Origin of the sequence: Microbacterium paludicola (assembly GCF_015235415.1) — a bacterium.
GTDB classification, from domain to species: domain Bacteria; phylum Actinomycetota; class Actinomycetes; order Actinomycetales; family Microbacteriaceae; genus Microbacterium; species Microbacterium paludicola.
Map to the genome: position 1 here is coordinate 1 of NZ_JADGLL010000020.1, position 56,951 is coordinate 56,951.

Genomic DNA, 56,951 nt, shown 5'->3' on the forward strand with positions numbered 1-56,951 from the left:
CGGCTGCCGCGTCCGCCCCGACCGCGCCCTCCCCAGCCGCTCCCGACGCCGACCCGATCGACCTGTTCGCGCCGCTGCACGTCTCGCCCCAGACTCCCGGCACGCGTGCACCCCAGGGCGAGGCAGACACGCGCCGCCCGCGCGCGGAGAGGACCCGGGCCACGAAGTCCGCGAATGACCGCCAGCGGGGCGGGAAGCCCGCCGGCGACAAGCCCGCGACCCGGAAGGAGCCCGCGGCCCCCGAGCGGCGCCGCTCGTTCCTCACCCCCGAGCGCGCGGAGGAGCCGGCCGAGAAGGGATGGCGCGGCTTCCTCGCGAAGACCGGGATGCGCGTCCCCCCGAGTGCCGACGAGCGCGCCGAGCGCGCCGACATGTTCACGGTGTCGCAGCACTGGCCGGGCCCCCGCACGATCGCGATCGTCAACGCGAAGGGCGGCAGCGGGAAGACGCCGACGACCATCCTGACCGCGGCGGTCTTCGCCCGCTACGGCGGGGCCGGCGTGCTCGCGTGGGACCAGATCGTGCTGGCGACCACCACCCGCGCCGAGCACGCCGAGGCAGGGGCGCTGCTGCTCGAGGCGCTCGCCGACCGCGACGCCCGCTCGGCCTCGCTCGTCGAGAACTCCGTGGCGATCGTCAGCCAGGCCGATCCCCACGCGAGCGCGGCCGAGGTGCGCAGCGTCGTCGACGGCTATCGCGACCTGTCGCGCGACGTGGCCGCGATCCCTTACGACCCGGCGATGGCGGGCGGGTACCTCCACTTCACGGCGCTCCGCCCTGCCACCCGCCGCGCGTGGCTGGGAGCGACGGCCGCGATCGCGCGAGGGCTCGGGCCGCAGCGGCCCTGAGGCGGCGCACGCTCGCCGGGCCTTCCCCGCGCGATCCGGATCGTATATCATTTCGGATACGACGCCCGGGATCCGCTCCCGGGGCACGAGAGCGAAGGAGCTCGGAGTGACGGATCCGGCGACCGATCCCCGATTCGCGGCGCTTCCCGCGGTGCCCGGCAAGGTCATCGCGGTGCACCTCGCGTACGAGTCCCGCGCCGCTCAGCGCGGCCGCCGCCCGGCGGCCCCGTCGTACTTCCTGAAGCCGACGAGCTCGATCGCCCCCAGCGGTGCCGAGGTCGAGCGCCCGACCGGCACCGAGCTGCTGGCGTTCGAGGGCGAGGTCGCGCTGATCATCGGCGCTCCCGCTCGCCATGTCTCGGCGGCCGATGCATGGCGCCACGTCGGCTGGGTCACGGCATCGAACGACTGGGGCCTGTACGACCTCCGCGCCAACGACAAGGGCTCGAACCTCCGCAACAAGGGCCGGGACGGCTACACCCCGCTCGGCCCCGGGCTGATCGACGCCCGCGCCGTCGACCCCGCCGGCCTGCGCGTGCGCACCTGGCGCAACGGCGAGCCTGTGCAGGACGACTCCACCGCCCCCGACCGGATGATCTTCCCCCTCGCGCAGCTGATCGCCGATCTGTCGCAGCACCTGACGCTCGAGGTGGGCGACGTCATCCTGACCGGCACTCCCGCCGGGTCGTCCGTCGCCGTGCCCGGTGACGTGATCGAGGTCGAGGTCGACGCCCCGGATGCGCCGGGCGCTCTCACGAGCGGACGCCTCGTCTCGCGCGTCGTCGAGGGGACGGGCGACTTCGATCCGTCGCTCGGTTCGCTTCCCTCGGTCGACGACCTGCAGCGCGAGGAGGCCTGGGGATCGCGCGAGGCGGCGGGCCTTCCCGAGCCCACGCCGATCCTGACCGACGCGCTGCGCGCGAAGCTTCTCGAGGCTCCGGTCGCGGGCCTGTCGCAGCAGCTGCGGCAGCGCGGCATCCGCTCGGTCTTCCTCGACGGGCCCCGCTCGAACACACCGGGGGCCAAGCTCGTCGGCACCGCGAAGACGCTGCGCTTCGTGCCGCTGCGCGAGGACCTGTTCACGGCCCACGGCGGCGGCTACAACGCCCAGAAGCGCGCGTTCGACAGCGTCGAACCGGGCGAGGTGATCGTGATCGAGGCGCGCGGCGACGCCGCCTCCGGCACGCTCGGCGACATCCTCGCCCTGCGCGCGCAGGCCCGCGGAGCCGCCGGCATCGTCACCGACGGCGGCGTGCGCGACTACGCGCAGGTGGCCGGCTTCGACATCCCCGTCTTCTCGCGGGGCCCGCACCCCGCCGTCCTCGGGCGGCGGCACGTGCCGTGGGAGCAGGACGTGACGATCGCCTGCGGCGGCGCGACCGTGCAGCCGGGCGACATCATCGTGGGCGACGACGACGGCGTGATCGTGATCCCGCCGTCCCTCGCCGAAGAGGTCGCCGACGCGTGCCTCGCACAGGAGGCCGAGGACGCGTGGATCGCGTCGCAGGTCGCTGCCGGGCATCCGGTCGACGGGCTGTTCCCGATGAACGCCGAGTGGCGCGCCCGCTACGAGGCCGAGACCGGATCGGGCGGGGCAGGATGAGCACCGTCACCACCGAGAGCAAGTCGCAGCGCGCCTACGAGTGGCTGCGCGAGCGGATCCAGCGGCGCGAGTTCGGCCCCGGCTACCGGCTCGTGCTCGGCTCCGTCGCCCAGGCGCTGGACATGAGCGTGGTGCCGGTGCGCGAGGCGATCCGCCGCCTCGAGGCCGAGGGTCTCGTCGAGTTCGAGCGCAACGTCGGGGCGAGGGTCTCGCTCGTCGACCGCGACGAGTACGCGCACTCGATGCAGACGCTCGGCGTCGTCGAGGGGATCGCCACCGCCCTCGCTGCCCCGCTGCTCACCCCCGCCGACCTCGACCGCGCCGAGGCCGTCAACGCGCGCCTCATCGCGCTGCTCGACGACTTCGACCCGATCGCGTTCACCCGCCTCAACCGCGAGTTCCACTCGATCCTGTTCGAGCCCTGCCCCAACCCGCACATCGTCGACCTCGTGCACCGCGGCTGGACCCGTCTTCACAACCTGCTCGATTCGTCCTTCGCGTTCGTCCCCGGTCGCGCACCCGAGTCGGTGCGCGAGCACGCCCGCATCCTCGAGCTGCTGCGCGCCGGGGCGGCGCCGATCGAGATCGAGCTCGCCGCCCGGCAGCACCGCTGGGGAACCATGAACGCCTACCTCGCCGAGACCGACCCGACAACGCAGGAGAGAGCATGAGCACCACCGCGTGCGACCGCCGCCACGTGCCCGCCGACCTTCCCACGAAGATCCAGCACTACATCGGGGGGACGCACGTCGACTCGATCGACGGCGACACGTTCGACGTGCTCGATCCGGTGTCGAACGAGGTCTATATCCAGGCCGCCGCGGGGAAGAAGGCCGACGTCGACGCCGCCGTCGCGGCCGCCCGCACCGCGTTCCGCGAGGGGCCGTGGCCGAAGATGCTGCCGCGGGAGCGATCGCGCATCCTTCACCGGATCGCCGATCTCGTCGAGTCGCGCGACGCCCGCCTCGCCGAGCTCGAGTCGTTCGACTCGGGCCTGCCGATCACCCAGGCGCTGGGCCAGGCCCGCCGCGCGGCGGAGAACTTCCGGTTCTTCGCCGACCTGATCGTGGCGCAGGCCGACGACACGTTCAAGGTGCCGGGGCGCCAGATCAACTACGTCAACCGCAAGCCGATCGGCGTCGCGGGGCTCATCACGCCGTGGAACACGCCGTTCATGCTCGAGTCGTGGAAGCTCGGCCCCGCGCTCGCGACCGGCAACACGGTCGTGCTGAAACCCGCCGAGTTCACTCCCCTGTCGGCCTCGCTGTGGGCCGGCATCTTCGAGGAGGCGGGCCTTCCCGAGGGAGTGTTCAACCTCGTTCACGGCTTCGGTGAGGACGCCGGCGACGCGCTCGTGAAGCACCCGGATGTGCCGCTCATCTCGTTCACGGGCGAGAGCTCGACGGGGCAGCTGATCTTCGCCAACGCCGCCCCACACCTGAAGGGCCTGTCGATGGAGCTCGGCGGCAAGTCGCCCGCCGTCGTCTTCGCCGACGCCGACCTCGAGGCGGCGGTCGACGCGACCATCTTCGGCGTGTTCTCGCTGAACGGTGAGCGCTGCACGGCCGGATCCCGGATCCTCGTCCAGCGCGACATCTACGACGAGTTCGTCGAGCGCTACGCGGCGCAGGCGAAGCGCGTCAAGGTCGGCTACCCGCACGATCCCGCGACCGAGGTCGGCGCGCTCGTTCACCCCGAGCACTACGACAAGGTCATGTCGTACGTCGAGATCGGCAAGAGCGAGGGCCGCCTCGTCGCCGGCGGCGGCCGGCCGGAGGGCTTCGACGACGGCAACTTCGTCGCCCCTACGGTGTTCGCCGACGTGAAGCCGGATGCCCGCATCTTCCAGGAGGAGATCTTCGGCCCGGTCGTCGCGATCACGCCGTTCGACACCGACGAGGAGGCGCTCGAGCTCGCCAACAACACCAAGTACGGCCTCGCGGCCTACATCTGGACCAACGACCTGAAGCGCGCGCACAACTTCTCGCAGGCGGTCGAGGCCGGCATGGTGTGGCTCAACTCGAACAACGTGCGCGACCTCCGCACCCCGTTCGGCGGAGTGAAGGCCTCGGGCCTCGGCCACGAGGGCGGCTACCGCTCGATCGACTTCTACACCGACCAGCAGGCCGTGCACATCACGCTCGGCAAGGTGCACAACCCCACCTTCGGCATCGGTCGTTGAGCGAGGGAGCGAAGCGACCGAGTCGAAACGGCGGAACATCGCCACGGCAAGGTCACCCCGTTTCGACTCGCTTCGCTCGCTCAACGACCGAGGACCGAGGACCGGGGACCGAGAAAGACAGAAGGCAAGGACGCTGACATGACCGAATCCACCGACCGCCGCGGGACGCTGACCTCGTCGGGGTTCTACGTCTCGCAGGAGGCGCCGATCCAGGCCGACAACGCCGTCGCCACCCCGTCCTCCCCCGCGCCCGACATCCTGCGCTGCGCGTACATGGACCTCGTCGTGACCGATCTCGCGCGGTCGCGCGAGTTCTACGTCGACATCCTGGGGCTCCACGTGACCGAGGAGGACGACGAGGCGATCTACCTCCGCTCGACCGAGGAGTTCATCCACCACAACCTCGTGCTGCGCAAAGGCCCGGTCGCGGCCGTCGCGGCGTTCTCGTACCGCGTGCGCACCCCCGAGGACCTCGACAAGGCCGTGGCCTTCTATGAAGAGCTCGGCTGCCGAGTCATTCGCCGGCCCGAGGGCTTCACCAAGGGCATCGGCGATTCGGTGCGGGTCGAGGATCCGCTGGGCTTCCCGTACGAGTTCTTCCACGCCACCGAGCACACCGAGCGCCTGTCGTGGCGCTACGACCTGCAGTCGCCGGGCGAGCTCGTCCGCCTCGACCACTTCAACCAGGTGACCCCGGATGTGCCCCGCGCCGTGCGGCACTACCAGGACCTGGGCTTCCGCGTGACGGAGGACATCCAGGATGCCGACGGCACCGTCTACGCCGCCTGGATGCGCCGCAAGCCGACCGTTCACGACACCGCCGCGACCGGCGGCGACGGGCCGCGCATGCACCACGTCGCCTTCGCGACGCACGAGAAGCACAACATCCTCGCGATCTGCGACAAGCTCGGCGCCCTGCGCCGCTCCGACGCGATCGAGCGCGGGCCGGGCCGGCACGGCGTCTCGAACGCGTTCTATCTGTACCTGCGCGACCCCGACGGGCATCGCGTCGAGATCTACACGCAGGACTACTACACGGGCGACCCCGACAACCCCGTCATCACGTGGGACGTGCACGACAACCAGCGCCGCGACTTCTGGGGCAACCCGGTCGTGCCGAGCTGGTACACCGAGGCGTCGCTCGTGCTCGACCTCGACGGCAACCCGCAGCCCGTCGTATCGCGCGAGGACAAGAGCGAGATGGCGGTGACGATCGGCGCCGACGGCTTCTCGTACACGCGCCCGCAGGACGAGGATGAGATGCCCTCGTGGAAGCAGGGCGAGTACAAGCTCGGCCACCAGCTGTGACGAGGGGATGACGATGCTGACGCAGGATCAGATCGCGGGCATCGCCGCGGAGCTCGCCGAGGCGGAGCGCACGCACGGGATGATCCCCCGGATCACCGCACGGTTCCCCGAGGCGACGATCGACGACGCCTACGCGATCCAGGGAATCTGGCGCGATCAGCAGGTCGCGGCGGGACGTCGCCTCGTCGGCCGCAAGATCGGTCTGACGTCGAAGGCGATGCAGCAGGCGACGGGCATCACCGAGCCCGACTACGGCGTGATGTTCGACGACACCGTGTGGCAGTCGGGGGCGGTCATCCCCGCCGGCGACTTCTCGAACATCCGGATCGAGGTCGAGCTCGCGTTCGTGCTGAAGGACGCCCTGGAGGGCCCCGCGTGCACGCTGTTCGACGTGCTGCGGGCGACCGAGTACGTCACCCCGGCGCTCGAGGTGCTGAACTCGCACATCGAGATGGAGGGCCGCACAATCGTCGACACGATCAGCGACAACGCGGCGTACGGCGGGATGGTGCTCGGCGGGCGCCCGATGCGACCGGACGACATCGACCTCCGCTGGGTCGGTGCGATGCTGTACCGCAACGAGACCATCGAGGAGACGGGCGTCTCCGGAGGCGTCCTCGGCCATCCCGGGATGGGCGTCGCCTGGCTCGCGAACAAGGTGCATCAGCACGGCGACCGGCTCGAGGCGGGGCAGATCATCCTGGCGGGCTCGTTCACGCGCCCCGTGTGGGTGACGGCCGGCGACAGCATCCTGGCGGACTACGAACGGATGGGGACAATCGCATGCAGCTTCCAGTGAGCCTTCGGGACCGGATCGCCGGATCGGATCGCCCGCTGTTCGGCGGGTGGGTCTGCTCCGGATCCCCCGTGATGGCCGAGATCATGGCGGGCTCCGGCCTCGACTGGCTGCTGATCGACATGGAGCACGGGCCGGTCGGCCTCGGCGAGGTGCAGGGGATGCTGCAGGCAGCCGCGGCATATCCGGTCACGACGGTCGTGCGCGTGCCGGCGAACGACGCCGTGTGGATCAAGCAGGTGCTCGACCTGGGAGCGCAGACGATCATGGTGCCGATGGTCTCGACCGCGGCCGAGGCCGAGGCGGCGGTCGCGCACGCGTCCTATCCGCCCCGCGGCCACCGCGGCGTGGGCAACGCGCTCGCGCGGTCGGGCCGCTGGAACCGCATCGACGGCTACCTCGCGAAGGCAGCGGAGCACACCTCGGTCATCGTGCAGATCGAGACGGCCGAGGGCATCGAGAACGCCCAGGCGATCGCCGCGGTCGACGGCGTCGACGGCGTCTTCGTCGGCCCCAGCGACCTCGCGGCGTCGATGGGGCTCATCGGGCAGCAGACGCATCCGGACGTCGTCGCGGCCGTCCGCCGCGCGTTTGCGGGGGCGCAGGCCGCCGGCACGCCCGTCGGCGTCAACGCCTTCGACCCGGCCGCGGCACGCGACTATGCGGACGCCGGAGCCGAGTTCGTGCTCGTCGGCGCCGACGTCTCGCTCGTCGCCCGCGGGTCTGAGCGCCTCGCGGAGACCTTCATCCGCGAGGCGGGCGACACCGGCCGCGCGTCGTACTGAGGGGTCGCTCCGTCGGACTTGCCCCGAGCTGCCGGTACGAAACGGCAATGCGGGGCAACCGTCGACGGGGCTGCCCCGAAGGCGGGGCCACCGGTGCGCGGGCGCAAGCAGAGCGTGAGCCTTCGCGGCGTGGCCGCATGGGAAGCGTGAGGACGGCACCTGCGGTGGCGGCCGAGGACTTCAATCGGGTTCTGCGCCGGTTGCGGCCGGCGTACGCCCTGCTGCAGGTGCCGCGGATCGCCGCCGAGCGCGGCCTCGACGACGCGGAGGTGCGCGGGCTCGTGGAGTCTAGGATCCAGTCGAGGGATGTCGGCTTCCTCGGGGAGCCCCGCGTGAACGTGCTCGAGCTCAACCTGGCGCTCGACGCGCTCACCGACTGAGGCGGCGCCGGATGCGCGCGCGGACGGAGAAGGGACGGGCATGAGGAGGGGACGGCTGCGGGTGCTGCTCGGCGCCGCCCCCGGCGTCGGCAAGACGTACGAGATGCTCGAGGAGGGGCGGCGCCTGCGCGGCGACGGCCGCGACGTCGTGATCGGCCTCGTCGAGACCCACGGCCGCGCGGCCACCGCGGCGCAGGCCGGGGGCCTGCCTGTCGTTCCCCGGCGCACCGTGCGGCACCGCGACGTCGAGCTGACCGAGCTGGACGTCGACGCGGTGCTCGCCCGCGACCCCGACGTCGCGCTGATCGACGAGCTCGCCCACACCAACGCGCCCGGGTCGCGCAACGAGAAGCGCTGGCAGGACGTCAAGGAGCTTCTCGCCGCCGGGATCGACGTGATCACCACGGTGAACGTGCAGCACATCGAGTCGCTCGGCGACGTGGTGGAGCGGATCACCGGTGTCGCGCAGCGCGAGACGGTTCCCGACGTCGTGGTGCGGGACGCCGACCAGGTCGAGGTCGTCGACCTGGCGCCGCAGTCACTGCGCGACCGCCTCTCCGCCGGTCAGGTGTACCCCGCCGAGCGCATCGACGCGGCCCTGTCGAACTACTTCCGCCTCGGCAACCTCACCGCCCTGCGCGAACTCGCGCTGCTGTGGCTGGCGGACGAGGTCGACAGCGCGCTGCGGCTGTACCGCGAGCAGCAGGGAATCGAGGGAACGTGGCAGACGCGCGAGCGCGTGGTCGTCGCGCTCACGGGCGGACCGGAGGGCGAGACGCTCATCCGTCGCGGCACCCGCATCGCCGCCCGCTCGGCGGGCGGTGAGCTGCTGGCGGTGCACGTCTCGTCGAACGACGGGCTGCGCCCCGGCGTGCCCGGCGCCCTGGGACGACAGCGGGCGCTCGTCGAATCGCTCGGCGGCACCTACCACCAGGTGGTGGCCGACGACGTGCCCCGGGCGCTCGTGGAGTTCGCGCGCTCGGTCGATGCGACGCAGCTCGTCATCGGGGCGAGCCGCCGCAGCCGCCTCGCGGCGGCGCTGACCGGACCGGGGATCGGGGCGACGGTCGTGCGCGAGTCGGGCGACATCGACGTGCACATCGTGACGCACGCCGCCGCGGGCCGCGGCCTGCGTCTGCCGCGGCTGACCGCCGGCGCGCTGAGCTGGAAGCGGCGCATCCTCGGCTTCGTCGCCGCCCTGGCGATCGGCCCGCTGCTGACGTGGCTGCTGAGCGCGCTGCCGCGCGACGACACGCTCGTGGTGCACGTGCTCTCGTACCAGCTGCTCGTCGTCGTCGTGGCGCTGATCGGCGGCATCTGGCCGGCCCTTTTCGCGGCGGTGCTGTCGGGGCTGACGCTGAACGTGCTGTTCGTCGAGCCGGTGCTCACCATCCACATCGCCGAGCCCGAGCACGCCGTCGCCGTGCTGCTGTACGTGATCAGCGCCGCGCTTGTGAGCTGGATCGTCGACCAGTCGGCCCGCCGCACGCGCAGCGCTCAGCGCGCGGCCGCGGAGTCCGAGCTGATGGCCACCGTCGCCGGCAGCGTGCTGCGCGGCGAGAACGCGGCGCAGGCCCTCGTCTCCCGGGCGCGCGAGGCGTTCCGCGCCACGGGCGCACGCCTTCTCTCGCCCGAGGGCGAGGCGCTCGTGACCGACGGCGAGCCCGCGCGCGACGACCGGCATCTCGCCGTGCCCGTCGGCTCGGCAGCGGCGCCCCGCGCGACCCTCGAGCTTCACGGCACCGAGCTCGACGCGGCGGAGCGGCGGCTGCTCGACGTGATCGTCGTGCAGCTGACGGCGATGCTCGAGCACGAGGACCTCAGCCGCACCGCCCGCCAGGCGGACGCCCTCGTCGAGGCGGACAGCGTGCGCACTGCCCTGATGTCGGCCGTCAGCCACGACCTGCGGCGCCCACTCGCCGCGGCGGTCGCGGCGGTCGGCGGCCTTCGCGCCGCGGGCGCGAAGCTGACGGATGAGGACCGCGCTGAACTGCTCGCGACGGCCGACGAGAGCCTCGCGACGCTGTCGACGCTCGTGACCGACCTGCTCGACGTGAGCCGCGTCCAGGCGGGGGTGCTGGCGGTGTCGCTCGGCCCGGTGGACGCGGCGGGCGTTGTGCTCGCGGCCGTCGACGAGCTCGGCCTCGGCCCCGACCGCGTCGACCTCGCCCTCGACCCCGACCTGCCGCCGCTCGAGGCCGACGCGGTGCTGCTGCAGCGGGTGATCGTGAACGTGCTGGCGAACGCCGACCGCCTGTCGCCTGGCGACCGGCGCGTGCGCATCGCGACGAGCAGGATCGGCCGCACGGCGCAGATCCGGATCGTCGACCACGGTCCGGGCGTGCCTGCCGACCGGCAGCAGGACATGTTCGCCCCGTTCCAGCGGATGGGCGACACCGACAACACGACCGGCCTGGGACTGGGCCTCGCCCTCTCCCGCGGCTTCACCGAGGGGATGGGCGGACGGCTGCTCCCCGAGGACACCCCCGGCGGCGGGCTCACGATGGTGATCGAGCTGCCCGTGACCGCGCCGCCCGTGACCGACGAGACCCCGAGGACGGGCCAATGAAGATCCTGATTGCGGACGACGATCCGCAGCTCGTGCGCGCGATGCGCATCACGCTCGGCGCGCACGGATACGACGTGGTCGCGGCGTCCGACGGCGCCGAGGCGATCTCGGTGGCCGCGCAGGCGAAGCCCGACGTGGTGCTGCTCGATCTCGGCATGCCGCGGCTCGACGGCGTCGAGGTCATCCAGGCGATCCGGGGCTGGAGCGACGCGCCGATCGTTGTGGTGTCGGGGCGCACGGGATCGGCCGACAAGGTCGACGCGCTCGACGCGGGCGCCGACGACTACGTCACCAAGCCCTTCCAGATCGACGAGCTGCTCGCCCGGCTGCGCGCGCTCGCGCGGCGCCGGGGAGCGACGCCGTCCGACCCGACGGTAGCGTTCGGGGACGTCCGCGTCGACCTCGCGGCGAAGACCGTCACGCGCGCCGGCGCACCGGTCCATCTCACGCCCACCGAGTGGCGCATGCTCGAGTTCCTCGCCCGCAACCCCGGGGCGCTCGTGACGCGTCAGACCCTGCTCAAGGACATCTGGGGATCCGAGCAGGTCGCCGACACCGGCTACCTGCGCCTGTACATCTCCCAGCTGCGCAAGAAGCTCGAGGCCGATCCGGCGAACCCCCGCCACCTGCTCACCGAACAGGGAATGGGCTACCGGCTCGTGCTCGACTGACCCCGGGGGCCGGTCGACGCCGCGGGGCGCGGTTCACGCGTCCGGGAACGACACCCCCGTGAGGCGCTCCGACAGCTCCCACACGCGCCCGGCGTCGTCGGCGCTGCGCAGCGGGCGGTACAGCGCGTGCTCGGTCGGCGCCCCGCCGAGGTTGCCGAGCCCGCGGGGCCCGTACAGCGCGCCGCCCCGGGAGGCGGGGTCGGTCGCCGCCATGAGCGCCGGCAGCGCCCCGGACTCGACGGTGCCGAGCAGGATGCCCCGCACCGACAGCGCCCGGATCACCCGCACGCTCGTTGTGTCGGCGGAGCGGCCGAGCTCGGGGCGCGCGGCGAGCAGGCTCGTCGGGGCGACACCCGGGTGGGCGAGGTTGCTGGTGATGCCCCAGCCGTGGGCGGCGCTGCGCCGCTCGAGCTCGAGCCCGAACAGTCCGTAGGCGATCTTCGACTGGCTGTAGGCGCGCTGGCCGTCGTAGCGACCTTCCCAGTTGTGGTCGTCCCAGTTGATGCGGCCGCTGCGCGCGGCGACGCTGATCTGCGACGTGACGCGGGCCCTCCCCTCGCGCAGCAGCGGAAGCAGGCGCCCGACGAGGGCGAAGTGGCCGAGGTGATTTGTGCCGAACTGCAGCTCGAACCCGTCGGCCGTCGTCTGGCGATCCGGCGGCGTCATCACCCCCGCGTTGCCGATCAGCAGGTGAAGGGGGCGCCCCTCGTCCAGCAACGTGTCGGCCAGCGCCGTCACCGAGACGAGGCTCGACAGGTCGAGGCTGCGCAGCACGAGGGCGGCGCCGGGGACCTGCGCGCGGATCGTCGCCGCGGCCTTCTCGCCCTTGGCGGGGTTGCGGACGGGCATGATCACCTCGGCGCCGGCCGCGGCGAGGCGGGCCGCGATGCGCAGGCCCATCCCGTCGCTCGCGCCCGTGACGAGCGCGCGGTGCCCCGACAGGTCGGGCACGGTGAGGTCGATGGTGCGAGGCATGGCGGCTCCTGTTCGAGCGGAATCGGGGTCTTCGACGATCCTGCGCCGCCCGGCGCGCGCCATCCAGGACCCGCCGATCAGTGCCTCGCGCATCCGCTCCTCACCCATCCGCATCCGGCCGAGGGGCGAGCCGCGCGCAGGGGTGACCGGCGATGCCTGGCTGAGGAACCGACGGCAGGGTAGAAACGAAGCAGCCGACGATGGGGGGATCGATGGATCGGACGGGGCTCGCCGCATTCCTGCGCAGCCGACGGGAGGCGCTGCAGCCCGAGGACGTCGGCCTTCGCCCGGGGTCGCGTCGCCGGACCGTCGGGCTGCGGCGCGAGGAGGTCGCGGCACTCAGCCACATGTCGACCGACTACTACGCGCGCCTCGAGCGCGGCACCGGGCCGCATCCCTCGCCGCAGATGCTCGGGTCGATCGCGCAGGGCCTTCACCTCACGCTCGACGAGCGCGACCACCTGTACCGGCTCGCCGGCCAGCATCCGCCGTCGCGGGGCGCATCGAGCGAGCACGTCAGCCCCGGCCTGCTGCGGGTGCTCGACCGCCTGTCCGACACCCCGGCCGAGATCGTGACCGAGCTCGGCGAGACGCTGCGGCAGACCCCGCTCGGGGTCGCCCTGACCGGCGACACCGCGAGCCTGCAGGGGCCGGACCGCAGCATCGGCTACCGGTGGTTCACCGATCCGGCGGCGCGACGGCTGTACGCGCCGGAGGAGCACACGTTCCTCACCCGCCTGTACGCTTCGGGCCTGCGCGAGCTCGCGGCGCTGCGCGGCCCCGGCTCGCGCGCCGCGCAGTTCGCCGCGCTGCTGCTCGAGCGCAGCGCCGAGTTCCGCCGGGCCTGGGACGCCCACGAGGTCGGCCTGCGACCTCGCGACGTCAAGCGGTTTATGCATCCGCAGCTCGGGCTGCTCGAGCTCACGTGCCAGCGCCTGCTGGATCCGGATCAGTCGCACGCCCTGCTCGTCTACACCGCGGCTCCGGGCACCGAGAGCCACGAGAAGCTGCGCCTGCTGTCGGTGATCGGCGCGCAGCCGCTGCCCGCCTGATCCCCCGCGGCGACTACAGCCGCACGACCTCGGTCACGCGGACGACGGCCGCACCCGCCTCGTCTGACGCGGCGAGGTCGACCTCGGCGCGGATGCGCCAGTCGTGGTTTCCCGCCGGGTCGTCGATGACCTGCTCGACCGTCCAGGCCTCGCGGTCGCCATCCGGGCCGTGCTCGGTGATCCGGCACAGCTGCGGCGAGCGCGCGGCGCCCGAGATGCCGATCGACTCGTGCTCGTCGTAGTACGCGTCCAGCGCCTCGGGCCAGCCGGCATCCGGATCCAGTTCGACGAGCTCGTCGTCGGCCTCGCGCGCGGCGAGCTGCACACGGCGGAACAGCTCGTTGCGCACAAGCACCGTGAACGCGCGGCGGTTCTGCACGAGGGACGGCGGCGCGGGAGGCACGACCGGCTCGTCCGATCCGTGCGCGTCGGCGCCCGACACGAGTGCCTCCCACTCGTCCACGAGGCTCGAGTCGACCTGACGCACGAGCTCGCCAAGCCACGCGATGATGTCGAGCAGCTCCTCGGTGCGCGCCTCGGCGGGAACCGTCTGCCGGATCGCGCGGTACGCGTCGCTGAGGTACCGCAGCACGAGGCCCTCGCTGCGGCCGAGCTGGTACCAGTTCGTGAACTCGGCGAAGCTCATCGCCCGCTCGAACATGTCGCGCACGACCGACTTCGGCTTCAGCTCGAAGTCGCGCACCCACGGCTGGCTCGTCGCGAACACCTCGAAGGCCTGCGCCAGCAGCTCGTCGAGCGGCTTCGGGTAGGTGATGTCCTCGAGCAGGGCCATCCGCTCGTCGTACTCGATCCCCTCGCGCTTCATCGCGGCGACGGCCTCGCCGCGCGCCTTGAACTCCTGCTGGCTGAGGATCGCGCGCGGATCGTCGAGCGTCGCCTCGATCACGCTCACGACATCCAGCGCGTAGTGACCGGTCCCCGCGGCGCCGGGGGCGTCATCCGGATCGAGCAGCTCGATCGCCGCGAGCGCGAACGGCGACAGCGGCTGGTTGAGCGCGAAGTTCGGCTGCAGTTCGACGACGAGCCGGATGTCCCCCGCGGGAGTGACCTCGACGATGCCGGCATCGCGCAGCGTGCGGAAGATCGCGATGGCGCGGCGGGCGAGCGCGTACTTCCGCGCGCGCGGCTCGTGGTTGTCGAACACGAGCGAGCGGACGTTGCCGAACACGTCCCCGCCGCGGCCGATGACGTTGATGATCATGGCCGAGGTGATCTGCAGCTGCGGGGTCAGCGGCTCGGGAATCGCGTCGACGAGCTTGTCGAACGTGGCCTCGCTCCAGGAGACGAACCCGGCCGGCGCCGACTTCCGCTGCACCTTCTTGAGCTTCTTCGGGTCGTCGCCGGCCTTCCGCAGCGCCTGCTCGTTCTCGATCTCGTGATCCGGGGCCATCACGACGACGTTGCCGTAGGGGTCGTAGCCCGCCCGCCCGGCGCGGCCCGCAATCTGGTGGAACTCGCGCGCCGAGAGGCGGCGCATCCGGGTTCCGTCGTACTTCGACAGCGCCGAGATCAGCACCGTCCGGATGGGGACGTTGATGCCGACGCCGAGGGTGTCGGTGCCGCAGATCACGCGCAGCAGGCCGCGCTGCGCGAGGGTCTCGACGAGGCGCCGGTACCGCGGGAGCATGCCGGCGTGGTGGACGCCGATCCCCGCCCGCACGAGGCGCGACAGCTGCTTGCCGAAGGCCGTGGTGAAGCGGAACCCGCCGATCGCCTCGGCGATCGCGTCGCGCTGCTCGCGTGTGGAGACCTTCACGTTCGCGAGCGCCTGCGCCCGCTCCATCGCCGCGGCCTGCGAGAAGTGGACGATGTAGATCGGGGTCTCGTGCTCCTCGAGCAGCTTCTCGACGAGCTCGTGCGCGGCGCGCTTCTCATACGTGTGGTGAAGCGGCACGGGACGCTCCGCGCCGGCGACGAGCGTCGTCTCGCGTCCGGTGCGCCGCCGGAGGTCGGCCTCGATCTCGCTCGTATCCCCGAGCGTGGCCGACATCAGCAGGAACTGCGCGCGCGGCAGAAGCAGCAGCGGCACCTGCCAGGCCCAGCCGCGGTCCGCGTCGCCGTAGTAGTGGAACTCGTCCATCACGACCTGCGCGACGTCCGCGTCCGCGCCCTGCCGCAGCGCGAGGTTCGCGAGGATCTCCGCGGTGCAGCACACGATCGGCGCATCCGGGTTCACGGACGAGTCGCCCGTGACCATCCCGACGTTCTCGGCGCCGAAGATGTCGACGAGGGCGAAGAACTTCTCGCTCACGAGGGCCTTGATCGGCGCCGTGTAATACGTACGTCCGCCCTCGGCCATCGCCACGGCGTGGGCGGCGATGGCGACGAGCGACTTGCCGGTGCCGGTCGGAGTGGCGAGGATGACGTTCGCTCCCGACACCAGCTCGATCACCGCCTCGTCCTGCGCCGGGTAGAGGCTGAGCCCTCGCTCCCCCGCCCATGCGACGAAGGCGTCGTAGATGCCGTCGGCGGAGCCGTCGGTCGCGCGCACGGCGTCGAGCAGGGTGGAGGTCATCCTGTCGAGTCTGCCACCCCGCCCCTGGGCACAGCCCCGGTCACCCCTCGAGCGGAACCCCGCCGGTCTGGCACGTCGCGCAGTACTGCGCGTTCCCCTTCGACGCCGGCACGTCGCGCACCTCGTCGCCGCACACGGGACAGACCTCGCCCGTGCGGCCGTGCACGCGCATCGCGGCGACCTTCTCGGCTTTCTGCCGGTCGAGCGGCACGTCGCGGCGGGCGGCGAACGCGCCGCCGAGGATGTCGCGGATCGCGGCGTACAGGCGGTCCCGCTCGGCGTCGGTGAGGGATGCCGCGTGCGCGACGGGCGAGAGCTTGGCCGCGTGAAGGATCTCGTCGGAGTACGCGTTGCCGATGCCGGCGAGCGACTCCTGCTCCTGCAGCAGGGCCTTGAGCTGCTTGCGCCGGCCCTTCGCGATGCCGTCGAACGCCTCCCGGGTGAATGCGTCGGAGAGCGGATCCGGCCCGAGCTTGGCGACGGACGGCTCGCTCGTCGCGTCGTCGGTGACCGAGACGTTCAGCGACAGCCAGTCGCCCGCGTCGGTCAGGGCGAGTTCGGCGCCGTCCTCGAACGTGACGCGCACGATCACGGGCGGCGCCTCATCCGGATCCGTCCCCGGCTCCTCGGCCCAGCGTGCCCAGCCGGCGCGCCCGAAGCCGATCAGCAGGCTTGGGCCGTCCGTGTCGAGCGCGACGTGTTTGCCGAAGCGGCGCACTCCCGCGAGGGTGCGGCCGCTCAGCTCGGTGAGGGGCCTGGCGCGCGTCTTCAGCGCGCGGAACTCCTCGAGTTCGACCTCGCGGATGACGCGTCCGACCGCGTTGGCCCGCACGAATCCGGCGAGCGCATCCACCTCGGGCGATTCGGGCACGCGGTCCTTCCTCTCGCGACGGGTTCTGCCGGGCGGCTCGGTCGCGGCGCCCGCACGCTCACCCTGGACCAGCGCGGCGACCGAGCGCAATCCCCTCCCGGCCTGCCTTCGGCTCGCGTACCGTCGCGGCATGACGCCCCGCTCATCCGACCCCCGCACCGCCGCCGCAGCACCCTCGGTCGGACGCCAGGTCGCCGTCGGGGCGGTGCTGCTTGCCGCCGTGACGATCGTGGCGGCCGGCGGATCGCTCGTGACGATCGGCAACGTCGAGGGCTGGTACGCGGAGGCGGCCAAGGCACCCTGGACCCCGCCGAACGGGGTGTTCGGCCCGGTCTGGACGGTCCTGTACGCCGGGATCGCCGTGGCCTGCTTCCTTGTCTGGCGACGCGGCCGGCGCGGCGCGGACCGGCCTAACGCGGCGCGCCCCTGGCTCGCCGGCTGGGCTGTGCAGCTTGTGCTCAACGCGGCATGGACGCCGACGTTCTTCGGCGGTTTCCCGCTGATCGGCGAGGCGGCGTGGTGGATCGCGGCGGCGATCATCCTCGTCCTGCTCGGCGTCGTGGTGTGGCTGGTGATCACCGCCGCGCGATGGTCGCGCCTGGCGATGGGGATCATGATCGCCTACGCGATCTGGCTCGCCTTCGCCTCGACCCTCAACATCGCGGTAATCGCGCTGAACTGAATCCGAATCCTCGTCGCCGGGCGGCGGTCCGGACTCAGCCGGCCGCGCTCGGCCGGGCGAGCAGTCGCGCGGCGCGGACAACTGACAGGGCCCGGCGCGGAGCGCAACCCCCTCGCGCGGCGCCCGGTGCGGTCGTAACGTCGCTCCCATGGCACTCGACACAATGCTCGCCGCAGAGATCGAACAGCAGCTGAAGCCCCTCGACGCCGCCGGACGCGCGCAGTTCCTCCTCGACCTCGTCGAGGTCGTGCACAACTTCGCCACCTCCGAGGCGGTCGGCGAGGCCGAGACCGGATCCGTCGACACCGGATCGCTCGACGCGGTGCGCGAGGCGGCCCGCGCGCACGTCGACGCGACGCACTGACGCGCTGGCCCGCGGATCCACCGAGGCGGCGCCCGCCGGAGCGGGTCAATCCGCCGGATAGAACCGCGCGCGGCGGACGACGACATCCACCCGCGCGCCGCCGACCGGGCGCATGCCGGTGGTGTGCGCCCGCAGCGCGATCCCGTCCCAGTCGACGACGACGTCGCCGCCGCGCTCCGTGAACAGGGAGGAGCGCACAACGGCGGCTCCCTCGTCCGACGGCACGAGCTCGACGTCCGAGGGCAGGATGGCCGCCTCCACGCGGCCGCTCACCCCGTCCGCGGGCAGCCGAAGCGGATGCCTCTCCGCCTCGAACCAGCCGGCCTCGGCCGCGCCCGCCACGACGGTCGCATCGGTCAGGAAGCGCGCGACGAACGGGTCGGCGGGCTCGCGCAGCAGCTTCTCCGGCGGTGCTACCTGGCGGATCGCCCCTGCTTCGAGCACCGCGACGCGGTCGGCGAGGGCGAGCGCCTCGGATCGGTCGTGCGTCACGTGCACCACCGTGAGCCCCAGCTCGCGCGTCAGGGCGTGAAGCTCGAGACGCAGCCGGTCGCGCAGGGGCTCGTCCAGCGCCGACAGCGCCTCGTCGAGCAGCAGCACGCGGGGCCGCGACACCAGCGCCCTGGCGAGGGCTACCCGCTGGCGCTGCCCGCCCGACAGCGTCGCGGGGTCGCGCCGCGCGTAGCCCTCGAGGCCCACCATCTCCAGCGCGCCGGCGACGCGCTGCTCACGCTCGGCCCGCGGCACGCGCGCGCGACGCAGCGGGTAGTCGACGTTGCGGCCGACGCTCCAGTGCGGCCAGACGGCGTGCTGCTGGAAGACCATGCCGAGGTCGCGACGCTCGGGCGGCACGAAGGATCCCTCCCCCGCAACGGCGACTCCGCCGATCCGGATCGCTCCGCTCGTCGGGCTGAGGAACCCGGCGATCGTGCGCAGCAGCGTCGTCTTGCCCGAGCCGGACGGGCCGACGAGCGCGACGAACTCGCCGTCGCCGATCTCGAGGTCCACGGCGTCGAGACCGACGGATCCGCCCGGGTAGCGCACCGAGACGGCAGAGAGGGACACGGAAGACATGGCGCTCCGATCAGGCGGCCCGGCGGGTGGCGAGGCCGAGCACGGCCAGGCCGAGCACCGCGACCACGAGGGACAGCGCAGACGCCGCGTTGAACGCACCCGCCTGCTGCAGGTTGAAGATGACGACGCCGAGCGTCTGCGAGCCCGGGGAGAGCAGCAGCACCGAGAGGGTCAGCTCGCGCACGGCGGTGACGGCCACGACCACCGCACCGGACACCGCGGCGGGAAGCGCCATCCGGCACGAGATGTCGATGAGCGCGCGCAGGCGCCCGGCACCCGAGACGCGGGCAGCCTCCTCGGCGCTCGCCGGCGTGGCCGACAGCGGCGCGATGACCGACTGCACAACGAGCGCCACGAACGACGTCACGTACGCGCACAGGATGATCCAGGGCGTGTTGAACAGGCCGATCCGCGGCGCGAGCACAAGCCACGCGACCGCGATGACAAGCCCCGGGATGGCCTGCGGCAGGGTCGAGACGGCGAGCAGCCCGCGACGCCCCGCGAGGCGCGTGCGGGTGGCGAGCACGCCGACCGCGAGGCCGATGACGCCGCAGAGCACCGCCGCCAGCGCCGCGAGCATGATCGAGTTGCCCGCCCCGGCGACGGTGTTGGGCGACGAGAGCGCACGGCCCAGGTTGTCGAGCGTGAGGTTCTCGGGCGTGTACGGAAGTCCGGGCGCACGCAGCAGGGTCTGGCCGAGCAGCGCGAGCAACGGCAGCAGCGTTGTGGTGAGCACCGCAGCCCACGCGATCGCCGCGATCGGCAGCCGCCCCGCCCCGAGCGGAAGCAGGGTCGGCGGCGAGCTCGAGGCGTCGAGCTCCCAGCCGCCGCGGCCGATCAGCGTGTCGAGCACCAGGGCGAGTGCCGCGATCGCGAGCAGCACGGTGCCGATCGTCGCCACGACGGCGAGCGGATCGTCGATCGTTCCCGACTGCAGGTAGCGGTAGACGAGCGTCGCGAGGGTCGTGAAGCGCTCGGGCAGGCCGATGATCGACGGGATGCCGAAGTCGGCGAGGTTGCCGACGGCGATCAGCATGAACGACGACAGCATCGCGGGTCGCAGCAGCGGCAGTGTCACGGTGGCGAGCGCGCGCAGGGGCCCGGCCCCGGCGATCCGCGCGGCCTGCTCGAGGTCGGCGGGAACCCGCCGCAGCGCCGCCGAGACGACGAGCAGCGCGACGGGGCAGCTGTGGATCGCGAGCAGGATGACCACGCCGTCGCCGCCGTACACCGACCACAGGGGCTGGCCGGTGATCCCGCGCCACCACAGGTTGAGCGGGCTCGCGGGGCCGGCGATGCCGAGCCAGGCGATGGCTCCGACGAACGGCGGCACGAGCAGGGGGCTGAGGGCGAACAGCCGCAGCGCCCGGCGTCCCGGCAGATCCGACCGCTCGATCAGGATGGCGAGCGCCGTCCCGGCCGCCACCGCCAGCAGCGCCGACAGCGTCGCCGACGTGAAGCTGTTCACGCCCGCCTCGAGCACCTCGGGCTCGGCGAGGACGGCGAGCTGCGGCCGGCTCGCAGCGAGGAAGACGACGGCCGCGAGCGGCGCGAGCACGAGCGCGGCGAGTGCGACCCACGCGGCCGCGCTCAGCCCGGTGAGGCCATCCGGCCGCGCCGCATCGCGGGCCCGGCGCAGGGCCGGACCCGCGATGCGGACGGGGAGACTCACTTCAGGAAGAGGTCGCGGAACGTCTCCACGGCGGCGTCCTGCGTCGAGCGGATGGTCTCCAGGTCGGGAGCCAGGATCGTCAGGTCGTCGAGCGCGGGCGCGCCCTCCGGGGTGCCGACGTCCGAGCGCACCGGGAGGTACGACTGCTCGACCGCCAGCGTCTGACCCTCGGCGCTGATCAGGAAGTCGACGAACGCCTGGGCGGCCTCGGGCGACTCGGTGTCGGCGAAGATGCCCGCGGGCTGCGATACGAACGGCACGCCCTCCTCGGGGTAGGCGACGGCGATCGGCGAGCCCTGCGCGGCGAGCTCGCGCACGAGGTAGTCGACGACGATGCCGACGGGCTGCGTGCCGGTCGCGACCGCCTGCGACACCGGGCCGTTGCTGTCGGCGATCACGGGCTTGTTGGCGGCGAGCTTCGTCAGCCACTCCTCGCCGAGCGCGGGCTCGTCGAGCCACACGGCGGCGTTGTATGCGGCGGCGCCCGAGACGTCCGGGTTCGGCATCACGATCTTGTCGGCGTAGGCCGCGTCCGTCAGGTCGGCCCAGGACGTCGGGGGCTCGGTGATGAGGCTCGTGTTGTACGCGATCACCGTGGGGATGATGCGCGTGCCCGTGTAGAAGCCCTCGGGGTCCACGAGCGCCGGGTCGAGCTTGTCCGCATCGGCCGGCGTGTACTCGAGCAGCAGGTCGTCGGCCGCGTAGTTCTCGAACGTGCCGGCGTCGGCGGCGAGCAGCACGTCGGCGCCGATGTCGCCCGACTCCTGCTCGGCCGCGATGCGCGCGGTGAGGTCGCCCGTGCCGGCGCGGAAGATCTCGACCGTCACTTCGGGGTGGATCTCGTTGAAGGCGGCGACGAGCGCGTCGGCCTTCTCCTGCGGCTCCGACGTGTAGAGCGTGATCGTGGCCGGCTCGAGCGCCGTGGCGGGTGCTTCCGCGGCAGGATCGACGGAGGCCGAGGGGTCGGCGGATCCGGCGGGAGCGGCGCAGCCGGCGAGGGTGAGCACGGCGAGACCGGTCAGGAAGATGGAGGCGGGAACGCGGGTAGCGGGCATGACTTCCTCTGGTTCGGCAGAGAGGGTGGGCGGGCAGTGAGCTTGTCAAATGGTGTGTGTAAGGGGGCGGTGCCTCGGGGGTGTTAGAGGTAGGGCTGGACGCGGTCGGGGAAGGCGATCGCGAGCTGTTCGAGGGCCTTCTTCCAGTTCGTGACGACCTGCCCTTCGACGAGGCGTCCTTCGGCCTTGCGTTTGGCGCCGCGGCCGAGGCCGCGTTCCTTCTCGCGGTCGCGGGCGCGTTTGTCTTCGATGTTGCATATCGCCAGCCAGAGCAGCTTCACCACCGCGAGGTCGTTCGGGAAGTGCCCGCGGTTCTTGGTGACCTTCCGCAGCTGGTAGTTCAGCGACTCGATCGCGTTGGTGGTGTAGATCACCCGCCTCACTTCGGGCGGGAACGCGAGGAACGGCGTGAACCGCTCCCAGGCGTCGGTGAACACCGCGACCGCGTGCGGGTTCGCCTGCCCCAGAGGCGACGCCTTGAACGCCTCCAGCTCGCGTTCGGCAGCGTCCGCGCTCGGGGCCTGGTAGATCGGCTTGAGCGCGGCCGCGACGGCCTTGCGCTGCCCGTAGCCGACGAACCGCATCGCGTTGCGGATCAGGTGGACCACGCAGGTCTGGACCATCGAATCGGGCCAGGTCGCCTCGATCGCCTCGGGGAACCCGGTGAGCCCGTCGCAGCAGACGATCAGGACGTCGCGGACGCCGCGGTTGGCGAGCTCGGCGCAGACACCCGCCCAGAACTTCGCGCCCTCGGTGGCCTGGATCCAGATGCCCAGGACGTGCTTGATCCCGTCCATGTCGACGCCGACGGCGATGTGCGCGGCCTTGTTGCGCACGTGCCCGCCGTCGCGGACCTTCACGATCAGCGCGTCCAGGTAGATCACCGGGTAGAACGCCTCCAGCGGGCGCGACTGCCAGGCCAGGACCTCATCGGCGATCTCGTCGACGATGTTCGAGATCGTCTCGTGCGACAGCTCCGTCCCGACCGTCGAGGCGAGGTGGTGCTCGATGTCGCGGACGGTCATCCCGCCGGCGTAGAGCGAGACGATCATCTCGTCCAGCTGCGACAGCCTGCGGCTGCCGGTGGGGACCAGACGTGGCGTGAACGACCCGTCCCGGTCCCGCGGGATGCGCAGCTCGACATCGCCGACGCTCGTGCCCACGGTCTTCGGGAACGACCCGTTACGGGAGTTCGGGAACACGTGCGCCTCGGGGTCGCCCTTCTCGTAGCCGACGTGATCGGTCAGCTCCGCCTGCAACCCGCGCTCCAGGCCCCGCTTGATCAGTTCCTGGATGAACCCGCCGTCACCGTCGAGCTGGATCTCGCCGGAGTCGATCTTCGCGAACAGGTCGTCGAAGACGCCTGCTTCCTCGAGACGCTTCGCGCGCTCTTCCTGAGCGTTGCGGCGCGCTTCACGCGCCTGCTTGTCGATCGCCAATGTGGTGCTTCCTTTCGTAAGGAGACCCACCCCTTACACACACCATTTGACAGGCTCCGGGCAGTCTGACTCGTTTCAATGAACGAGCAGTGACGCGCAGCGATATCGCCGGAGAACGCACGAAACCCCGGCCAGAAGGCTCTTCTGACCGGGGTTTCCGCACTCGGCCGGAGCATGCTGCGGCATAGAAACCTCATAGGTTCGCCAGAGATCCAGCTCCGGGAGGCCTCGTACCGTCGCAGACATGAACCCCGCGCCTATGCCTTCCAAACCCTCCCGCCTGCGCCGCCGCACTGCCACCTTGCTCGCGGCATCCACCATCGCGCTGTCCGTCGCCCTCGCCGGCTGCGCCTCCGCCACGCCCGCGGCAAGCAGTCCGTCGAGCTCCGCCTCGTCGACGACCACTGACATGAGTTCGAGCGAGACGACCACGGCCGAGACCGACACCACCGCGTCGTCCGAGACGACCGACGCGGCGACGACCGCCGAGACGATCGCAAGCACGACGTCCGCTGCCGACGCCTTCATCGCCACCCTCACCGTAGAGCAGCACGAGACGCTGCTCTACGCCTACGACGACGACACCAAGACGACCTCCTGGAGCAACTTCCCGGTGACCTTCGTCGAGCGCGCGGGGCTGAACCTCGCCGACCTCACGGAGGAACAGCGACAGGCGGCGCTCACTGTGCTCGAGTCGCTCCTCAGCGACGAGGCGTACGCGACAGTCGTCGGCATCATGGGCGGCGACCAGTACCTGCTCGAGAACAGCTCGAGCACCGAGAGCTCGCTTGGGCAGTACTACATCGCGTTCTTCGGCGATCCGTCTGACACCAGCGCCTGGGAGGTGCAGTTCGGCGGGCACCACCTCGGGATCAACGCCACGCTCGACGGCTCCACCGACGAGGTCACCTTCGCTCCCACCCACCTGGGTGTGCAGCCGGCCGTCTACACGGACGCCGACGGGAACACCGTTCAGCCGTTCGACGGCATCTACACCGACGCGTTCGCGTTCTTCGACAGCCTCACGGCCGAGCAGCAGGCGACGCTCACCTCGGGTGACGTGAGCATGTGCGCTCCGGGCGACACCTGCGACTTCTCCACCGGCTCGGGTCTCACCGGCGCCGACCTCACCGACGAGCAGAAGCAACTGCTGCTCGCCCTGATCTCGAACTGGGCCGGCATGGCCGACGAGCAGTCAACGGCCACGGCGCTCACCGAGATCGAGGCCACGCTCGACGACACCGTCATCGCCTGGTCGGGCGAGACCAGCTACGACATGACCACCGGCGACGGCATCTCGTTCTCGATCTCCGGTCCCAACGTCTACATCGCGCTCCAGGCCCAGCAGGGATCGGCCGGCGCCGACGTCGACGGCGTCTCCACCTCCGGATGGGGACACGTTCACACCATCTACCGCGACCCGACGAACGACTATGCCGGCAGCGTCACCCAGCAGGCCGGCTCAGGCATGGGCGGCGGCCCCGGAGGCGCTCCCGGCGAGTGACACCGGGATGACCCGGACTGGGGCTCTCGGAGGGACCTGGGCGTCGGTACCCATGCGGGGACTGCACCACAACTAGAGCAACCCCAGCCGGTCGAGCGCGTACCCCCAAGGGATCCGCTCCTGTTCGAGGCGCACGTTTCCTTCGGCACTCAGCAGTTGAAGCGTCGTCTTCTCTTCGCCGGTCAACGATGACAGCACGGCCGTGTTCGGCTCCGGGTCCAGCCCCCAGAGGTCCCGGTGCGCGAGCGCTGTCTCGACGTCCATCAGCGCCGAGGTCGCGTCGACGCCGTGCATGCGCAGCCGATGCAGGATGGCGAACCCATGGGAATCGAGATCGCCCCAGTAGGCGACGCGCTGTGCCCACGGCAGGCGCGCCACGAGGTCGACGCGGTGGCCGCCGCCGTGGATCGCGATGCCGCCCTGGACGTCCGGCATCGCGAGCACCGTGGCGAGGTTCTCGAACACGAACACCCGCACTGGTCGGATCGGCAGTGCGGCGAGCTCGTCGACGGGTGCCGAGACGTCGGTCAAACCGCCGAAGGCGAGCGCGGGGTCGAGCACACGCAGCCGCACCAGCGGCGCGGGTTCGCGCAGACCGAGCCCCGACGCACCGGTTCCTACCCGGTGGAGCGTCTCCACGAGGCCCCGACGCGATTCGATCCACTTCGTGTGGACGCCGCGAATCGGCAGCTCGCGGAGCAGAAGGCCTGAGCCTGGATGGTCACGCAGCCACACGAGCACGTCCAGGAGGCGTCCGAAGTCGGCTTCCTCGAGCGCGGCGATCGTGCGCGCGTGGGAGCGCAGCGCTCGCCGGACGTCCTCACTCTCACCGAGAGTCTCCCGAAGCGCAGCTGCGCGGGCGAGCAGCAGGTTCCAGGCGGCGGTCTCCCCCGCGACGCGCGCGATCGCCCTAGCCCCGCGGACCACGGCGCGCACCGGGACCTCCTGCGATCCGATCCGCGCCCAGCTGCGGCCGGCCCATTCGACGATCACATCGCCGTCCCGTCCTACTGCCCGCCATCTCTCGACCCAGGCGCGCGTCGCCTCGAGATCGGCGAGCGCCAGGCGTTCGGTCGGCGGGTGCAACGGCACGTCGATGGCGGCGCCGTGCACGCCCGTCGCCGCCCACTCTCGCGCGTCACGGTCGAACACCCGCTTCGCGCGTGCGCGGAGGTCGGCCACCTCCACCGGTGCCGTCACGCGTGGGACTCCGCGGCCCGGGAGAAAGTGGCCTCCGGTTCCGGCACGTCGAAGACGACGTTCGCCAGTCGCGACGCGCGGCGCTCCGGATTCGACACGGACGTGATCGCGCCGACATAGGGCTCGAGGGTCTGCAGCAGCTTTTGCGGTGTGGCCAGGATCATGTGGAAGCCGAACGCGCGGAAGACATCCATCGCGTTGCGCGTGTAGCGGCTGTCCGCCTTGTCGAAGGCCTCATCGAGAACGATGGAGCCGAAGCCCGGCACATCGCTCTCCTCTTCGGTCAGCTGATAACGCAAGGCGGCCGCGAGGCAGAAGATCACGAGCTTCTGCCTCTGCCCGCCCGACAGCCCCTCGGCGGAGTCGTACACGCGCACCACTCGGCCGGCCAGGTCCTTCTCGCGTGCCAGGAAGCTCACATGGAGCCGCGTGTCGAGCACACGGGAACGCCAGTCGACGTCGACCCGATCCTTCGACCCGAGCCGACCGATCACCCGCTGCAGCACCGCGAACCGTTGCTCGGCGCCCGAGGCCGATTCGTCAGCCCAGTTCCCTTCCACAATGCGCCGCAGCGAGGTCAGGAACTCGTCGACCTCGGGCGAACGCGCCGTCTTCACATCGATCTCGAGAAAGCGGTCTGCGCCCTCGAACGGCGATCGCCCGAGGGACGCGTTAACCGGCAGCACACGCTCGCGGATCGCCGCAGGGGCATCACGCAGGTCGCTTAGCAGGTGCGCGACGACGTCCTGCGAGCGCTCGCGCAGCAGCCGACGGAACTCACCCTCCTTGTCCGGCAGTCCGCGCGCCAGGATGCCGTCGCGAAGCTCGCGATACCCGTATCGGTCGCCGATCTCGGCCGTCAGCTCGGAGGATGCCGCCGGCCAGGCGTGCCGGAACTCGGCGGCACGTGCCGCGAATCCGGCCTCAGCATCCGCCATGCGCGCGGCCGCGGCGTCCTTCTGCCGGGACAGCGCCGATTGCACGGCTCGGGCGACAGCATCCGCGGTCTCGAGGGTGAGCGAGCGCTTCTCGGCGCGAAAGTGCATCTCCAGCGCGACCCGCACGGACTCGTCCAGGATCGCGGCGGGCGCGGCCTCCAGCTCCGCGATCTGAGTCGTGACCCGCCCCAGCGCATCACGGGCGATCGCCTCATCGCCGTGCGCCTTGGTGCTCCGTTCGTCTGCTTCGCGCAACCGCTCGCTCGCCCGAGTCGCTGCGTCCTGCGCCTCGCGGAGACTGCCCGACTCCGAGGTCAGAGCATCGAGCTCGGCCCGCCGCTCACGGGTGACAGCGGCGGCCGACGCCGTGTCGATGCGGTCCCACGTGTGAATCTGGATGCGCCGGAACACCTGCTGACGGGTCCGCGCCGCATCGCGTGCGGTGTCGGCGTGCGTTTCGGCTTCCTTCGCTGCCCGAGCGGTGGCTTCTGCGGCGCGACGCCGTTCGAGCAGCGCGTCCAGCCGCGCCGCCGTATCCCCGCCGAGCTTCCACCGGGTCGCGTCGCCGACGGCCGCGCGATCATCCTTCTCGTAACGGCGTGCGGTGCGCTTGACGAGCCCGCCGATCGTCACTCCGCGGTCGACGTCATCCAGGTCGTCGGGATGGTCGACGCAGGCGTAGTCGTACTCTGTGGCGATCCGCCGGCGCAGGAACACGTCGAAGGTGCCGTCTGCCACGTTCACACGGTGCACCAGAGAGCGCGGATCCTTCGGGCGCCGAGGCTCGTCTACGGCGTGCGGAACCGCCTCGATGACAAGGCGCACCGCGAGCGACCGCGATTCCGCGGCACGGCGCGTCGCGGCCAGGTGCTCGTCGCGCACGAGCAGCACAGTCGCCAGAGGCGCGAGGACGCGCTCGATCGCGCCTCGCCAGTCGGCGTGTTCCGGTCGGACCGAGACGAGCTCGCCCGCAAACGGCAGAGCCTTCTCCGGGAGCGACAACGACGACGCCAGGAAGCGCCGGGCAGCGAGCAGCTTCGGGTCGAGGTTGCTGCGGTGGTCGCGCAGCGCGCGGATCTTCGCGTCCAGGTCCTCGACCGCCTTGCGCGACGCGCTCGCAGCATCCCGCACGTCGTATGCGACGGCCGGCACCTCACGCGCGGCTTCCGTCGTGGCGGCCTCGATCAGCTCTGCGAACTGCGCCGCGTCGGCCGGCATCGGCGCACCGATCTGGTCGAGCTCATGCGCGAGCGCAGCGCGCGCCCGTGCGACGGTGCGCTCGTTCTCCTCGGCCGCCTCGACACGCTCCTGCAGCAGCTCGATGCGCGCACCGCCCTCGTCGCGCACCCGTGCCCTCGCGGTGTCCAGTGATTCGGCGGCGAGCCGTTGCTCTCGCATCGCATCCGCCCGCGCACCCTCCGCGCGAGCCAGCGCGGCCCGAGCCGGGCCCACAGCGTCCCGCGCCAGCTGGAGCTTGAGCGCCGTGGTGAACGGCTCGACGGCGTCGTGCAACCCCGAGGCGATCTTCATCTCGGCACCGGCGTCGTCGAATGCTGTGATCGCCGCGTCGATCTTGCGGAGGGCGTCGGCCTGTCTGCGGAGGTCGACGACGTGTGCGTGTGCGGCCTCGAGCTCGGTGAACTGCTCGACCGCGGTGTCGGCGCGTGCGAAAGTGCCAGGGTGGTCGAGCATGAACCCCCGGAACAGCGCGTCGAGGGTTCCCAGGTTCTTCGCCGACTGTGTGCGGTGCAGAAGCTGCAGCGTGGCGTCGGAGCGGAAGCCGAACTGGCGGACCACGCGCTCGTGGAAGCGGCCGTGTCGTCCGCCGGTCGTGATCAGCGCGTCCGGCAGCGCCTTCGACATGCGCCGCGCATCGATGCCACCCTCAACATGGGGCTGGAAGGACAGCAGTCCGACGTCACCTCGGAGGAAGACACGCGCGTCCTTCAGCGCCGTCGGCTCGGTGCGGGTCCCCGGGGCATGGAACAGTCGCACAAGCGTGACGGGCTCATCCTGCAGGTTGTCGTAACGCAACAGGATGCCGCTCCACGTCGCCTTGGAGCGGAGGTACGTGGTCGTAGCGCGATCGGCGCTCTCGTCGGCCTCCTTGCTCCAGGCCCCGCGCACGTAGCTCATCAGGGTGCGATCGCTCTGGCGAGACGCGCCATCCTGCGCCGCCGCGTTCAGTCGCAGCCACTGCTGCGGCGTGAGCGCCGCCGCGATGGCGTCGAGAAGCGAGGACTTGCCCGAACCGGATGCGCCAGTGAAGAGATGGCCATGCCGTGCCACGTCTATCGCAACATGGCCCGAGAACGTGCCCCAGTTCACCAGCTCGATTCGCGCGAGCCGCCACTGTCCGACGCGCTCGACGTCTGCGGCCTCATCGTCGGGGAACGTGAGCATCGTCATTCGGAATCGTCCTCCACGCCCGTCTCCTCTGCGCGGATCCCGTCGCGCCCCTCGCGTGCGATCCTCTGGTACTCATCGGTGATCGCGCGGATCTGGTCGGCATCCACGATCATCCGGATCACCGGTGAGATCTCCGCACGGTCGTCGCCGACCGCGTGGAGCACGCGCAGCTTGTTCTGCATCTTGTTCCAGGAAGAGTTCAGCCGGCTCGCGAAATCCTTCTCGTCGCGATCGCTTGTGCGGAACACGGCGAGCTGCTCGAAGACCTCGGCCTTTCCGACGATGACGCGTCCTCGCCCCTCCTCACTCAGCAGGGTCTGGCGCAGGATGAGCAGCATCGCGGTGTCGAGGAACGTGAGCGCTTCCGACCGCACGGCCCGAGGGGCCTCGTCGGACGGGGCGTTGCGGACGAAGGCGAGCTCGTTGTCCCGGTCGACGACGAGCTCGAGGAAGAGATCAGCCAGACGGGACCGGATGATCCGCTCGTCGCTGAGGAGCACTGCCCAGAGCTGCGCCTCGCGCGCTCCTGAGAGGTAGGGGCCGCGAATCAATCTCAGCAGCACACGCCGTGTGCGATCGGGCAGCTCGCCGCTGTCACCGGTCCAGAGCCCCTCGCGTCCGTCGATCGCCTCATCGGTCTCGTTGACGTCCGTCATCCCACTGCTCCTGTGAATCGGTGCGCAGCGACGAGCGCCGCGCGCGTCACGCCGTCCGCTCCCTGCCAGACGAGCACTTCAGGCTCGTCGTCGACCGTCCCCTGCTCGGCAGCGAGGGACAGCAGTCCTACGACGCTGCCGACGCCCTGGGTCGCGGGGTACCGGGCCAGGACGTCCGCCACCGTGCACGTTGCACGGCTGGCGAGCACGTCGTTGACGTTGCGGGTGAGCTCATCGAAGTCGATCTCGGTCTCGCGAGCCAGCGCGCGCAGCTCTTCGAGACTGGCGACCGCTGTCTCCTGGGAGGCGACCTCAGCCGCGGCATCCAGCTCGGCGGGATCGTGGACGTCCACCGCGCCGATACTCGACAGTGCGACCGCCGAGAGATCGAGCGTCAGAGACGTCGGCGTCCATGGCCGGATATGCGGAGCCGCCTCGACGCCGGCGTGCTGCGCCTCGCGCAGGAGCCCGCGGAGCACGCGATCGCGCTGGTAGTCCTGCGACTGCACGTAGCGGCGCAACGCGCGCGCGAACATCGTGATGACGTCGTGGATCTCAGCACTGCGTCCCTTGAGCGTCGCCAGAAACCCACGAAGCGCCCGGCGCTCGTCGGATGACAGATCCCGCGCGAATCCCCGGTCGAGGACGCGGCGGATGTCGGCCTCGAACGCCGCACCGAGCGCCGGATCGAGGACGAGCTGCGCGAACGCCGCAAAGCTGCGGCCCGCATCCGACTCGGAGATGTGGTCTATACCCCGGAACACCTCATCGACCACCGCGACCTGTGACACGTCGGACTCGACGATCTTCGCGCGCAGAGAGGCGTTCAGAGCTTCGAACTCCGCACGAACCCGCGCGAAGTCGTCGGGCACATCCGCCGCCTGCGCGAGCAGGTCCCGCACGCGCTCGAGGGCGCGGTCGGCATCGAGTGCGCCCTCGTCGCCCGATCGCAGGTTGGCGATGCGTTGCTCGATGCTCGCGATCTCCTCCTCGAGAAGCGCGATCCGCACCGAGGCATCGGGATCTGTGTCGATCGCGAGCCTGCGCACCTGCGCCGCGATGCTGGCGAGGCGCGACTCCGTCGCGCTCGACCGAGGTGCAGCCCGTCCCTGCAGGAACCGGATGCCGGCGATCGCGTCGGGAGATAGCTCGAACGTCTCACCGCGCGCCTCTGAGGAGGGCCGCCGCACGAGGAATCCTGCCACGCGCCACTCGGCGCAGTATCCCTTCCCGCTCAGCGGCAACACGACGCCTTGCGCTCGGAGCCGCTCGAGATCGGCGTCGAGTCGCTCGTACAGCTCTTCCGCGTCGATCCGCCTCTCGTCGCCGCCGAGGTGCACCCCGAGCAGCCCGGCGATCACGGCCCCGTTGTGGGACCGCAGCAGGCGCCACGCCGTATCTCGCTCGACGAGCTGAGCGAGCTCCAGAACCTGGGCGACGGCGGGCACTCGACCATTGTGGGTCAGGGCTCGGACATTGCGTCAAGCGAGCGGGCGGACGAGCGGCTTCGGCAATGCACCGTTGACCCAAATTAGGCCTGCACGAATTGCACAACAGGCTATTGCGCGAACTCGACCTGCGCTTTGGGGGGCCACGGATGTTGTCGACTCAGACAGTGAGCCGCCGCACATGGGCGGCGACGAGCGCAGCCAATCGCACTGCGGGCACGTCGATATCGGACAGACGACGCACCTGCCTGGTCAGCGTCCACAACGCAGCAGCCGCATCGCCTCGCGCACCGCGAAGGCCAACGCCGTCGAGCGCCCACCCGCCGATCTCCTCCGGCGAGTAGGCGTCCACGATCTCCAACAGCCGGTACAGATCCTCGACATCACGCGGCTGATGTCGCGAAGCCCAGGCATGCGCCTTGACGACGATGGCTACCTCGACCGGAGGCACGAGCACGACGACCTCGTCGACGGATCCGTCGAGGAAGGTCACGGCGGCAGAGATCTCGATCGGAGATGCCGCGAGCGCGAGGTGAAGGCCGGGGACTGCGTCGAACTGGCGGCCGCCGTGGGTCTCGGCGCGGAAGCGGCTGTCGCGGGAGGGCACCAGGAGATCCGCCTCGAGTCGCGGGACGGGCTGACCGGGGATCGCGAGTTCGGGGACGGGGCGCGCGTAGCTGTTGCCGGCGGTCGCGACGTAGCCGCGCTCCAAGAGCCGTTCGTGGAGAATCCCGGATCCGGCGAGTTCGGTCGTGATCGCGGTGTCCGCGTCGCGGGTACGACGGGGTTGCACACCCGGAACCGGGAATGCGGTCAGCAGCAGCGAGGCCATCTGACCTCCGACGATCCGCGCGTCCTCCCCCGCGGTGATCCTGGCCACGTCGGCGAGGGCGCGCAGCGCCAGCTCGTCGGCGCGGGAGGTGGCGACGAGCTCCGCGCGCCGGGTCACGACCACAGCCATTCCTCGATCGCTCGAGACGTCAGCTGGGCGACGGCGTCGGGGACGTCGCCGCCGCGGGTGCGCGACAGGTCCCAGGCCGTGACGAGCGGGTCCGCGAACATCCTGCCGGTCGGCGCTACAGCGCGTGACATCGGGAGGATCGTCGGATCCTGCGGGATGCGCAGCTCCAGCGTGGCGTCAGCTGCGCGCACCTGAGCGAAGCCGTACGGCTCGAGATCAGGCATCGCGGCGACGTAGCCGAGGGCGCGCGTGGGGCGCCGCCAGGGGGCGTAGTTGTCCGCCGCGATGTCACCCGAGAACGCGATGGGGGCCTCCTGCTCGCGCGCAATCTCCTCCGCCCGCTGCGCCTGCGCAGAGATGCCGCTCGTCGCGGTCCAGTAGGTCGCGAGGCCACGGGCGCCCGGATACTCGCCCAGGAAGCGATCGGCGCATTTCCGAGGATCGATTGCTCGCCATCCCTGGGGGGTTCGCTCCAGCAGAGGCGTGAGAGCGAGGAGCTGCTTTCCGACCGCGACATGCGAGACACGGAGACGCCTGCCCAACTCGGATTGAGTCCACACGCGCGCAGGGTCCAGCGCGAGCGCACGGAGCACGGCGAACCGCACCCAGCTGACACGAGACACGCTCGCCCGCGCCGTGGCAGCGGCTTCCGCCGCACGATGCTCCTCGCCATTGAGCCCGACCATGCCATCGATGACGGCGGCGTAGGCGACCCGCGTGTCCGTGGCCCGAGCACGCAACGCCCGTCCCGCCCTCGGCACAACGAAAAGCACCCCAGCCTCGTCCGTCCTCAGCGCACTCTGCGCCTGATCGAGCTCAGCTGGGCTCGGGGAGTGGTTCAGACTCCGCACGTCGTATCGCAACCAGTGAGGTCCATCGACGGCGATCTCGACGTCCCCATGCCCCGCGACACGCACGTCGAAGCCCGCGTCGCGCAACAACTCGACGCCGCTCGCGCTGTCGACCAACATGCCTGTAACTTACATGGAGAATCTCTATTTGGGTTACGGCCAAGCGAGAACACGGCACTTGGGCACCACGCGCCCCATGACGAAGGCCCCATCCTGCATCGGACAGAGCCTTGTAAACCCCTGTTCAGAGGGGAGAAATGTGGCGGAGACGGAGGGATTTGAACCCCGCCCCCATTCGTTCACTCGCAGGGGTTCGAGCGCGTTCCGCGAACTCGCGGAGGTTCACGGGGGCGTTCGTGGTTGTTCGTGCGCGCCCAGAAGCGCTCGAATGTTCGCATTTTGTTCGCACGCGCGAGCTGTGAGCGGCGCTCGGAACTGGGCTGGCAGCTACACCACTTCAGAACACCGATCCGCGAACGGAAGTCTGCCAGCGCTCCGGGTCTGCGTTCCAGTTCATCGTATGGTCAGCGTCGAATGTCTCGAGCCGAATGCCGTCTGACCGCAGATGGGCGAGGTGAGCGACGACCGCGTGCGGAGCGGACGAGTCCTCGACGCCGTGGAGGATCAAGGCCGGAACGGACAGTTCGGCGGCGCGGTCGAGCCAGTCCCACTGATCCAACAGGATCACTGCCCGCAGACCGGCGAATCGCGCCAGCGAGCGTTCCTGGAGCCAAGGACGGGCCAGGATGCCGAACCAAGGCGGCAACCCTGCCCGAGCGCAGTTGGCGCCGATGGCCGACCGCCAGTCGAGCACAGGTGAGTCGAGGACGAGCCTTTCGATGACGCCGTCGAACTCTGGGTCCGCGGCCAGTTGGAGCGCGATTGCGGCACCCATAGACCATCCGAACATCACGACGCGACGAGCGCCGTGGGAGAGCGCGAACCTAACGGCAGCCCGGACGTCATCGGTTTCCGTCGCGCCGAGTGTCGACCGGCCAGAGCCCACGCGGGGCCCTTCACCGTCGTTGCGGTATGAGACGACCAGTGACGTCAGCCCAACATCGGCGGCGACCAGGACGCCGCGCAACGTGCCGGCGCGCGGGCTTCCCAGCCCGTGGATGTGGATCGCCCAGTGATCGCTCGGACCGCCGGACGGGTGGATGAGCCACGCGGGGGCCGAACCCGCGGGCGTCTCCACGACGACATCCAGAGCATCCAGCCCAGCGTCGGCGGGATCGCGATAGAAGATGCCGCTCCAGGACGCCCGCACACCCGGGCGCAGCTTGGTGTCCGGCGTCATCCCAACCACAGCACGAGTCACCGTCGTGGACCGTTCGTCAACGATGGCACCAAGCCGCACCCAGCCCCCGTCCTCGAGCCAGAGGTTGTAGCGACCGGGCACCTGAGTGCGCGGGGTGCGGTTGAGCACCACCGCAACCTGTCCGCCGTGTCGAATCACGTCGTGCACCATGAGGTCATACACGCGCCCGCCGGGCGGTGCCGTCAGACGTCGGGCGATCACGAAGCCAACCCCGGCTGCGGCCGCCGAGGCGGCCCCAAGACCCGCGGCGATGATCGCTAGCGCCCTCAACGCACCTCCTTCGGAAAATCAACGCGCGGCAAACCTGCCGCGTCCCCCGCCATCAGGTGCGCCTCCGCGCTCTCCACCACCACTCGCTCAGCGTCGCTCAACGTGAAGGTGACGCGCGGATCGATGACGGCATCCCGAACTTCGACGATCTGACGATGCAGCCGCGTCTCGTCGTCTTCACGATGGAACGACGGCTCAAGCTGGCTCAAGCCTGGTCGCACGTCGATCGCTCGCTCCCAGGTCGGCGTGACCTGGGCGAGGAGCGCACGAGTCTTCTCGCCGCGGGATCGGGCACGCGCCCAGCGCAACGCGGGCTGAGCACCGAGCCCGAGGCAGAGGAACAGGAACGTCGCCAGGAAGAGCGGATCGTAGGCGGCGCTGAGCCCGTCCATGAGCGTCAGGTTCCCGATGATGTGCGCGAGATCCATGGCGATGACCACAAGGGACAGAGCGACGCCGGTGAGGCTCCCCACCAGCACCGAGACCGCTGGCAGGCGCTCCGCGCCGCGACTTCGCCCGATCTGACGAGACGCGGCAGCCGCCATGGCGGTCAGCACGACGCCGTCGTAGGTGAACTGGATGATCGAGTACGTCGCGGCGGCCGGCTGCGCCCCGAGGTCCAGCATGAACGTCGTCGTTGTCTCACCCCGGTCGATGAACGCGAAGGCTGTGACGGCGCCGACGACTGCGCCCGCCAGCACTGGAAGGCCGAGTGCTATCTGGGCGACTCGCGACTGGTACTGCATCGCCTTCGCCACTCCGCGCCCAAGGAAGAAGACGCCCACCATCAATGTGAGGTCGGCAAGCAGCGTGACGATGTTCGTGCCACCGAGCGCCGCGTCGGCCCACCGGTAGGTGGTGTCGACGTTGAACGTCATTGCAACCGCGATCGTCACCGCGGAGTACATGATGCTGCGATCCGCTCGGCCCCGCCGCAGGATGAGCAGGCTCGCAACGAGCAGCCACATCAGGGCGGAGGCCGCGATCGGGATCACCCGAAGATCTCCAGATAGCGAGAGTGGTGGAGAGCCGAACCACGGATCGCACCAGCGAGATGATCCGCGAGCGACTCCGCCACGATCTCGTCGTCCGTCACGAGGCCCTGGCGGCGGAGCAGACGCTGGCGAGCGGATTCAGGAATGTCGGGCAGCAGGAAGTCGGGCGTGGTCGCCTCTTCGCGTTCGTCGTGCTCAAGCATCATGTGCGCGAGCTCGTGGAGCACGAACTGCTGCCGATGCAACGCCGACTCACTTCGCGCGTGAACGACGAGATCCTCCGTGTCCGTCATCAACCACAACGCGCAGATGCCGTCCCGGTCGCTCAGGTTCGTGAGTTCGACGATCCGAATCGGGCGCTGTCTGCGTCGCTGCAACGCGCCGACGAGATCGTCGAAGGAAAAAATCTCGCCGAGCGCGAGTTCCGCCATGGCCGTCGACACGGTCGCTTCGATGTTCACGGTTCCATTTCCCTCCGTACCCATCCGACCCGTCGCGGCGCACGCATGCGGCGGGCCAGCCGCTATCTGTTCGCCACTTCCTTGTCGAGGAATCGGCTGATCGCCTCAAGCGCCTCCGGGGAGATGTCGCCGAGAGTTCGCGCCGCATACGACTTCACCTTCGCTGCCCGCATCGATCGGACCAGATCGAGCTGCGCCCTGACCTTTGCCGGCATCGGCGCGTCGCCCCCCTCGGCAATGAACGAAGCGTCGACGTCGAAGAACTCAGCAAGCACTTCGAAGAGCGGGCGGTCTTGCACGTACCGGTGCCCATTGACCATGTACGTCCACCGAGACCGGGACAGGTTGACGCCCCGATCGCGCGCGAACGCAGCGATCTGGGAGTAGGTCGGCTCCGACCCCGTCTCGGCAATGGCGACGTCGAGCAGCAGTCGCAACCGCCTCGCCAGGTCCTCCGCCGCTGCCTTGCTTTGGTCCTCTGTCATGTTCCCCTGACCATCCTCCGCCTTCGAGTAAGGCTCGGTCACAACCGTTGAGCACGCCCAACGTCCCCTACGTGAATGCTCACGCTACGTGTTGGGCATGCTCAACTCAACCGTTGCGCGGACCCGGCTCGAGTGCAAGGCTGAGTCGCGCCCGCGTTTGAGCATGCTCAACGCGAGCGATGGATGGACGACATCGCCGAGAGGGGTCGACATGCCAGATGACCGCATGCCAGCCCAACGCGGCCAAGATCACGCGAACCGGCTAGAACTCGCCCAGCACCTGCTCCAGTCGCATCACCATCTCGGTGACCTGGGCGTCATCCACGATGTACCGCACGCGCTGTCCGCGCGTCGCGACGTCACGCGGCGGATCCGCGATGATCAAGCCCGCGTCGAGCAGCCTCTCGAGCCCGTTGTAAACGGTCAGTGCTGGAATCTCGAGCGCGTCGGCGATCTCGCCCCTGGTCTGGCCAGGGTTCTTCCGCAGATGACCAATGATGGTCGCCTGCATCATGTTCCCGAGAGCCTTGATCGGATCCTCCGCGTAATCACTGTTCGCGGGGCGGGTGTAACGGGGCACCGCCCCAGTCTGACGCAGGCGAGATTCACTCGTCCATCGAACGGAAGCGAAAAGTGCTTCCCCTTCGCAAGTGTAGTGTTATATGCTTCACTCATGTCAAGGCCAGGAGGACCCGAGGGAAGCGGTGGAGGCAACTGATGTCACACCCCCGAACTCCCGCGCGCCGAGGCCTCGTCTGGGCCATCGTCGGCGGCATCATCGTGCTCGCAGCCGTCGGAGCGATCATCCTTTCGGCCGTCACAGCACAGGCGCCAACCGCCGACCCCTCTCCGAGCAGCGGCCCCGGCGAGACGTCCGCCCCGCCCGCGACGGCGCCTCCCACCGGCGATTACGTCGACCAGAGCGCGTCCGAGAAGGGCTGGGCACCCGAGCCGATCACGACCGACCCTGAGACCTACGTACGCGCGGCACTGGCGGCGGCGGCCACATTCGACACCCGGCTGAGCACCCGACCCGAGTGGCTGGCCTACCTCGACACATGGTTCACGCCCGATACCCGCTACACATCCGAGGAGGACCGCGAAGAAGATATGCGCGCCTCGCAGCTCGAACTGCGCCAGGGCGTCGTGCTCCCCGAGGACGAGTGGAACTCGCTCGCGAACGAGGAAGGGCGGGTGACAGCCGAGGTGCCGGGCGAGATCACCTACGACGACGTTCCGGAAGACGCATCCGGTGACATGCGCATCGGCACCGCCGACGTGGTGCTGACCTTCACCCGGTCCGACGGTTCCGGGAGCGAGACCTCGTACGACGAGACCGTGCGCGTGAGCGTCCAGGTACTGTGCGGCGCGGGCTCGATCCCGACGCGCGAGAGCGCGCAGCAGCCCGGCGACTGCAAGGTCGTCCGCTACTTCTCGGGATCATTGGAGCCCTGACATGGGCGCCCCGGTCGCTGCCGCTGCAGCCCTCGCGAACACGAGGACCGGGCGCAAGATCGTGACAGGGGCGATTCTCCTTCTCGCGCTTTTCGCAGCACTGCTGGCCACACCGCTCATCGCCGTTCCGTTCGCGGTCGCGGGACAGTCGGTTGCCACGACTGTCGAGCGTCGGCCGGCACTCATCACCAACAGCGAGTGGGCATACCCGCTCGCCGGCGGCTACTTCAAAGGACGAGGCTTCGGTTTCAACCCGGTAATCGGATGCAGCTATTGCTCGATCGACCACCAGGGTTACGACATGGCCCAGGGCTGCGGAGCGACGGTGTACGCGGCTGGCCCCGGCGAAGTGATCACCGCCGGTTCGTATCAGGGGTACGGGAACGCCGTCCGCATCGACCACGGCGGCGGGCTCGTGACGCTCTACGGCCACATGCAGTGGGGTTCCCTTCGCGCGTCAGTTGGCGCGACCGTCGCGGCCGGCGCCCCGATCGGGGCGGAAGGCAACACCGGACGCTCGTTCGGCTGCCACCTGCATTTCGAGGTGCAGCGAGACGGCGCCGCCATCGATCCGCAACCGTTCATGGCCGCACTCGGCCTTCAGCTCAAGTGATCAATCGAGGGAGCAAGTCATGCGAGTCACACTCTCCGCCCCGGCCGACGTCGACGTCCCCGACATCCAGCCCGATTTCTCGGCGCCCTTCTTCCAGGGCTTCCAGGTCGTCGCGTCCTACATCCTTGCCGGGGCGATGATCGTCGTCCTCATCATGCTGATCATCGCGGGCGCCGCGCTCGCGTTCCGTGGCCTCGCATCCGACCGCGTGCGCACGTGGGCGGGCGAGAACATCCTGTGGATCTTCATCGCCGCCGCCGTGCTGGGCGCTGCAAGCGGCCTGTTCCAGTGGTTCGTCAACTTCGACTTCGGGTTCTGATGTCTCGGCTGCGTGCTGTGCTTATCGGGGCGGCGGTGGGAGCCGGCCTCGCCTTCGCCGCGCTCGCGCCAGCCAACGCAGCCGTGGCATCCGTCGAGGCAGCGCCCACGGCAGCCAACGCGGCCCCGGTGACGGGCGAGCCGTGGTCGTCTCCCGCCTTCCCCGTCGACTGCTACCGCGTCGACGCGCAGATCTCCTGCACGCCGCAGAGCACCGCCGACATCAAGCCTCAGCAGTGCTTCATCAACGTGTTCGTCGGCGGCGCCAAGGCAACCGTGTGCACGACCGACGAGCGGCACGTGTCGGCGATCAGAACGAGCGGGGGCAAGCCTCTGCTCGTCGAGTACGGATGCTCGATTGGTGACGTGGTGTGCGTCACGTTCGAGAACGCGGGGCGCGGGATGGCCCTTTCCGCCACCGCGATGATGTTCACGGTCGCGCAGAACATGCGTTTCGACACATCGTCGGTCCTGTGGACGGCATCGACCGGCGAGTGGTCGTTCTGGCAGTGGGCCGTGCTCGCAGTCTTGTTCGGCGCGATGGTGTGGGCGATCGCGGCTGCCGTCATCTCCGGCGACCGAGCCGAACTCGTCGGCGCGGTCATCCGGAGCTTCATAGCGGTGCCCGCCACCGCGCTCACGCTCTGGGCGACCGGTCACGTGCTGAACGCCATCGACGACCTCACCTGGTACGTCATGAACCGCGACGGCCCCTATGGGTTGTTCGCGACGCTGCAGTCCGTGATGTGGGCCGGCGGGCAGGCAAACTACTTCTTCGCCTTCGTCATCCACGGCTTGCTGATGATCGGGATGCTGCTCCTCATGCTCGTGTTCGCGTTCCGCAACATCGTGCTCGCGGCCTTGATCGCGGTGGGTCCAATCGCATGGATGCTGTACCCGGCGCGCGCCGTCGGGCCGCAGTGGGTGGTGCGCTATGTGTCGGCCGTCGTCGTGCTTCTGCTCACTGGCCCGCTCACGATTGGCTTCGTCACGCTCATCATCAACGGCCTCGCAAACGTACGGACGATCTGGGACCCGCAGTCGTGGCCACTTCTGATCGGTCTCGTGCTCGTGGCTTTCGCGCCGTTCGCTGTGTTCGGTCTGTTCAGCTTCATCGGGGCCGTTGCGGCGGACTCGGTCGGCTCTCGGATCGGATCGGGCGCAGGACGCGCCGCGTCGAACGCCGCACGATCGGTAGCCCGGGTGCCGAGCCGCATCGCCGCGATACCCGCAGGCGCCGGGGCTGGCGCTGGGCGCCACGGCCCCCCGAAGGGCGCTCCGCCGGCGGGACGTGGCCCATCCTCTGAAACGCCCCAGCGATCGCCTGCCGGTCAGAACGGCGAGACAACCTCCACGAAGCCGACAGGTGCCCCCGGGGCAACGCCGACTACATCACCGCAAACGACTGCGCCAGCGGCGGCGGCGCCGCGCACTCACACCGGGAGGACACCGCGATGATGGCGACTCAGAACCTCGACCGTCCTATCCGGCTGCCGCGGCGATCCCGGCAAGGCGTCGTGATGGGGATGGATGCGTGGCAGCTGACGTGCCTCACGGTCGCCGCCGTCACGTTGCTCGTCGGCGTCAACCGCTTCGGTCCTCCCGGCCTGCTCTTCGCCGCGCCGGTGTACCTGCCGATCGGCGTGTTCGCATTCATCACGCTCCACGGCGATTCCGCTCCGCGGCAGGCGGGTCTCTGGCTCATGAAGCAGGTGCGACACATGGTCGGTGCGACGCGGCACGTCTACCGGCCCGAGCGTGCGCAGTTCGCTGGAACACTGAACCTCCCCGGTATCCGCGCCTCGATCCAGCTCTGGGATGTCGACGGGGTCGCGTGCGTGTATAACCCGCATGACCGGGCCGTCTCGGTGACCGCCGAGGTCGAGGTGCAGGGGTTCCTCATGAAGGACGTCGCGGAGCGATACGACCTGGCCCAGCAGTGGTCTCCGGTGCTGGCCTCGTTCACGCAGCGCCCTGGGATCAAACGGGCCGTGCTGCAGGAGCGCACGATTCCGACGACGATCCGAGCCGCACGCGACCACTACGAGTCCGTCAGTCGCCGCCGCGGGGTGGACGCCGCGTCCCCCGTCGCTCGTAATTACGACGACGTGATGAACAGGTCGGAGTCGTTCGCCGTATCGCACCGCAACTACCTGACGTTCACGCTCGACCTCGTCGCCCTCGGCCCGCAGCTCAAGGCGCTCGGCGGGGGCGAGGATGCGGTCAAGGCGCTGGCGCACCTCGAAGCCCGGAACCTGGCCGATGCGTTGAGCGCCGCGCGCATCCACGTGCGGCGGTGGCTGGCGGCGCGGGACGTCGCGGCTCTCGCCCGCGTCGGGTTCGACCCCGAGTTCGCCGCCAACGTCCAGAACCGCGATGAGCGAAGCGCGGGCGTCGACCCGATCGCGATCGGTCCGATGTACCTGGAAGAACCGCGCGGGGCGAACGGCATCGTCTATTCCGACTCGGGCGTGCACACCACCATGTGGATCCACGAGTGGCCGCGGTCGGATGCGGCCATCGGGTTCGTCGAGCCGATCGTGTTCGCACGCATGCCCTCGACCGGCGAGGCGATCACGCACATCCTGTCGATCGTCCTCACGCCGGTCTCCGTCAGGAAGGCGATGCGCCGCATCGAGGACGACAAGAAGGTCTGGCGCGGGAACGAGAAGCTTCGCGCGAAGCGGGGCGTCGACGGATCGGCCGCCGACGCCGCGGACTGGGAGGCCCTTGAACGGCAGGAGGAGGAGATCGTCGCGGGTCACGGCGAGTTCCGGTACGGCGCGTACCTCACCGTGACGGCACGTGATGAGCAGCAGCTCGACCAGGCGATCGCGGGCATGCGCAACGCTCTCGCGTGCGCCGGCATGGAACCGCAGACACTGTACTGCCAGCAGGCAGAGGCACTGATGGTCAACGCCCTGCCACTCGGGCTGGGGATGAAGTGATGGTCCGCTACGTCGCAGTCTTCGAACCGGACGGTCTCTCGAAGCGTGAGCGGCGCGAGCTACGGCGCGAGGTCGCCCGCACAACGAGCCACGCCGAGCAGCCAAAGCCCAGTCGGCGCGAGCGAGCGTTGCCGGAGCCCGCGGTCCGGGGCGCCTTCGGCCCGGGCCTCGTGCAGGGCGGCTACTGGAATCTCGCGCGCCCCCGCATCCCGGCTCATCAGGCGACATCGCGTCAGATCTCGGGGATCTACCCGTTCGTCGCGGATGCCGGCCTCGGGCACCGAGGACCGATTCTCGGTGTCGACCTCAACGCGGATGCCCTCTGGCACTTCTCGCCGTGGGAGGCATATGCCGACGCGACCGACCGCGGCACGTTCTCGACCAACCTGCTGGTGCTCGGCGCGTACCGAGCCGGGAAGTCCGCCACCGTCAAGACGCTCGTGATCCGGTCCCTCGCATTCGGTCATCAGGCGGTGGTCCCCTCCGACCCAAAAGGCGAGTGGGTCGCCGTCGCGGAGGCGGTGGCGGGCGGGGTGATCATCCGCATCGGTGGTGGGAGCACCGCGCGACTCAACCCCCTCGACCGCGGGCCGCGGCGCGCGGATTCCGACGACGAGCAGGACGAGAAGATGGTGCGCCAACGCCGCATCACTACGCTCGTGTCCCTTATCGAGATGGCACTCGGTTCCACGAGGCTCACCGCGGTCGAGCACGCCGCGATACACGATGCACTCGAGCGCAGCATCCGCTCGACCGGCGACCGCCCCACGCTACGAGCGGTGTACGAGCACCTCGGCGCGATCATCGAAGACTCCGGCACCGACTTCCGACTCTCGGACGGCGCGGTTCAGCCGCGTTTCGTTCTGCGCCGCTTCGTCGAGGGCGACCTATCCGGGCTGTTCGAGGACGAGTCGACCGTCGCGTTCGACACCGACGCGCCCATCGTCGTCGTCGACACGAGCGAGCTGTTCGCGCGAAGCGAGCTGGTCGCACAGCTCACACAGGTGTGCACGACGGCATGGATCCAGGCGGTCGTCTCCGACCGCTCCGCCAAGCGAACCCGGTACCTGATCCGCGAGGAGGGCTGGCGAGACATGACGTCACTGAGCGCGCTCCAGATGTTCCAGCAGTGGCTCAAGCTCTCGCGCCACTACGGCATCAGCAATGTCATCATCCTGCACAAGATGGGCGACCTGGATGCGGTGGGCGACGCCGGCTCGAAGGAGCGCAACCTCGCCTACTCGATCGTCGGAGACATCGAGAACAAGTTCATCTTCCGCGTTAATCACCAGGAGGCGTCTGCGCTCCGCGAACGCCTCAACATTCCCGCGACGCACGCGGAAGACGCTCGACGCCTGCGCATGGGCGTGTTCCTCGCCTACGTCGGACAGTACGCGTACGCGGTCGACTGCTTCGCAACCTCGACCCCGTGGGAGTTCGAGCTGTTCGCGACCGACTCTGCCGTGCATCCCGAGCAGGACGTCGACGGGATGCTGACGCCCCTCGACCTCGATGCGCTCGACCACGTCTGGCCTGAGCCTCCCCTCTCCGACATTGGCATCGGCGGCTGGCTGTCGCCGGCACGGAAGGAGTCCAGTGATGAGCGTTGACATCGCCCTTCGCGTGTACGCGTCGGTCACGGGACCGACCGCGATCTTCACAACGCCCGAGGGGGTGGGCGAGCCGCTCTCCGCCCCCGCGGGCGAGGACATCCGACAGGTGATCGTGCAGCGTGCTGCCGCCGAGGCGAGGCAGGCAGCCACCGCCGTCGAGCTCGTCACGTTCGGCGATCACGGCGAACACCGGATACTCATCGATTCGGACGGCGGGATTCACCGGGCCAAGTCGCCCGAGCCGGTTACTGAGATCCCTCGGTTCACCGAAGCCCCAGAGGGAAAGGAGGTGGGCACCCTGGCTCAGGAGCAGGAGGCGCTCGGACCGGCTGAGGCCCCTGCCCCTGAGCCGCCCGCTCCGGCGCCCCCGACTCGGAGATCCTTCATCGAGGATGCCGACACATCGGTACTCTCTCTAGGCGGGCGAGCGCTGCTCGCGAAGATTGGGCTCGGTCCATCGCGCGCCCAGGCTGAGCGGCTCGCCGGCGAGCGCCTCGTATCGCAGCACTGGGCGGGGTGCCGGACTGCGGCCGTCGTGAACGGCAAAGGCGGCGTCGGCAAGACGATGACGACCGCGATGCTCGCCGCCGTATTCGCACGTCATGGCGGCGGAAATGTGCTGGCGTGGGACAACAACGACACGCGCGGCACCCTGGGGTGGCGCACCGAGCAGGGCCTCTACGACACCACGGTTCGCGACCTGCTGCCCGCCGCATCTCAGCTTCTCGCTCCGACCGCCGAGATCTCGGGCATCGCCCGGTTCGTGCATCATCAGCGGGTCGACCGCTACGACGTCCTCCGATCGAATCCCGAGTTGCTCGCCACGCACCAGCGAATCGAACGGACGGAGTTCGACACCCTTATGTCGGTTGCGGCCCGCTATTACCGACTCGTGTTCTTCGACTCCGGTAACGACGAGTCGGCCGAGCGGTGGCTGCGGATGGTCGACTCGTCGTATCAGCTCGTGATTCCGACGCTCGCCGCCCCCGAGCCGGCGGAGTCCGCTGCGCTGCTGCTCGACGCACTTCGCGAGCGCGACGAGCGGTCGCGGGATCTCGCGGACAGCGCGATCGTGGTGGTGACCGAGTCGGAGCCGAGAGGGCCTGCCGCCGCAGAGCGCATCGCGGACGGGTTTCGTGGCACCGTGCGCGAGGTTCTGCGGATCCCGTTCGACCCGGCTCTGAAGTCCGGTCCCCTGCGGTTCGACAGCCTCCGGCGGGCGACGCAAGACGCTTGGCTGCGCGTCGCGGCCGCCGTCGCGAGCGGGTTCTGAGGCGACACGGGATGAACGGAATACTCGGAAAGGCCGTCGCGGTGGCGACTGCTGTCGCCGTCGTCCTCAGCATCGCCTTCGCCGCGCTCACCGAAGCTATCGTCCGCGTCGCATGTGGGGTGCCGCCAGAGCCAGCATCGTTGTTCTCGGGGCTCTGGCTCGGGATCACCGGCGATCCCGATGGGTATCTACCGATCGCCGGATGCGAGGTTCCTGTTCTCGCGATCCGACTCGTCGACCTCGTCGTTGTCTTCCTCGTCGTGGGTTTGGCCACGTGGGCGTGGGTCACGTACCGCCGCTATCGCCAGTCGGACCAATCGTTCATCGCCGACCTCCGGAGCCGTCCCGGTTTCGCCGAGGCATCGGAGATCCGCAAGCACCTCTCAGCGAAGGCGGTGCTGAAGCGAGCGAGGCAACTCCGGCCCGACATCAGCCAGCCCCGCGCCACCGATGTGGGCTGGCGGGTCGGAAGCTCCCGCGGGATGGACGTCTTCGTGTCCATCGAGGACTCTGTCGCACTCGAGGGCCCGCCGCGCTCGGGAAAGGGATACCGCGTACTGATCTCGGCGATCCTCGACTGGTCGGGGCCGCTCATCACGACGTCGACCACGAACGACAACCTCACCGCGACGCTCCGGATGCGCGAGCGCCGCGGGCAGGTGCACGTGTTCGACCCGCAGGGACTCTCCGGCGCGCGGCATCCGCTTCGCGTCTCTCCGATCGCAGGGTGCGAGGACCCGCTGGTCGCCATGCAACGCGGCGCCGCGATCATCACCGGCACCGCGCTCGGTGCCTCGAACACCAATGGCGAGTGGGCACAGGCATCCGGGGTCGTCCTCGGGCGCCTTCTGCACGCGGCGGCCGTCGGCAACTGCTCGATCGAAGACCTCTACAACTGGGGCACAAGTCCGATCCTCGCGCGCAGGTCAGCTGTCTCGATCCTCCGTTCGGACGGCGCCCCTGGCTGGGGCGACAACCTCGAAGCGACCCTCGCTTCGGACGACAAGCTCGTCTCGTCGATATGGTTCGGCGTACAGGGCGCCGTCGCACCGCTCGCCGTCCCGAAGATCCGCGATGCACTCATGCCACGGCCTGGAGAGCCGGTCTTCGATCCGCGCGCGTTCCTCGACGGCTCGAACACGCTCTACCTGATCGGGTCGGCTTCGGGAGCATCGGCGATGGGCGGTTTCCTCGGCGCGATGCTCGACGACATCGTCGAGGTCGCGCGCATTCGCGCCCTGGCATCGCCGGGGTCTCGGTTGCAGCATCCGCTCGGGCTGATCCTGGACGAGATCGTCAACATGTTCCGGTGGGGCAACCTCCCGCGGATCATGGCGGACGGCGGTGGCCGCGGGATCTGCACGTTCGTCGTGCTGCAGGCGCTCTCGCAGGCAGAGACGTCATGGTCGCGTGCCGAGGCCGACACAATCTGGGCGGCCGCGACGGCGAAGGTGTTGCTCGGCGGCGCCTCGCACGTGAACCACCTACGCGATGTCGAGGCCCTGCTCGGAACTCGGCAGACGCGACGGACTCAGCGATCGTGGTCGACGCGAGAAGCAGGGCACTCCACGAGCGAACACCACGAACGACTCGCACTCATGTCAGTCGACGAGATCCGACGGATGCCGCAGAACGTCGGTCTGCTGGCCTACCGCAACCGGCGCGGTGTACTGCTCGACCTCAGCGGGTGGGACGAGCGGCGCGATGCGCGCGACATCCAGGCGGGGAAGCGGTCCACCGAGGCCGAGCAACAGGGAGTCTTCGCGGAGGCGAGGAACCCAATTCCCAGCCCGGAACGTGTACCGGCCCCCGAACCGGAGGCGGATCCGGAGGCGGTGAGCGAGCCGTGAGCAATCGCCGGAAGACCGGCGCCCGCAACTCGTACCGGGCCGACTTCCTCCGCTCGCCCGCGTGGTTCGCGCGACGCGCGCGCTGGTTCCGCAGGCAGGAGCGGATGCGCCGGTCGCTACTCTGCGCGGGATGCGGACACCCCGCGACCCCCGAACAGCTCGAGCTGCACCACCTCGACTACGCGGGCGTTCGCTTCGCGAGCGGCGCGTGGCGGGCGTTCGAGCGTCACGACGACCTCGTGCCGTTGCATCCGTACTGCCACGACCTTCTCCACCGACTCATCGACCGCGACCGCGTGCTCGCCTATCACCGGGCCCGTCGCGTCGCATCGGCGATCGCGCTGGAGCGCCTCAGGATCAAGCTGCAGAACAGGGAGGCGACCTCGTGAGCGCGTTCGATCCCGGGGACATCGAGGGCCTCATCGCCGCAGAGCTCGCAGGGCTTCCGCGGCTCGGGCACGGCACTGATCCTCTCGGCTCACACCCGGTCGACTGGCGGCACCTGCCGCCGGAGCAGGTCGGTGTCGAGTGGACGGCGCTGCGCGAGTGGGTCGAATGGTTCACGGTGCGCTACACCGTGCCGGTCAGTGTGGTTCCCGACTGTTGGTGGAAGCACGGCGCGCTCGTCGAGGAACTCTCCGCCCTCCACGTCGCGCACCTTGCGGCCTTCGACGACAGCGACAGCGGCTTCGGGCCGATCGGATGGCACGAACGCCTCGCGCTCGCCCGCCCCCGCCTTCAGAACGCCGGGGCCGGATGCGCGAGCGGTCACTTCGAACTCAAGCCCCGCTCGTGGGATGCCGCGACCGACGAAGCGGAATGGGACGCGTGGATCACCGAGACCCACGCCGGCCGAGACACCGCCGTGTCTCATCAAGGAAAGGAAGCAGGATGACGACCAAGATCCCGGTCACCATCGAGGGCAACCTCACGGGTGACCCCGAGCATGGCGCAGGCGAGTCGGGCAACGAGTACGCCCGGTTCACCGTCGCCGTCAACGACCGTCGCCTCAACGAGACGACGAACCGGTGGGAGGACGCGGGCACGGTGTTCCACCGCGTCGTCGTGTTCAATCAGCAGTCCCGGCACGTCGCCAATTCGCTCCGCAAGGGCGACTCGGTGATCGTCGCCGGCGACCTCCGCTTCGGCACCTACACCGACAAGGAGACGGGCCAGGCCCGCGAAACTCGCGACATCATCGCCGACAACGTCGGCGCATCGCTCAAGTTCGCGAGCGTTGCGGTCGACCGGGTCCCAAAAGCCACGAGCCCCGCGGCTGACGCCTCGGGGCCTGTGGCGGCGCCGGTCTCGCATACCGGCGCCGGAGTTGCTCGCTGAGCCGAACTGACTCGAGCGGGACGAGAGTCAGCGTACTCTCGTCCCGCTCTGAACCCGCCACTGGTTATCGCTCTCAAGAAGGTCTTGTCACTAGAACTCATCGCAGATGAGCGTCATCATCGTCACATGACGATGATCGATGTCGAGCCGCCTCGGTTGGACGAAGAGGCAACCGCGGTTTATGCGCACCTGTTCCAAGCGCTCGGGGAGCCCGCCCGGCTGGCGGTCCTGCAGCACCTCGCGCGAGGCGAGCACCGCGTGCGCGATCTGGTCGATCACATTGGGCTGGCGCAGTCGACCGTCAGCAAGCACCTGAGCTTCCTGTTGGAATGCCGCCTCGTCGACGTACGCCCGGACGGCCGATCGTCCTGGTACTCGCTTTCAGAGCCAGCGGCGATCTCACATCTGATCGCTGCGGCCGAAGACTTGCTCGAAACGACGGGAACCAAAGCGGAGTTGTGCGCGCACCTGCGCCGCCGGAACCCGGCTGATGCGGAAGATGATCTCTGATGGGCGCGGGACACGACCACGGACCGACCGCAGCGGAGAGCGCGGGACGCCCGGGCGACCACCGCCGGAAGCTCTGGACGGCGTTCGGCATCACCGCGTTCATCGTGGTCGCACAGGCCGTCGGGTCGATCGTCACAGGCAGCCTGGCGTTGCTCACGGACACCGCCCATGCGCTGACCGACGCGTCCGGCTTGCTGGTGGCCCTCGTCGCGGCGACCTTGATGTTGCGGCCCGCGACATCCACGCGCACCTGGGGGTTCCGACGCATCGAGGTGATGGCGGCGCTCGGCCAGGCCACCCTCTTGCTGGGTGTCGGGCTGTACACCGCGATCGAAGGCGTCAAGCGCCTATTCGAGCCCCCGGAGGTCCCCGCCACTGAGCTGCTTGTGTTCGGCATCGTCGGGCTGACAGCGAACATTGTCGCGATCCTCATCCTCTCGTCGAGCCGCGGGGCGAACTTCAACATGCGCGCCGCGTTCCTGGAGGTCCTCAATGACGCGCTTGGCTCCCTCGGAGTGATCGTCGCGGCGATCGTGATCGTCACCACCGGCTTCCAACGGGCCGACGCCCTCGCCGGCCTGTTCATCGCGGCGCTGATCGTGCCACGTGCATTGACCTTGATGCGCGAGACAGCCGGCGTGCTGATGGAGTTCACCCCCAAAGGCCTCGACCTGGAAAAGGTGCGTGAGCATATCCTCGAGCTTGATCACGTCAAAGATGTCCATGACGTGCATGCCTCGACGGTCGCGACCGGACTGCCGACGCTCACAGCGCACGTTGTCGTCGAAGACACTTGCTTCACCGACGGGCACGCCGCCGAGGTGCTCCGGGAGGTCAAGGCGTGCGTTGCGGAGCACTTCGAGGTGTCGGTGCCCCACTCGACATTCCAGATCGAGACCGAACACATCAGCGACTATGAAGCCGACACGATCAAGCACGCGTGAGCACCGCATCGAGCGGGCTGGACGCCATCGGTTCCCGGGTGATCCAAAGACCGCCGTTCTATAGTGAGCGGGATGTCTCGGCCCGCCCCGCCCCGCCTCAGTGCGGTTCTGAGTGAGCGGCTCACGATAACGAGAATCATCACGAGCGTCGTGCTGGTTTTGCTGCTGTTGCTCGGTGCGTGGGGTGCGACCCATCTCGACCCCGAGACTGCGCCAGACAATGCGGCGACGGAAGTCGCGGCTGAGGCATCCGTCATTGCGGTGGAAGATGCGGCGGTTGTGGCGGATGCGAGCGGCACCGCTGGTTTCGGCCTCGCCGCTTGCCTACTCGGGGCGTTCTGCGGCCTGCTGCTCGTCTTGTCCTTCCTTCGGTTCCGCGGCAGGCACCTGCCCGGGGTGTTGGCAGTCGGATCCCGACGCGTCTGGAGACGCCCGATGAGGCCTGCCGTGGCGCGTCAACGTACGACGTTGACACTTTCTGAGCTGTCCGTCTCTCGGACCTGACTCACGGCACCGCCTGAGGGGCGGTGATCCGGCGCGCCCTGCGGAGGGGCACGTCGGTGCTGACGTGTCGTGAGTTCTGGATGCTTGGGAGCCCTGTTGTGAAAGCCTCTCAGAAGGCTGGTCTGATCGCCGCCGCCGTATTGGTGGTGTGCCTCGCCGTCGCGTTGGTCTGGTCCTTCGTCGCTGTGATCCTCCTGATCGTATGAGCGGGACGAGCGTGAGGATCGGCTTGTCGCACCGCCGTGCGATCATCGTCGGCGCCGGTCAAGCCGGCCTTGCTGTCGCCGCCGCCCTCATTTCACGTGGCCTCAGCCCGCAACGCGATTTCGTCGTCGTCGATCAATCTCCAGGCGTGCGCAGCTGGGAAACCAGATGGACGTCCCTGACGCTGCTCAGTGACGTCCGCCACAGCACGCTGCCAGCGCTGTCGTTCCCCAGTGAGCCGCAATCCCGGCCGCGGGCACGCGAGGTCGCGGCCTACCTGGGCGCGGTCGAGAAGCACCTCGGCATCGCGCCAATGTGGGGGGTGCGCGCAACCGGCGTCCGCCGCCTGGGCTCGAGCGCGACCCTCCTGCTGGAGACCAGCACCGGGAGCGTGCAGACCCGCAACGTCGTATGCGCCACCGGCGCGAACAGCCGACCACGCCTGCCCGCCTGGGCAGGAGACATCGCACCGCCCGGGCGCTTGATGCACAGCAGCGCCTACAGATCCGCGGCGGATGTGCCGCTCGGCGACGTGCTGATCGTCGGCGGAGGGAACGCGGGCGCGCAGATCGCTCGGGAGCTGAGCGGGACGCACCGCGTCACCCTCGCCGTGCGCAACCCGCGCCGCTACCGGCACGTCGCCACCTTCCCGCGGGCCGCCGGGCCCCGGAAGAGGCTCGGCAGTATTCGACCCGAGCCGTTGTTCGGCGACAGTTATGCGCAACTTCAGCGCGACGGCATCGACATCGTTCCCGCCGTCGTCGGGGCGAGCGATGCTGACGTGACGCTCGCTGACGGGCGTCGCCTTGCACCGGCGTCGGTGATTCTCGCCACCGGATTCCTCCCGGGCGACGACTGGCTGCCCGCTGAGGTCCGCGACGCTCCGCTCGGCCGGACGCGGACGAGCGTGCCCGGCCTGTTCGTCGCAGGCATGCCGGGCTACGGGCATCCAGGCTCCGAGAACCTTGACGGCGTCTGGCGAGACGCCGCGACGATCGCCCGACACATCGCCAACCGCCCGTGAAGGAATACGACATGACAAACACACCCGAACCAGCCCGCTCGGAGGCGCGTCGCCCTTCGAGGCCACGGCGAATCATCAGGGCAGCGATCGCGGTCGCCGTCGCGACTATCGGCCTGACGCTAGGCCCGTCGACGTCGGCGCTCGCCGCCGAGGACCTCACCTCGTCTTACCCCGCAGTCGATTCCGTCACAGCCACGGCGCCGGACGAGATGACCCTGACTTTCGACCAGGAGCTGCGCCCCGGTAGCGACGTGGTGCTCATCGAGGTGATCTCCCCGTCTGGAGAGAATGTCGTCGTGGACGAGGTCAGCTTCAACGGCGCCAGTGCCACACAGCATCTGGCAGCGAACGCGGGACCCGGTCAGTACCGCGTGCGCTGGCAGCTCACGTCCGACGGCGGCGAGTTGACTGAAGGTGAGTACGCGTTCACTATCGATCCTGCGCTGAACACGACTGCACCGTCCCCGGATCCGACATCGGACGCGGCGCCATCGCCACACCCCGACGAAGCTCCATCCGATTATGAAGCCGGCACGGCCCCGCAAGCAGACGGGATCTTCCTGCCGTTCATCGGCGTCATGTTTCCGATCGCGATCATCGCCCCCGTCGCCGGGATGGTCCTGATGATGCGACGGGACCGGAAGCGCCGAGACATGCGGGACTCCGATGAGGCATGAGCACCTCCTGCGGCTCGCGATGGCGTGCTCGGTCGCAGCGGCAGTGCTGGTGATCGATCAGGTGAGCAAAGCGCTCGCCATCGCGGAGCTGACTGGTCTCGGGCGGATTCCGCTGCTCGGAGACCTGTTGGGGCTGCAACTCGCATACAACCCCGGCGCAGCGCTGTCGCTCGGCGCGAACCGGACCTGGCTGATCACGCTCGTCGGCGTCATATTCATTGTCGCCGCCTGCGCCGCCCTCTGGCGCTCACGGACCATGGCACGCGTGGTCGGGCTCGCGCTCATCCTGGGCGGCGCGCTCGGCAACCTGGTCGATCGGCTGTTCGCTCCGCCTTCATTCGGGCAGGGGCACGTCACCGATTTCCTGGCCTACGGCGAGCTGTTCATCGGCAATCTCGCCGATGTCGCGCTCGGCATCGGCGTCGCGATCTTTGTGCTCGCCTACCTCCGCGAACGCAGGCGCGAAAGCGCGGCACCGGAGCGCGTGCCAGCCGCATCCGACATACCCGTGTCTCAGAACGGAGAATCATGAACCAACGCCCCCGGACGCCCTCGCAGTACCAGCGCAACGCGCTTGCCCCGAGCCTGATCGCCGCGCCGACACTGTTCCTCGCCCCGCTGCTGCTCGGCGGCGAGTGGGCGACGATCGTGCTGTTCATCGTGGCGATCTTCGCGATGATCACTGCGTGGTTCGCATTCCAAGCGCGCCAATGGTGGTGGATCATCGTGTTCGCCGCGATCGCCGTGCTATGGAACCCCGCATACCCGTTCCCGTTCGAGGGACCGTTGTGGACGGCTGCGCAGCCCGTGGCGGCGGTGACATTCCTCACCGCGGGCGCGCTCATCAAGATCCCGCGCCCGTCCTGACCTCGCGATGGACAGCCCACCGACCCTGCCGCCGCCGGGATTGCTCGAGTACCTCGCCCCTGGGCCGTACCCAGCATCGCCGCTGGCTGCACTGGGGATCCTGCTCGCCATCGCGTACCTCGCCGGCGCCGTGCGGCTGTGGCGGCAGGGGCGACGCTGGCCGGTCTCGCGCACGTTCTGCTTCCTCGCCGGCTGTGCGGCGCTGGTCATCATCATGGGGCTCGGCGTGGAGAGCTACGGATATGCGCAGTTCTCCGTGTTCATGTTCCAGCAACTCACTCTGATGATGGCGATCCCACCCCTGCTCGTCCTCGGTTCACCCGAGACGCTGCTGTTGCGCGCCACGCCGCACTGGGGTCTCGGACGTGCGGTGCTGCGTCTCGCCCACGGCGCGCTGCGCAGCCGTGCTGCCCGCTGGGCGTTGAGCCCCGCGGTAGCCCTTCCGCTGTACCTGCTGGCGTTCTATGGCCTCTACCTGGGGAACCTTGCCGACCCGATCCTGCGCCTTCCCGGCGGCCACCAGACGTTGGAGATCGGCTTCTTCCTCACCGGGATGCTGTTCACGATCCCCGTCCTCGCCGACGACCCCGTGCCCGCGCGGATGGGCTACGGGGCCCGAGCACTCGATCTGTTCGCCGAGGCGGCACTGCATGCCTTCTTCGGCGTGTTCATCATGATGAGCGACACACTCATGATCGGCACCTTCGTCGAGCCCACCGCCGCACTCGGCCTCGACCCGCTCGAGGACCAGCGCGTGGCGGGCGCCCTCGCCTGGTCCTACGGGGAGGCGCCCACGCTGCTCATGGTGCTGTACATCATGCACCGCTGGTTCCGCGAGGACACCGCTCGCGCCCGCGCACACGACCGATACGCCGACGTACACGGCGACGACGACCTCGACGCCTACAACGAGTACCTCACGCGTCTACGAGAACGAGACGAGAATGGTCATTGATCGATGTACAGGCATCGTATTTCCGCCGTCTGGCACTCCGCGACCGGGCGCCCGGCGCGAGGCGCGCGGCCCGGGTGCCCACCCAGAACCGCATTCGCGATAGGTCAGCATGCAATGTATAGTCAGTACATGCTGTCTATTGCTTCCCGTCTTGACGTGATGAACCGGCTCGGCCGTGCCATGGCGGATCCGACGCGCTCTCGGATCCTGATGACCCTGCTCGGGGGCCCGAGCTACCCCGCGGTGCTCTCCCGCGAGCTGGAATTGACGCGCTCGAACGTGTCGAACCACCTGACATGCCTACGCGACTGCGGGATCGTCGTCGCTGAGCCGGAGGGCCGTCAGACGCGCTACGAGATCGCCGATCCGCACCTCGCTGCTGCCCTAATTGCGCTGGTGGACGTGACGCTGGCTGTCGACGAGCACGCGCCGTGCGTGGACTCGGAGTGCACGGTGCCCGGCTGCTGCGGCGCAGGAGTGGACGCGTGAGCGCGGCGTGCGGCTGCGACCACGAGTCCCCCGCAGCGGTGGACGAGGATCTCGAGGAGTCGGAGCAGCCCTGGTGGAAGGATCGCGGCGTCATGGTGCCGGTCTTCTCAGGTGTCGCGTTCCTCACCGGGCTGGTCCTCGAGTGGTCAGGGGCGGAGATTCCGGCGCTCGTGCTGTTCTGGGTTGGTTTGTTGCTGGGCGCGTCGACGTTCACGCCGGGTGCGATCCGGAAGCTGTTCAAGGGCAAGCTCGGCATCGGGCTGCTGATGACGATCAGTGCGGTCGGTGCGGTCATCCTCGGCTATGTCGAAGAGGCCGCGGCGTTGGCGTTCCTGTATTCGATCGCTGAGGCGCTGGAGGATAAGGCGATGGACCGCGCCCGTGGCGGGCTGCGGGCGCTGCTGAAGCTCGTGCCGGAGACCGCGACCGTGCAGCGCAACGGTGCCTCGTTCGAAGTCGCCGCAAAGGACCTCGTGGTCGGGCAGGTCATGCTCGTCCGTCCGGGCGAGCGGATCGCGACTGACGGGATCGTCCGCGTCGGTCGCTCCAGCCTGGACACGTCCGCGATCACCGGAGAGTCGATCCCGGTCGAGGTGGAGCCCGGGGATGCAGTGTCGGCCGGCGCGATCAACAGCGCGGGGGCGCTGGAGGTCGAGACGACAGCGGCGGGCACCGACAACTCGCTCACCACCATCGTCGAATTGGTGGAGCAGGCGCAGGCGGAGAAGGGCGAGCGAGCGCGCCTCGCGGACCGGATCGCGCGACCGCTGGTGCCCGGTGTGCTGATTCTCGCTGCGCTGGTGGCAATCATCGGGTCGCTGCTGGGCGACCCGGAGGTGTGGATCACGCGCGCGCTCGTCGTGCTGGTCGCCGCCTCACCCTGCGCGCTGGCGATCTCGGTGCCACTGACCGTCGTCGCCGCGATCGGGGCGGCCAGCAAGTTCGGCGTGATCATCAAGTCCGGTGCGGTGTTCGAGCGTTTCGGCACCATCCGGCACGTCGCCGTCGACAAGACCGGCACCCTGACGCGGAACGAGCCGGCGGTCACCGCCGTCCTCACCACGGACGGCGTGACCGAAGTCCAGGCGCTGGCGTGGGCGGCGGCACTCGAGCAGCACAGCACTCACCCCCTCGCCGCGGCGATCACCGGAGCAGCCCCCGGCGTCCCGGCGGCCGCCGGCGTGTCCGAGCAGGCAGGGCATGGCATCGAAGGCACCGTCGGCGGCGCTCGCATCACGGTCGGCAGCCCGCGCTGGCTCGACGCCGGCGCGCTCGGCGACCGGGTCGCAGGCCTGGAGGAGCAGGGCATGACCGTGGTGATCGTGCACCGTGACGGGGCTCCGGTCGCTGCGATCGGTGTCCGCGACGAGCTGCGCCCAGAGGTCCCCGAGGTCGTGCGGACCCTCGCCGGTCAGGGCGTCGGACTGACGATGCTCACCGGCGACAACGTCCGCACCGCCCGGGCACTGGCCGCGCAGGCCGCGATCGGCGACGTGCGCGCGGAGTTGCGCCCGGAGGACAAGTCCGCGGCGATCGGTGAGCTGTCGAAGGCAGGACCGGTCGCGATGATCGGTGATGGCATCAACGACGCCCCGGCTCTCGCGGCGGCGGACATCGGCATCGCGATGGGAGCGACCGGCTCCGACGCGGCGATCGAGTCCGCCGATGTCGCCTTCACCGGCCACGACCTGCGCCTCATCCCGCGGGCCTTCGACCACGCGCGGCGGGGTCGACGGATCATCAACCAGAACATCATCCTGTCGCTGCTGATCATCACTGCGCTGCTCCCGCTGGCTCTGTTCGGGATCCTGGGGCTCGCCGCTGTCGTCCTGGTGCACGAGATCGCGGAGGTCATCGTGATCCTCAACGGCTTGCGCGCCGCCCGCACCCACGCCCCACGGTTGGAGAGCTGATGCTCGCGACCATCGGCTCAGCGATCGGCCTGTTCGCTGCGACCAACATCGACGACATTGTCGTGCTCACCGTGCTGTTCCTGGCCTCCGGCCGGGGGAAGCCGCGACCGTGGCAGATCGTCGCGGGTCAGTACCTCGGATTCATCACCCTCGTCGTCATCAGCGTGGTCGCCGCACTCGGCCTCACGATCGTCCCGGACGAATGGGTCGGGTTTCTCGGCCTGATCCCGCTCGGCATCGGCATCTGGACGCTCGTGCGCGGCCTACGCCGCAACGACGACGATGACGATGACGATGACGATGACGACAAGATCACCGCAGTCGGGATGTGGGGCGTGGCTGGGATCACGATCGCCAACGGGGCCGACAACATCTCCCTCTACACCCCGATCTTCCGCACCAGCGAGCCAGGCGAGGTCGCGATCATGATCGTCGTGTTCCTCGCCCTCGTGGCCGTCTGGTGCACGGCGGGACGGCTGATCGGAACCCACAAGGCCGTCACCGAGACGCTGGAACGCGTCGAGCACTGGCTCGTGCCGGCCGTGTTCATCGGCCTCGGCCTGTTCATCCTGATCGAATCCGGCGTCATCCTCCGCCTCGTCGAGGTCCTCGCATGATGCCGGAAGCGACAGGCGACGTCGAGCTCGGGCCGGAGAAGAACCTCGGCATGAACGCTGGCGGCTCACGGCGGGATCGCTGCTGCTCGCCGCGATCGTCCTCCTGGCCGATCAGGGAACCAAGGCATGGGCGGAAGCCACCCTCAGCGAGGAAGAGCGCATCCCGCTGGTAGGCGACGTGCTGGGACTGCAACTGGCCTACAACCCCGGTGCGGCTTTCTCCGTCGGTGAGGGCGCCACCTGGGTGTTCGCGCTGCTCGCCGTCGCCGCCACGGTCGCCGCGATCGTCTTCGCGTTCCGTGTCCGCCAGCCCGGGTGGGCGATCGTGACTGGCGCGCTCGGTGGGGCCGCCTCCTCACACGCAGGCGACCGCCTCTTTCGCCAACCGGGATTCGCCCGCGGCCATGTCGTGGACTTCCTCGCTTACGGCGACTGGTTCATCGGGAACCTCGCCGACGTCGTCATCGTCACCGCCGCG

52 protein-coding genes and 2 pseudogenes (1 of these 54 running past the window's edge) are annotated in these 56,951 nt (G+C 69.7%); 36 read left to right on the forward strand and 18 right to left on the reverse strand.

From position 1 onward, the window contains the following. The 10 genes and pseudogenes from IR155_RS09250 to IR155_RS09295 all read left to right on the forward strand — a co-directional run. A pseudogene (locus IR155_RS09250) lies at positions 1–848 on the forward strand (ParA family protein); the annotation flags it as partial. A 106-nt stretch (positions 849–954) separates the two neighbouring features. Continuing rightward, complete coding sequence (locus tag IR155_RS09255) at positions 955–2,451, forward strand: fumarylacetoacetate hydrolase family protein (protein ID WP_135114554.1); 1,497 nt, start codon at positions 955–957, stop codon at positions 2,449–2,451. After that, complete coding sequence (locus IR155_RS09260) at positions 2,448–3,122, forward strand: GntR family transcriptional regulator (protein ID WP_135114555.1); 675 nt, start codon at positions 2,448–2,450, stop codon at positions 3,120–3,122. Before IR155_RS09255 ends, IR155_RS09260 begins: the two co-directional genes overlap by 4 nt. Then, entirely contained in the window at positions 3,119–4,633 is a 1,515-nt protein-coding gene (gene hpaE, locus IR155_RS09265) for a 5-carboxymethyl-2-hydroxymuconate semialdehyde dehydrogenase (protein ID WP_135114556.1), read from the forward strand. The genes IR155_RS09260 and hpaE overlap by 4 nt, the downstream gene beginning before the upstream one ends. A gap of 138 nt (positions 4,634–4,771) precedes the next feature. Next, a complete protein-coding gene (hpaD, locus tag IR155_RS09270) occupies positions 4,772–5,941 on the forward strand; it encodes a 3,4-dihydroxyphenylacetate 2,3-dioxygenase (protein ID WP_135114557.1) in 1,170 nt (389 codons plus the stop codon). 13 nt (positions 5,942–5,954) lie between these two features. Further along, positions 5,955–6,740 carry a 2-oxo-hept-4-ene-1,7-dioate hydratase gene (gene hpaH, locus IR155_RS09275; protein WP_135114558.1) on the forward strand — a complete coding sequence of 262 codons (786 nt, stop codon included), beginning with the start codon at positions 5,955–5,957 and terminating at the stop codon, positions 6,738–6,740. Then, complete coding sequence (locus IR155_RS09280; RefSeq protein ID WP_135114559.1) at positions 6,725–7,522, forward strand: HpcH/HpaI aldolase family protein; 798 nt, start codon at positions 6,725–6,727, stop codon at positions 7,520–7,522. The genes hpaH and IR155_RS09280 overlap by 16 nt, the downstream gene beginning before the upstream one ends. Positions 7,523–7,722: 200 nt before the next feature. Then, positions 7,723–7,902 (forward strand): annotated as a pseudogene (locus tag IR155_RS15970) (potassium-transporting ATPase subunit C); the annotation flags it as partial. 40 nt (positions 7,903–7,942) lie between these two features. Beyond that, positions 7,943–10,471 carry a DUF4118 domain-containing protein gene (locus IR155_RS09290; protein WP_135114561.1) on the forward strand — a complete coding sequence of 843 codons (2,529 nt, stop codon included), beginning with the start codon at positions 7,943–7,945 and terminating at the stop codon, positions 10,469–10,471. After that, positions 10,468–11,142 carry a response regulator gene (locus IR155_RS09295; RefSeq protein ID WP_135114562.1) on the forward strand — a complete coding sequence of 225 codons (675 nt, stop codon included), beginning with the start codon at positions 10,468–10,470 and terminating at the stop codon, positions 11,140–11,142. Before IR155_RS09290 ends, IR155_RS09295 begins: the two co-directional genes overlap by 4 nt. 33 nt (positions 11,143–11,175) lie before the next feature. Here IR155_RS09295 and IR155_RS09300 read toward each other — a convergent pair whose 3' ends face one another. Next, complete coding sequence (locus tag IR155_RS09300; protein ID WP_135114563.1) at positions 11,176–12,117, reverse strand: SDR family oxidoreductase; 942 nt, start codon at positions 12,115–12,117, stop codon at positions 11,176–11,178. Positions 12,118–12,329: 212 nt separating this feature from the next. Here IR155_RS09300 and IR155_RS09305 point away from each other — a divergent pair, with 212 nt between their 5' ends. Further along, a complete protein-coding gene (locus tag IR155_RS09305) occupies positions 12,330–13,169 on the forward strand; it encodes a helix-turn-helix transcriptional regulator (RefSeq protein ID WP_135114564.1) in 840 nt (279 codons plus the stop codon). 13 nt (positions 13,170–13,182) lie between these two features. Here IR155_RS09305 and IR155_RS09310 read toward each other — a convergent pair whose 3' ends face one another. Together IR155_RS09310 and IR155_RS09315 are read right to left on the reverse strand one after the other, a co-directional pair. Then, complete coding sequence (locus tag IR155_RS09310) at positions 13,183–15,705, reverse strand: DEAD/DEAH box helicase (RefSeq protein ID WP_135114565.1); 2,523 nt, start codon at positions 15,703–15,705, stop codon at positions 13,183–13,185. 40 nt (positions 15,706–15,745) lie between these two features. After that, positions 15,746–16,576 (reverse strand): DNA-formamidopyrimidine glycosylase family protein, encoded by an 831-nt coding sequence (locus tag IR155_RS09315; protein ID WP_135114566.1) that lies wholly within the window; start codon positions 16,574–16,576, stop codon positions 15,746–15,748. Between the two features lie 130 nt (positions 16,577–16,706). Between IR155_RS09315 and IR155_RS09320 the strand changes: the two genes are divergently transcribed. Both IR155_RS09320 and IR155_RS09325 read left to right on the forward strand, forming a co-directional pair. After that, positions 16,707–17,258 (forward strand): TspO/MBR family protein, encoded by a 552-nt coding sequence (locus IR155_RS09320; protein ID WP_135114567.1) that lies wholly within the window; start codon positions 16,707–16,709, stop codon positions 17,256–17,258. A gap of 148 nt (positions 17,259–17,406) precedes the next feature. Next, on the forward strand, positions 17,407–17,622 hold the full coding sequence (locus IR155_RS09325; RefSeq protein ID WP_135114568.1) for a hypothetical protein: 216 nt from the start codon (positions 17,407–17,409) through the stop codon (positions 17,620–17,622). A 45-nt stretch (positions 17,623–17,667) separates the two neighbouring features. Here IR155_RS09325 and IR155_RS09330 read toward each other — a convergent pair whose 3' ends face one another. The 4 genes from IR155_RS09330 to IR155_RS09345 form a co-directional block, all read right to left on the reverse strand. Continuing rightward, positions 17,668–18,696 (reverse strand): ABC transporter ATP-binding protein, encoded by a 1,029-nt coding sequence (locus IR155_RS09330; RefSeq protein WP_135114569.1) that lies wholly within the window; start codon positions 18,694–18,696, stop codon positions 17,668–17,670. Between the two features lie 10 nt (positions 18,697–18,706). Beyond that, on the reverse strand, positions 18,707–20,368 hold the full coding sequence (locus IR155_RS09335; RefSeq protein WP_233441164.1) for an ABC transporter permease: 1,662 nt from the start codon (positions 20,366–20,368) through the stop codon (positions 18,707–18,709). After that, positions 20,365–21,423, reverse strand: a complete 1,059-nt coding sequence (locus tag IR155_RS09340; protein WP_135114570.1) for an ABC transporter substrate-binding protein — start codon at positions 21,421–21,423, stop codon at positions 20,365–20,367. Before IR155_RS09340 ends, IR155_RS09335 begins: the two co-directional genes overlap by 4 nt. An 83-nt stretch (positions 21,424–21,506) precedes the next feature. Then, complete coding sequence (locus IR155_RS09345; protein ID WP_135114571.1) at positions 21,507–22,862, reverse strand: IS256 family transposase; 1,356 nt, start codon at positions 22,860–22,862, stop codon at positions 21,507–21,509. Positions 22,863–23,271: 409 nt separating this feature from the next. On the opposite strand from IR155_RS09345, the gene IR155_RS09350 reads away from it, so the two are divergent. After that, a complete protein-coding gene (locus IR155_RS09350; RefSeq protein WP_228066959.1) occupies positions 23,272–24,366 on the forward strand; it encodes a DUF3500 domain-containing protein in 1,095 nt (364 codons plus the stop codon). A 72-nt stretch (positions 24,367–24,438) separates the two neighbouring features. On the opposite strand, the gene IR155_RS16245 is transcribed toward IR155_RS09350, so the two are convergent. From IR155_RS16245 to IR155_RS09405, 11 genes are all read right to left on the reverse strand, one after another. Further along, the gene (locus IR155_RS16245) at positions 24,439–25,566 is read right to left on the reverse strand and encodes a DUF3322 domain-containing protein (protein ID WP_135114573.1); all 1,128 of its coding nucleotides are present in this window, start codon (positions 25,564–25,566) and stop codon (positions 24,439–24,441) included. Continuing rightward, complete coding sequence (locus tag IR155_RS09360; RefSeq protein ID WP_135114574.1) at positions 25,563–28,913, reverse strand: ATP-binding protein; 3,351 nt, start codon at positions 28,911–28,913, stop codon at positions 25,563–25,565. The genes IR155_RS16245 and IR155_RS09360 overlap by 4 nt, the downstream gene beginning before the upstream one ends. Next, entirely contained in the window at positions 28,910–29,569 is a 660-nt protein-coding gene (locus IR155_RS09365; protein ID WP_135114575.1) for a DUF4194 domain-containing protein, read from the reverse strand. Before IR155_RS09365 ends, IR155_RS09360 begins: the two co-directional genes overlap by 4 nt. Continuing rightward, the gene (locus IR155_RS09370; RefSeq protein ID WP_135114576.1) at positions 29,566–31,017 is read right to left on the reverse strand and encodes a DUF3375 domain-containing protein; all 1,452 of its coding nucleotides are present in this window, start codon (positions 31,015–31,017) and stop codon (positions 29,566–29,568) included. Before IR155_RS09370 ends, IR155_RS09365 begins: the two co-directional genes overlap by 4 nt. Positions 31,018–31,177: 160 nt before the next feature. Then, on the reverse strand, positions 31,178–31,966 hold the full coding sequence (locus IR155_RS09375; RefSeq protein WP_135114577.1) for a hypothetical protein: 789 nt from the start codon (positions 31,964–31,966) through the stop codon (positions 31,178–31,180). After that, complete coding sequence (locus IR155_RS09380; protein ID WP_135114578.1) at positions 31,963–32,520, reverse strand: hypothetical protein; 558 nt, start codon at positions 32,518–32,520, stop codon at positions 31,963–31,965. Before IR155_RS09380 ends, IR155_RS09375 begins: the two co-directional genes overlap by 4 nt. Before the next feature lie 766 nt (positions 32,521–33,286). Next, a complete protein-coding gene (locus tag IR155_RS09385) occupies positions 33,287–34,420 on the reverse strand; it encodes an alpha/beta hydrolase family protein (protein WP_228066960.1) in 1,134 nt (377 codons plus the stop codon). Next, on the reverse strand, positions 34,417–35,415 hold the full coding sequence (locus tag IR155_RS09390) for a hypothetical protein (RefSeq protein ID WP_233441165.1): 999 nt from the start codon (positions 35,413–35,415) through the stop codon (positions 34,417–34,419). The genes IR155_RS09385 and IR155_RS09390 overlap by 4 nt, the downstream gene beginning before the upstream one ends. Then, positions 35,412–35,876 (reverse strand): hypothetical protein, encoded by a 465-nt coding sequence (locus IR155_RS09395; protein WP_167760754.1) that lies wholly within the window; start codon positions 35,874–35,876, stop codon positions 35,412–35,414. The genes IR155_RS09390 and IR155_RS09395 overlap by 4 nt, the downstream gene beginning before the upstream one ends. Positions 35,877–35,938: 62 nt before the next feature. After that, on the reverse strand, positions 35,939–36,361 hold the full coding sequence (locus IR155_RS09400) for a hypothetical protein (protein ID WP_135114580.1): 423 nt from the start codon (positions 36,359–36,361) through the stop codon (positions 35,939–35,941). 262 nt (positions 36,362–36,623) lie between these two features. Further along, complete coding sequence (locus IR155_RS09405; protein ID WP_134746320.1) at positions 36,624–36,875, reverse strand: winged helix-turn-helix domain-containing protein; 252 nt, start codon at positions 36,873–36,875, stop codon at positions 36,624–36,626. 203 nt (positions 36,876–37,078) lie between these two features. On the opposite strand from IR155_RS09405, the gene IR155_RS09410 reads away from it, so the two are divergent. The 22 genes from IR155_RS09410 to IR155_RS09515 form a co-directional block, all read left to right on the forward strand. Next, positions 37,079–37,816, forward strand: a complete 738-nt coding sequence (locus tag IR155_RS09410; RefSeq protein ID WP_135114581.1) for a hypothetical protein — start codon at positions 37,079–37,081, stop codon at positions 37,814–37,816. Between the two features lies 1 nt (position 37,817). Then, a complete protein-coding gene (locus IR155_RS09415) occupies positions 37,818–38,429 on the forward strand; it encodes a M23 family metallopeptidase (protein WP_135114582.1) in 612 nt (203 codons plus the stop codon). 19 nt (positions 38,430–38,448) lie between these two features. Continuing rightward, positions 38,449–38,748: a hypothetical protein gene (locus tag IR155_RS09420; protein ID WP_135114583.1), complete on the forward strand. Its 300-nt coding sequence runs from the start codon at positions 38,449–38,451 to the stop codon at positions 38,746–38,748. Next, complete coding sequence (locus tag IR155_RS09425; protein ID WP_135114584.1) at positions 38,748–40,205, forward strand: hypothetical protein; 1,458 nt, start codon at positions 38,748–38,750, stop codon at positions 40,203–40,205. The genes IR155_RS09420 and IR155_RS09425 overlap by 1 nt, the downstream gene beginning before the upstream one ends. After that, a complete protein-coding gene (locus IR155_RS09430) occupies positions 40,202–41,695 on the forward strand; it encodes an SCO6880 family protein (protein WP_135114585.1) in 1,494 nt (497 codons plus the stop codon). Before IR155_RS09425 ends, IR155_RS09430 begins: the two co-directional genes overlap by 4 nt. Further along, positions 41,695–43,305 carry a hypothetical protein gene (locus IR155_RS09435; protein WP_135114586.1) on the forward strand — a complete coding sequence of 537 codons (1,611 nt, stop codon included), beginning with the start codon at positions 41,695–41,697 and terminating at the stop codon, positions 43,303–43,305. The genes IR155_RS09430 and IR155_RS09435 overlap by 1 nt, the downstream gene beginning before the upstream one ends. After that, complete coding sequence (locus IR155_RS09440; protein WP_135114587.1) at positions 43,295–44,581, forward strand: MinD/ParA family ATP-binding protein; 1,287 nt, start codon at positions 43,295–43,297, stop codon at positions 44,579–44,581. Before IR155_RS09435 ends, IR155_RS09440 begins: the two co-directional genes overlap by 11 nt. Positions 44,582–44,592: 11 nt before the next feature. Then, positions 44,593–46,431 carry a type IV secretory system conjugative DNA transfer family protein gene (locus tag IR155_RS09445; protein WP_135114588.1) on the forward strand — a complete coding sequence of 613 codons (1,839 nt, stop codon included), beginning with the start codon at positions 44,593–44,595 and terminating at the stop codon, positions 46,429–46,431. After that, positions 46,428–46,820 carry a hypothetical protein gene (locus IR155_RS09450; RefSeq protein ID WP_067028575.1) on the forward strand — a complete coding sequence of 131 codons (393 nt, stop codon included), beginning with the start codon at positions 46,428–46,430 and terminating at the stop codon, positions 46,818–46,820. The genes IR155_RS09445 and IR155_RS09450 overlap by 4 nt, the downstream gene beginning before the upstream one ends. Beyond that, positions 46,817–47,326: a hypothetical protein gene (locus IR155_RS09455; RefSeq protein ID WP_167760755.1), complete on the forward strand. Its 510-nt coding sequence runs from the start codon at positions 46,817–46,819 to the stop codon at positions 47,324–47,326. The genes IR155_RS09450 and IR155_RS09455 overlap by 4 nt, the downstream gene beginning before the upstream one ends. Next, positions 47,323–47,769, forward strand: coding sequence for a single-stranded DNA-binding protein (locus IR155_RS09460; RefSeq protein ID WP_167760756.1), 447 nt, complete (start codon positions 47,323–47,325; stop codon positions 47,767–47,769). The genes IR155_RS09455 and IR155_RS09460 overlap by 4 nt, the downstream gene beginning before the upstream one ends. Positions 47,770–47,895: 126 nt before the next feature. After that, positions 47,896–48,279 (forward strand): ArsR/SmtB family transcription factor, encoded by a 384-nt coding sequence (locus tag IR155_RS09465; protein ID WP_135114590.1) that lies wholly within the window; start codon positions 47,896–47,898, stop codon positions 48,277–48,279. After that, complete coding sequence (locus IR155_RS09470) at positions 48,279–49,223, forward strand: cation diffusion facilitator family transporter (protein ID WP_134746310.1); 945 nt, start codon at positions 48,279–48,281, stop codon at positions 49,221–49,223. Before IR155_RS09465 ends, IR155_RS09470 begins: the two co-directional genes overlap by 1 nt. 733 nt (positions 49,224–49,956) lie before the next feature. Next, a complete protein-coding gene (locus IR155_RS09475) occupies positions 49,957–50,955 on the forward strand; it encodes a flavin-containing monooxygenase (RefSeq protein WP_228066961.1) in 999 nt (332 codons plus the stop codon). A gap of 11 nt (positions 50,956–50,966) precedes the next feature. After that, positions 50,967–51,632 (forward strand): copper resistance CopC family protein, encoded by a 666-nt coding sequence (locus IR155_RS09480; RefSeq protein WP_135114591.1) that lies wholly within the window; start codon positions 50,967–50,969, stop codon positions 51,630–51,632. Continuing rightward, positions 51,622–52,164, forward strand: coding sequence for a signal peptidase II (locus tag IR155_RS09485; protein WP_135114592.1), 543 nt, complete (start codon positions 51,622–51,624; stop codon positions 52,162–52,164). Before IR155_RS09480 ends, IR155_RS09485 begins: the two co-directional genes overlap by 11 nt. Then, the gene (locus IR155_RS09490; protein ID WP_134746307.1) at positions 52,161–52,499 is read left to right on the forward strand and encodes a DUF6804 family protein; all 339 of its coding nucleotides are present in this window, start codon (positions 52,161–52,163) and stop codon (positions 52,497–52,499) included. The genes IR155_RS09485 and IR155_RS09490 overlap by 4 nt, the downstream gene beginning before the upstream one ends. 7 nt (positions 52,500–52,506) lie before the next feature. Continuing rightward, complete coding sequence (locus tag IR155_RS09495) at positions 52,507–53,454, forward strand: cytochrome c oxidase assembly protein (protein ID WP_135114593.1); 948 nt, start codon at positions 52,507–52,509, stop codon at positions 53,452–53,454. A 129-nt stretch (positions 53,455–53,583) separates the two neighbouring features. Then, the gene (gene cmtR, locus IR155_RS09500; protein ID WP_067028645.1) at positions 53,584–53,943 is read left to right on the forward strand and encodes a Cd(II)/Pb(II)-sensing metalloregulatory transcriptional regulator CmtR; all 360 of its coding nucleotides are present in this window, start codon (positions 53,584–53,586) and stop codon (positions 53,941–53,943) included. Continuing rightward, entirely contained in the window at positions 53,940–55,856 is a 1,917-nt protein-coding gene (locus tag IR155_RS09505; RefSeq protein WP_194210319.1) for a heavy metal translocating P-type ATPase, read from the forward strand. The genes cmtR and IR155_RS09505 overlap by 4 nt, the downstream gene beginning before the upstream one ends. Continuing rightward, positions 55,856–56,473, forward strand: coding sequence for a cadmium resistance transporter (locus IR155_RS09510; protein WP_135114594.1), 618 nt, complete (start codon positions 55,856–55,858; stop codon positions 56,471–56,473). The genes IR155_RS09505 and IR155_RS09510 overlap by 1 nt, the downstream gene beginning before the upstream one ends. A 103-nt stretch (positions 56,474–56,576) precedes the next feature. Further along, on the forward strand, positions 56,577–56,951 hold the 5' portion of the coding sequence (locus IR155_RS09515; RefSeq protein ID WP_228066972.1) for a signal peptidase II. Its footprint extends 42 nt past the window's final position; 375 of the gene's 417 nt are visible here — the first part of the coding sequence; its start codon is at positions 56,577–56,579; the stop codon falls past the right edge of the window.

What these genes read in the sequence shown, in the direction of transcription:
- IR155_RS09260 (WP_135114555.1), top strand. Translation starts at nt 2,448, where the DNA reads ATGAGCACCGTCACCACCGAGAGCAAGTCGCAGCGCGCCTACGAGTGG.
- hpaE (WP_135114556.1), top strand. Translation starts at nt 3,119, where the DNA reads ATGAGCACCACCGCGTGCGACCGCCGCCACGTGCCCGCCGACCTTCCC.
- hpaD (WP_135114557.1), top strand. Translation starts at nt 4,772, where the DNA reads ATGACCGAATCCACCGACCGCCGCGGGACGCTGACCTCGTCGGGGTTC.
- hpaH (WP_135114558.1), top strand. Translation starts at nt 5,955, where the DNA reads ATGCTGACGCAGGATCAGATCGCGGGCATCGCCGCGGAGCTCGCCGAG.
- IR155_RS09280 (WP_135114559.1), top strand. Translation starts at nt 6,725, where the DNA reads ATGCAGCTTCCAGTGAGCCTTCGGGACCGGATCGCCGGATCGGATCGC.
- IR155_RS09290 (WP_135114561.1), top strand. Translation starts at nt 7,943, where the DNA reads ATGAGGAGGGGACGGCTGCGGGTGCTGCTCGGCGCCGCCCCCGGCGTC.
- IR155_RS09295 (WP_135114562.1), top strand. Translation starts at nt 10,468, where the DNA reads ATGAAGATCCTGATTGCGGACGACGATCCGCAGCTCGTGCGCGCGATG.
- IR155_RS09300 (WP_135114563.1), bottom strand. Translation starts at nt 12,117, where the DNA reads ATGCCTCGCACCATCGACCTCACCGTGCCCGACCTGTCGGGGCACCGC.
- IR155_RS09305 (WP_135114564.1), top strand. Translation starts at nt 12,330, where the DNA reads ATGGATCGGACGGGGCTCGCCGCATTCCTGCGCAGCCGACGGGAGGCG.
- IR155_RS09310 (WP_135114565.1), bottom strand. Translation starts at nt 15,705, where the DNA reads ATGACCTCCACCCTGCTCGACGCCGTGCGCGCGACCGACGGCTCCGCC.
- IR155_RS09320 (WP_135114567.1), top strand. Translation starts at nt 16,707, where the DNA reads ATGACGCCCCGCTCATCCGACCCCCGCACCGCCGCCGCAGCACCCTCG.
- IR155_RS09325 (WP_135114568.1), top strand. Translation starts at nt 17,407, where the DNA reads ATGGCACTCGACACAATGCTCGCCGCAGAGATCGAACAGCAGCTGAAG.
- IR155_RS09330 (WP_135114569.1), bottom strand. Translation starts at nt 18,696, where the DNA reads ATGTCTTCCGTGTCCCTCTCTGCCGTCTCGGTGCGCTACCCGGGCGGA.
- IR155_RS09340 (WP_135114570.1), bottom strand. Translation starts at nt 21,423, where the DNA reads ATGCCCGCTACCCGCGTTCCCGCCTCCATCTTCCTGACCGGTCTCGCC.
- IR155_RS09350 (WP_228066959.1), top strand. Translation starts at nt 23,272, where the DNA reads ATGAGTTCGAGCGAGACGACCACGGCCGAGACCGACACCACCGCGTCG.
- IR155_RS09360 (WP_135114574.1), bottom strand. Translation starts at nt 28,913, where the DNA reads ATGACGATGCTCACGTTCCCCGACGATGAGGCCGCAGACGTCGAGCGC.
- IR155_RS09365 (WP_135114575.1), bottom strand. Translation starts at nt 29,569, where the DNA reads ATGACGGACGTCAACGAGACCGATGAGGCGATCGACGGACGCGAGGGG.
- IR155_RS09400 (WP_135114580.1), bottom strand. Translation starts at nt 36,361, where the DNA reads ATGACAGAGGACCAAAGCAAGGCAGCGGCGGAGGACCTGGCGAGGCGG.
- IR155_RS09405 (WP_134746320.1), bottom strand. Translation starts at nt 36,875, where the DNA reads ATGATGCAGGCGACCATCATTGGTCATCTGCGGAAGAACCCTGGCCAG.
- IR155_RS09410 (WP_135114581.1), top strand. Translation starts at nt 37,079, where the DNA reads ATGTCACACCCCCGAACTCCCGCGCGCCGAGGCCTCGTCTGGGCCATC.
- IR155_RS09415 (WP_135114582.1), top strand. Translation starts at nt 37,818, where the DNA reads ATGGGCGCCCCGGTCGCTGCCGCTGCAGCCCTCGCGAACACGAGGACC.
- IR155_RS09420 (WP_135114583.1), top strand. Translation starts at nt 38,449, where the DNA reads ATGCGAGTCACACTCTCCGCCCCGGCCGACGTCGACGTCCCCGACATC.
- IR155_RS09425 (WP_135114584.1), top strand. Translation starts at nt 38,748, where the DNA reads ATGTCTCGGCTGCGTGCTGTGCTTATCGGGGCGGCGGTGGGAGCCGGC.
- IR155_RS09430 (WP_135114585.1), top strand. Translation starts at nt 40,202, where the DNA reads ATGATGGCGACTCAGAACCTCGACCGTCCTATCCGGCTGCCGCGGCGA.
- IR155_RS09435 (WP_135114586.1), top strand. Translation starts at nt 41,695, where the DNA reads ATGGTCCGCTACGTCGCAGTCTTCGAACCGGACGGTCTCTCGAAGCGT.
- IR155_RS09440 (WP_135114587.1), top strand. Translation starts at nt 43,295, where the DNA reads ATGAGCGTTGACATCGCCCTTCGCGTGTACGCGTCGGTCACGGGACCG.
- IR155_RS09445 (WP_135114588.1), top strand. Translation starts at nt 44,593, where the DNA reads ATGAACGGAATACTCGGAAAGGCCGTCGCGGTGGCGACTGCTGTCGCC.
- IR155_RS09460 (WP_167760756.1), top strand. Translation starts at nt 47,323, where the DNA reads ATGACGACCAAGATCCCGGTCACCATCGAGGGCAACCTCACGGGTGAC.
- IR155_RS09465 (WP_135114590.1), top strand. Translation starts at nt 47,896, where the DNA reads ATGACGATGATCGATGTCGAGCCGCCTCGGTTGGACGAAGAGGCAACC.
- IR155_RS09470 (WP_134746310.1), top strand. Translation starts at nt 48,279, where the DNA reads ATGGGCGCGGGACACGACCACGGACCGACCGCAGCGGAGAGCGCGGGA.
- IR155_RS09480 (WP_135114591.1), top strand. Translation starts at nt 50,967, where the DNA reads ATGACAAACACACCCGAACCAGCCCGCTCGGAGGCGCGTCGCCCTTCG.
- IR155_RS09485 (WP_135114592.1), top strand. Translation starts at nt 51,622, where the DNA reads ATGAGGCATGAGCACCTCCTGCGGCTCGCGATGGCGTGCTCGGTCGCA.
- IR155_RS09490 (WP_134746307.1), top strand. Translation starts at nt 52,161, where the DNA reads ATGAACCAACGCCCCCGGACGCCCTCGCAGTACCAGCGCAACGCGCTT.
- IR155_RS09495 (WP_135114593.1), top strand. Translation starts at nt 52,507, where the DNA reads ATGGACAGCCCACCGACCCTGCCGCCGCCGGGATTGCTCGAGTACCTC.
- cmtR (WP_067028645.1), top strand. Translation starts at nt 53,584, where the DNA reads ATGCTGTCTATTGCTTCCCGTCTTGACGTGATGAACCGGCTCGGCCGT.
- IR155_RS09510 (WP_135114594.1), top strand. Translation starts at nt 55,856, where the DNA reads ATGCTCGCGACCATCGGCTCAGCGATCGGCCTGTTCGCTGCGACCAAC.